The following is a 57671-nucleotide window of genomic DNA, read 5'->3' on the forward strand; positions in this document are numbered from 1 at the left end:
GAGCGCACTCACTTCGGTGCACAGCCCCCAGAAGGCCACGGACCACACCGTTACCTCTACGCAGTACACGCGGTAGACACTGAAGAGCTAGACATCCCTGATGATGCAACACCTACCGTGCTGGGCTTCAATCTGCATTTCCATGCAATTGGGCGCGCAATCTTGTGGGGCTGGGCCGAAACTAAGTAAGAAGGGCACTATGCTGTTGATCTATGGCAGCAAAAAACTCTTCTTCAAAAGAATCTAACTCCGCTAAACGCGAAGTTACAGTGCCGCTGGCTTTAAGAGCTGGCGGCGCTTTTATTGCGTTGGCGGTGGCACTGGCGATCTTCGGTATCACCGCCTGGTTATCTGATGGTTGGGCAGTGCCATTCGCCATCACCCCCGCATTTTTAGGAATCTGTGTGGCGGCAGTATTATTTGGCGCTTTTGCCACTGTTAACCGCGCACAAAAGCCTAGTGTGGCTCAGGTCGTCGCACTGTCCATTGCGGTCGCATTCATTGTTGTCAGCCAATTCCTGCCCAAAACACCGCTTGGTTTCATGGGGCAGCATTGGCTGTTCATGTATGCGATATTATGTGTCATTTGTGCACTGGTTTTAAGGCGTTCAGTCATGCCGAAAATTTAGTTTTCCCGCCACTCCAAACCAGATCCTACAGCCGCAGAGATATTGTCCAGTCCATGTGCCTCAAGCTGATTTAGCAATCCCCGGTGGATACTGGTAATCCAGCCCGGTCCACCATAAATCAAGCCAGTGTACCCTTGCAGAAGTGTCGCGCCCGCGGTAATCCGCTCCCAAGCTTGCTGTGGCGTGGTAATACCACCAACCGAAATCAACACCAACTTGTCACCAACGCGGTTATGCAGCCTGTGTAAGATCTCTAACGATCGCTGCGCGACAGGCGGACCAGATATGCCTCCTGCTCCTGCAGCCTCGACCTCAGAAGCTGGCGTCTGTAAACCTGCACGCGAGATTGTGGTATTCGTGGCAATGATCCCTGCCAGCCCAAGTTCCACCGCGAGATCCGCACAGGCATCGACATCAGCATTAGAAAGATCCGGTGCAATCTTTAACAACACCGGGCTGGTACATACCTCTTGTACAGCTTGCAATATCGGGCGCAGTGATTCCACGGCCTGCAGATCGCGCAGTCCAGGGGTGTTCGGCGAAGAGACATTAACCACTAAATAATCTGCCGCTGATCCAAGCACAGAAGCAGACCGTCTGTAGTCGTCGGCCGCATATTCAACGGGAGTTGTCTTCGTTTTTCCGATATTGATACCGATGATGCCGCGCTGTGCAGCATCTCCGCTAGTGATGTGCCCGCGGAGATTCTGTGCTGCCTGGGCTGCGCCGTCATTATTAAAGCCCATACGGTTCAGAATTGCACGATCTTTTTTCAGGCGGAATAAGCGCGGCTGTGGGTTTCCTGGTTGCGCGTCAGCGGTGACAGTTCCTAGTTCCGCGTAACCGAAGCCGATAGCCGACCAAGCTTTAGCAGCTCGCGCATTCTTATCAAACCCGGCTGCCAATCCGAGAGGACGTGGGAATCGCACACCGAACACTTCCTGAGCCAGTCGGGGATCATTAGTGCTCAGTACCGTTGCTAGCGCTTTTCGAAGCAGCCGGGAAGAATTCACTAAAGCCATCACGCTATCAGCGCCGTGGTGTACGCGCTCCGGATCGAGGCGAAACATCACGCGCAATGCCGCGCTATAAGCCTTGTTGTACGCGGTCGATCGGAAACTCGTGACCCCGGATCGCATGGTTTTCTGCGCTTGCCGAAACTCTGGTGCCATGATTATCCGTTCTCCTCGGGTTGTTCGGAAAGTTCTGAATTAGATAACTCCGGGTCAGTTATTACCTGAATACCGTGACCTGTTGCGGAGGCGAGCACGACCGTTCCATCATCAGCTACCACCAGCGACTGAGCATCGGGAATGGTCTTAAGCTGCCCTGTTTGCTGTGGGACACCACTAGAAATGCGGAAAGCTGTCAACAGATTTTCTTTTGTCGATGCCGTCCAAGCGACATCCCGTTTACTATCCCAGGCAACAGCCCACGGACCTGCAGGTGCTGGAACCGTCTGATGCAAACGGATGACGTCCAACGCAGTATAGACAGCTAGCTGTTCACCACGTGCGTCGGTGGCTAAAACAAGCCCCTCATCACCCACAGCAATTTCGCCGACTCCCAGTCCTACGCGCAAGGTTCCACCGCCGCGTTCATTGCGCCAGTCCAAGTTTTGAATGGTCGTGTCCTCACGCCAGGTGCGCACTAGCTGCTCGCCGTGCGATTTCGATTCCACATGTACTAACTGATCAGTCGGAGCAGCCGCAGTAAACCTGCTGATGACCTCTCCAGTTGGGGCCACCATTGCCACTTCTGCTGACTTTTCAGATGCGACCACTAGATCACCATTATTCATGCGGGTTGCAGCAGTAATTGGAAAATCAACCTTCGGGGTAATCCTCTCTGCTTTCGCCGCGCCAGCTGGAATAACTTGCAGAGAGTCACCACAGGCGAGGATAAAATGCTGCTCAGTAGCGGTCAGTTCACCGCATTCTGCAGCGATATCGATGACGCTGCCAGCGTCGGCAAGCTCATCAACAGTGCCCAGCCACAGAGAATCAGGCATGCGCAGGGCCAAATTTTTGCCCGTAACAGCCATGTCAGAAACCTCGCTGAACTCTGGCCGTGCAATCAGCTCGCCAACAAGCCCTGAAGCGTCTACCTGAGTCGAACTTGGGACCGGGGTAGCGTTTCCCATTTCTGGAACGTCTGCACCCGGTATCGCCGGATTGTCCGCGCAAGCAGCCAAAGCGGCACCGGTTACCAAAACAAGGGCAGGAATTGCGTATGGACGAAAATGCGTCGACCGAAATCGAATATTCACAACTACATAGCTTATCAGTGCAGGCTAGCGCCGCCGAACGCTACAACAAGCACGTAATGCTTGCCTATGGGTATATTCTAGTAGCCGTGATTACGACCGATTTAACCTCCGGTACCACAAGCTACGCCGCGGAAGTCACAGCGAGTGCAGATGCGTTGGACATGACGTGGATACAAGTGATCGTATTATCCATCGTTCAAGGTTTAACTGAGTTTCTTCCGGTTTCTTCGTCGGGGCACCTCCGGATTTTTTCTGAGTTCTTCTGGGATGCAGATGCCGGAGCGTCGTTTACCGCGGTAATTCAGCTCGGCACAGAGATTGCCGTGGTGATATTTTTCTGGCGCGAAATTGTGCAGATTGTGCGCGGTTGGTTACGCGGGCTCATGGACAAAAACTCGCGCGGTGCCGACTGGAAAATGGGCTGGATGATCATCGTGGGCTCTATCCCGATCGGCGTAGTTGGGTTTTTAGCAAAAGATTTCATCCGAGACTCCCTACGCAACCTGTGGATTACTGCAGCCGTGCTGATTTTGTTTTCCTTTGTTTTCATCGCCGCAGAGCGCTGGGGGAAAAAGACTCGTGAGGGCGGTGAGCTGAATTTCCGTGATGCCATCATCATGGGACTGGCACAATGCTTGGCGCTTATTCCCGGGGTGTCGCGTTCCGGTGGCACGATTTCGGCCGGCTTATTCTTAAACCTTGAGCGAGAAGTGGCAACCCGTTTCAGCTTTCTACTGGCAATTCCGGCGGTGATGGCATCCGGGTTGTTTTCGCTTCCCGACGCCTTCGGTCCAGCTTCTGGGCAGGCTGCAAGTGCTGCGCAGCTAGCCGTAGGTACGTTAGTAGCGGGCTTGGTCGGTTATGCAGCGATTGCTTGGTTGCTGAAGTTCGTTGCTAATCATTCCTTTGCCTGGTTTGCGGCCTACCGAATCCCCCTCGGACTGCTGGTCATGCTGCTATTGGGGCTTGGAGTTCTACAACCAGTCTAAATGTCGTTACAGTAAGACATTATGAAATCTTGGCCTTCTCCAGTTGTCCCCACCATTCCAGCGCGCCACGGTAACCCAGTGCCTTTGCGGCTTTATGACACCGCTGATCAACGTATCCGCGAAGTCAGCTTTCAGAACCCAGAGGGCCCCGCGGGCATGTACGTCTGCGGGATCACTCCATATGATTCGACGCACCTGGGACACGCGGCCACCTATTTGACGTTTGACCTCGTGTATCGCGCACTATTGGACAATGGGCGCTCGGTACATTTTGTACAAAACGTCACGGATGTCGATGATCCTCTATTTGAGCGTGCCGAACGCGACAACCAGGACTGGCGCGAACTGGGTACAGAGCAAACCGATTTATTCCGCTCTGATATGGAGCAACTAGGAGTTATCCCACCGCAGCATTTCATGTCGGTATCAGAAACCGTCGATGAAATCATAGATATTGTGGGGAGTTTATTAGACCAGGGCAAAGCTTATATCCTAGATGGTGAATATCCCGACATCTACGCCCCCATTACCGCAACCAAACAGTTTGGCTATGAATCAAACTTCACACGCGAAGAAATGCTAGAAGTCTTCGCAGAACGTGGCGGTGATCCTGAACGCCCAGGAAAACACGATGAGCTGGACGCTCTGATTTGGAAAGCAGAGCGGAAAGGCGAGCCGGCATGGGAGGCACCGTTTGGCCGTGGGCGACCGGGGTGGCATATCGAATGTGCAGCTATCGCTGCTAATCGTCTAGGCGCACGCTTTGATATCCAGGGTGGCGGATCGGATTTAGTTTTCCCGCACCATGAATTTTCTGCAGCCCACATCGAAGCAGCTTATGAGGTTGATCGCATGGCTGGGCATTATGTTCATGCGGGAATGATCGGTCTAGATGGCACCAAGATGTCGAAATCCCTAGGTAACCTAGTCTTCATCCACAAACTGACCGCCAATGGACACGAACCGTCGGCAATCCGCTTAGGCGTTTATTCCCAACATTACCGAAGCGACCGTGATTGGTCCGAGGAGCTTTTGGTTGAAAGTGAACAACGGCTTGCCCTTTGGCGAGCGGCTCTGCAACAGCCTGGCAGCCTGGGGAAGGCGGAAGAATTGGTGCGCAGCATCCGTGAATGCATCGCCGATGACTTAGATTCACCAGGAGCTTTGCAGGCTGTTGATACCTGGGCGAAACACCCACGCGGCGAGGATGATCCGGAGGCCGCTGCACTCGTCGTATGCGCACTAGATTCACTGTTTGGAATTTCTCTCCAGTGACCAGGGTTATGCCCTAGAATGGCGGTCGTGAAGAATTTTAACGAGTTGCATGCAGAATTAACCCAGAAAGTACAGCAGCGCCCCGAAAACTCGGGAACTGTGCAAGCCTTAGATTCGGGTGTACATCACATCGGCAAAAAAATCATTGAAGAGGCCGGGGAAGTTTGGATCGCTGCGGAATACCAATCGGATGAGGAACTCTCTGAAGAAATTTCGCAGTTGTTGTATTGGACCCAGGTCATGATGGTGGCCCGTGGCCTTAATCCAAATGACATTTACCGTTATCTCTAGACAACCGCTAAGCCAGGTATTTTTATGATTAAAATTGCCATCCCTAACAAGGGCTCACTCTCTGAAACCGCGCAGTCCATTCTCAAAGAAGCAGGGTATAAAACTCGCGGTTATAGCAAAGCACTGGCGGTTGCTGATACTGAGCATGACATTGAGTTTTTCTTTCTCCGGCCGAAAGACATCCCCATTTATGTGGCAAATGGCCAACTCGATCTCGGTATCACTGGCCGTGATCTGGCAGTAGATTCTCGAGCAGCCGTAGACGAAGTATTGCCACTGGGGTTCGGCGACTCACGCTTCTTTTTCGCAGCTCCGGCTGACGAGCATTGGGAGGTGGAGCAACTAGCGGGTAAACGAATTGCGACTTCGTACCCAAACTTGGTTCGCGACTATCTCGCGAAACGTGACATTTCCGCAGAAGTTATCCGCCTCGACGGAGCAGTAGAAATCTCCATTAAGCTCGGCGTAGCTGATGCTATCGCCGATGTTGTATCGACTGGCAATACCTTGCGCCAACAGGGGCTGCAAGCTTTCGGTGAGCCGATCATTGAATCTGAAGCAGTAGTGATTTCCCGTCGCGGGACCGGGGTCAGTGATGAGCAGCAAATCTTGCTCTCTCGCATTCAGGGAATTTTACACGCACAAAACTACGTGATGATCGACTACAACATTTGCCGGGAAAACCTAGATGCAGCCGCCAAGTTCACTCCGGGTCTAACCGGACCAACGGTGTCGCCATTGGCCCGCGATAATTGGGTAGCAGTACGTGCACTCGTCCCTAGAAAAGAAGCCAACAATCTCATGGATAAACTCTCCGCTGTTGGCGCAGAGGCCATTTTGGCTTCTGATCTTCGCATAGCCCGTATGTAGTAATCCAGGTATTCTGGAAAATGGAAACGATTAACGACCTCACGGTGCCGTTAGGCGCGAAGGAGTGACTTGTAGATGGCTAAAAAGACCGACGAGAATTCTGCGGATCAGACGCAAAATATCGACGCGAAAAAGAACGAGGATTCGAAGAAGACTACAGCTAGCAAGTCAACCAAGAAGACTCGCACTGAACGCGACCTGCTCGGCGAGATGGAAGTTCCAAATGACGTCTACTACGGTGTCCACACCATGCGCGCCATCGACAATTTCCAAATTTCCTGGGTGACCATCAACAACGTGCCTGAGTTTATTCGTGGCATGGTGATGGTGAAAAAAGCAGCAGCCATGGCCAATCGCCGTTTGCACACGCTGCCCAAGAAGAAAGCTGAAGCTATTATCTGGGCCTGCGACCAGATTTTGGAAAAAGGTCGCTGCATGGATCAGTTCCCACTGGACGTATTCCAGGGTGGAGCGGGTACTTCGCTGAACATGAACACCAATGAGGTCGTGACAAACCTGGCATTGGAATACCTGGGCGAGGAAAAAGGCGCCTACCACGTCCTCAACCCCAATGATGACGTGAACATGTCTCAATCGACCAACGACGCATACCCAACCGGCTTCCGTCTTGGGCTGTATGCCGTCCTGGACCGCTTGATCGAACAAATCGGCAAGTTGGAACAGTCCTTCACCAAGAAAGCACACGAATTCGCCGACATTCTGAAGATGGGGCGTACACAGCTGCAGGATGCTGTGCCGATGACTCTTGGCGACGAATTCCGTGCATTCGGGGCTAACCTGGCCGAAGAGCTTTCGGTGCTGCGCGAAGCGCAGGAACGCCTGTTGGAAATCAACCTTGGCGCAACAGCGATCGGTACGGGAGTCAACACTCCTGCTGGCTACCGGCACCAGGTTACCGCAGCGCTATCGGAAGTCTCGGGCCTAGAGTTAAAGACCGCGCGTGACCTCATCGAAGCTACCTCTGATACCGGCGCCTACGTACTGGCACACTCGGCGGTTAAACGCGCGGCCTCCAAGCTGGGCAAGATCAGCAATGACTTACGTTTGTTGTCTTCCGGTCCTCGTACCGGGCTAAACGAGATCAATTTGCCGGAACGACAAGCTGGTTCGTCGATCATGCCGGCCAAGGTCAATCCGGTTATTCCCGAAGTTGTCAACCAGACAGTATTCAAGGTTTTCGGCAACGACTTGACCGTGTCCATGGCCTCAGAAGCCGGACAGCTGCAGCTTAACGTCATGGAACCTGCGATGGGTGAGGCCTTGTTCCAGTCCGTTCGTATTTTGGGCAATGCTGTGGATGCTTTGCGTGAGAAGTGCGTCGACGGGATCACGGCAAACGCGGATGTCTGCCGGGAGTACGTAGAAAATTCCATCGGTATCGTCACCTATTTGAATCCACTCATCGGCCACCACCAAGGTGATCTCATCGGTAAGGAAGCGGCTAAAACCGGTAAATCTGTCCGCGAACTAGTGCTAGAAAAAGGCTTGCTGGATGAAGAAACCGTCGATCGTATTCTGTCCAAAGAAAACCTCATGCACCCAGAATTCCGCGGTAAACTTTACCTGGACGACTAATTAAGGTGTGCGCCCGTTAAGCTAGCTGTTCATCCTAGGGATGAACTATCGCACCAGACTATTAGTGCGAATATTATGCCCATCACTTAAGCCTAGAAGGGCTAGAGTGGTGGGCATGAGTTCTTTTCCTACTGATGTAGAAATCGCAAACAATCACCAGCTAGAGCCAATCGCAGAGATTGCACGCAAAGCTCAAATTCCCGCTGAGGCTCTGATTCCTTACGGTGAGAAGAAAGCCAAGATCGATACCAGTAAGCTCGACTGGAGCCGAAAAGACGGCAAGCTAGTGCTGGTCACTGGAGTATCGCCGACACCAGCTGGTGAAGGAAAATCCACCACGCTGATCGGATTGACTGATGCATTGGCACACGCCGGCAAGAACGCAATGGTGGCAATTCGGGAACCGTCGCTGGGCCCAGTCATGGGGATTAAAGGTGGGGCTGCTGGGGGAGGCTATTCACAAATCGTCCCCATGGATGAAATCAACTTACATTTCAATGGTGATTTCCACGCCATCACTTCAGCGAACAATACGCTCGCTGCGCTTATTGACAATCATATTCACCAGGGTAATGACTTGGCTATCGACCCACGTCGCGTGACTTGGCAACGTTGCGAAGACGTGAATGACCGTTCATTGCGCTCAGTAGTCACGGGCTTGGGAGGTCCAGGAAACGGGTCCCCGCGGGAGTCTGGTTTCACCATTACCGCAGCATCAGAAATCATGGCGATCGTTGGCTTGTCTACGGATCTCGCAGATTTGCGCAGGCGACTCGGTGACATCACCGTCGGGTACACCTACGACAAACAGCCGGTGACAGCACGCGAGTTGGGTGCTGATGGCGCTTTGACAGTGTTGCTGAAAGACGCTTTGCAACCAAACTTAGTGCAAACCTTAGGCGGTGTTCCGGCCCTTGTGCACACGGGCCCGTTCGGCAACATTGCTCACGGTTGCAACAGTGTACTGGCGACTAAAGTAGCGCTGAACCAAGCCGACATCGTGCTAACAGAAGCCGGCTTTGGTTCTGATCTGGGGGCGGAAAAATTCTTCGACATTAAGGCCCGCCACGCAGGCCTGAATGTTGATGCCGCTGTCGTCGTGGCAACCATTCGCTCCTTAAAGTTTAATGGCGGAGTAGCTAAAACAGACCTGGAAGAATCCAATGTTGACGCATTATCGGCTGGGGTCGCAAACCTGGAACAGCACGTCAACAACATTCGCCAGTTTGGCGTCACACCAGTTGTAGCACTCAATATTTTTGGTTCAGATTCACCTGCAGAAATCGATTTCATGCACGATTGGGCACAAAAATTCGGTGTAGAGCTGGCAGAATCCACTGTATTCGCAAATGGCGGCGCAGGTGCAAAAGACTTGGCCGACAAGGTCCTAGCGCATCTTGACGGGCAATCCACGACACTATATGACCCGTCCAAGGGAGTCGAAGATTCCATAGCAACGATCGCTTCCAAGGTCTATGGCGCAAGTAATGTGGAATATTCTGTTAGCGCACGGAAGGATCTGGATTATCTCCGCGAGTGCGGCTGGGATCAGCTCCCAGTATGTATCTCAAAGACACAATATTCGTTTAGTGATGATCCTTCCCGGCTCGGTGCACCGAAAGGCCACACCCTGCATGTGCGAAAGCTACTTCCGCGTACTGGCGCAGGATTCATCCTTGCCCTCACAGGTGACGTCATGACTATGCCAGGATTGCCAAAACGTCCTGCTGCAGAAGCAATCGACATCACTGACGACGGTGTTATCAGCGGGTTGTCTTAATCGCTGACGGGCCGAGACAGCATCGTCGATCCCGGCCCGTACGGTGTTTGTAAACTTAGCTCTGCTAGCAGCCCCTTGCGCTGAGAACACTATGCAGGATCTGCTGCCGAACCAGGCCACCCGGGGTACGGGGGAGGAGTTCCCCCAAACTCCGGGCATAATTTTTGGTGTGGGCACCATCCACATAATTTCGAGGTTTTTGTGGGGAAGTGCCCGGTTTGCCCGTCACGTTCGATCTTTGCCCATAGTTCGCCGAGATCTCGTTCAAAAAATTCCAGTTCTTCTTTGGACGGAGCCAGCACCATATCGTCAATCACTTTTATATACATCAACCTCAGCTGATGCGGAATGATTTCTTGTAAGCGCCAGTACACCAATGCGTAAAATAGCATTTGGAATCTTGCGTTATGGGAAAAACGCGGGATAGGTTTTTTGCCTGTTTTATAGTCGACAACCCGCACCTCTCCGGTGGGGGCTTTATCCACGCGGTCGATAAAGCCCCGCACAGGAACGCCGTTGGGCAGTACCGTATCAACGTACATTTCCACTGATTCGGCATCGAAACCCTGTGGATTTTCCATCTGGAAATAGCCCTTGACAAGGCTACGACACTGCACCAAGAAATCGTAGGTGTCGCTATCTGGGACTAACTCTATAAGTTCCTCGTCGTCGGAACGCATTTTTTCCCAGTTTGGTTTCAGCATTTTCACCGCGGCAGGGTATGTGCGTTCACGTGCTGGAAGTTTGTGCATTTCTTCGAGAACTGCGTGCACCAGTGTCCCGCGGATTTGCGCGAGAGTTTTCGGTTCCGGCAAACGATCTATGGCCCGAAACCGGTAGAGCAATGGACATTGTTGATAATCACCGGCACGCGAAGGGGAGAGGGCTAGCGGTTTCGGGCGCCGGGGAGCGTCGGTGTTTGAGGTATTGCGCGAAGTGCTCATAATGCTATCCAGCTTAAACGCCTCTACAGGGTTAGCACTAAGCTAGGTAGAACCGAGTTATCGATGAATTTGAGTGGGAAAGTGAGTTGTGATGAACGAAATTAACCAGTTCATGGATTTTTTGGACGCCGCTCCGAGTTCTTTCCATGCCGCACATGCCGTTGCTGATCGTTTGTTTGCCAGTGGTTTCCAAAAACAGGTAGAAGATCAACCGTGGGATGCCAGCCCCGGCGGGCATGTGATTGTCCGTGATGGTGCTGTATTGGCGTGGTTTGTGCCAGATGATGCTGGCCCACATTCTGGTTTCCGGATTATCGGCTCACACACTGATTCACCTGGCTTCAGCCTCAAGCCGCAGCCAGACAGCACGCAGCATGGCTGGCAGCAGTTGGGGGTGGAAATTTACGGTGGCCCGATCATTCCCTCATGGTTTGATCGTGAGCTTACTTTAGCCGGTCAGGTGATCTTTTCCGATGGTTCAGAGCGTTTACTCAATACCGGTCCGATTCTCCGGATTCCACACTTAGCTATTCATCTGGACAGTTCGAAGGAATTTTCCGTTGATAAGCAACAACATCTGCACCCAGTCATGGGACTTGCCGACGCCACCACCGACGCTGTGAGCGCGCAAGCGCAGCAGGTAGGAATCGCATCGATAATTGCGGGGCAGCTTGGAGTTGCGGAATCTGACATTGCTTCCTGGAGCCTTATTACTGCACCGGCACAACCAGCCAGTTTGTTTGGCGTGAATGCGGACCTCTTGGCTTCTTCGCGCATGGATAATCTATCCAGCGTATTCGCCAGCATGGTCGCACTCGAACGTGCTGTGGCATCGGGCGATTTGAGTTCTGATATTGCAGTTTTAGCTGCGTTTGACCACGAAGAGGTCGGATCTGCTTCCACGACGGGGGCACAAGGGCCGATTTTGGCCGAGACACTTGAGCGCACAGCAACTGCACTTGGAGCTGACCGCGAAAGCTACTTGCAAATGCTACGACGCTCATCATGTGTGTCTGCGGATGCAGCTCACTCGATCCACCCGAATTATGCCGAAAAACACGATCCACATAATCCACCAATCATTGGTGGTGGTCCTGTCACCAAGATCAATTCGAAACAGCGCTATGCCTCGAATGCGCGGACTATCGCTATGTGGGAAAACGCCTGTCGCGCAGCGATGGTTCCGATCCAGAATTACGTGAGTAAGAACTCGGTACCCTGTGGGTCTACGATCGGCCCGGCAACAGCTACAGCGCTAGGTATCGATACTGTTGACGTCGGAGTACCAATGCTATCGATGCATTCTGCCCGAGAAATGATTGGTGTCCACGACCAATTATGGCTCTCCCAAGCACTAGAGTCCTACCTGATCAATTAAGACTGCTAAGACCACGGGTTCATCTGTGACGAGACAGGTCGTGCATCCGCCCAGTCTAGTGTTGGTCAGACACCAGCGATTTTACGATAAGAAAGGCTATTTAATGGCATATTCTGGCCCGTTTCAGTACGGAGACCGCGTTCAGCTTACCGATGCAAAGCGTCGGCATTTCACTCTGTATCTCAAAGAGGGCAACAAGTTTCACTCTCACCATGGGATCGTCGAACACGATGACATCGTTGGTATGGAGGAAGGCTCCGTCGTTAATTCAAGTTTGGGCAGCCCCTTTCTTATGTTTCGTCACTTGATGGTCGATCACGTGCTTTCTATGCCGCGTGGTGCACAAGTGATTTATCCGAAGGATGCGGCCCAAATCTTGATCGAGGGCGATATTTTCCGTGGCGCCAAGGTTTTAGAGGCCGGAGCGGGATCAGGTGCTTTGTCAATGGCTTTGCTTCGGGCGGTAGGACCCGAAGGTCATGTCTATTCCTACGAACTTCGCGACGATCATATTGGCTATGCCATTGATAACGTCAAAGAATATTTTGGTGAGCAGCCGGAGTGGTGGAGCCCGCGGCTCGGCGATTTCCGGGAGCTTACACCGGAAGCAACCGACGGCCCAGTTGATCGAGTAATTCTGGACATGCTGGAGCCTTGGGAAATGCTCCAGACTGTGAAAAATATGCTGGTTCCCGGTGGAGTGTTTATTACCTATGTCGCCACGGTGCCCCAGCTGATGAAGGTGATGGAGGGCATCCGTGAGCAGAAGTGTTTTACGGAGCCACGTGCCTGGGAATCATTGGTGCGTGATTGGAAGGTAGAAGGGCTCGCAACGCGTCCGGAGCACCGAATGAATGCACACACGGCATTTTTGATCATGACGCGCCGACTTGCCGACGGCGTCGTCCCGCCACGCCCGAAGCGTAAAGCCCGTCGTTAAGGCTGCGCTTTATCCAGCGCTTTTACACTCGTGCTACACCGGTATAGTGTTCGGGTTTACTAGCCTGACCTAACGTAGCTACCACCAGCCTTGTTTGTTAGCCTTAACTCAAACAATAACCGCGGGACCACACACTAGAGTGACCGCCGTTTTACCATCTCGACAGCACAAACGCTGCTGATAAAAACACCCTGAACACGCAGAAGGGAGGTTCGGAGTTTTTTATGACTAAGACTACGCCGGACCCACAGCTACAGCTCCGACGCGACGTACGCGACTTACGTAAGCGCAACGAGCAATTGGCCACTCTGCTAAAGACTTCACGAGACAAACTCGCCCAGTTAACCTCTGAGATCAATGCTCTGCAAGAGCCAGTCTCTACCTACGGCGTGTTTCTGCGTTACGCACCAGGTAACCCCCGCGAAGCTGACGTGTTCACTTCAACTCGGCGATTGCGTGTCAGTGTCTCGCCATTAATAAGCCATGAGATCCCAGTTGGTGCGCAAGTGCGAATGGGTGACGGCAGCGTCATTGTCGAAGATTGCGGCTTCGCTTCCGATGGCGTATTAATGCGGGTCACTGAATTTGTGGAAGAGTCTGCACACGGTGATGTTCGTGTGCTTGCTTCCGCACCCCAAGGTGATACCCACGTGCTGCATTTGGCAGCGCCGCTGGTGGGACATGTTCGCGCGGGTGATAGCGTGCTGGCCGACGTGAAATCCGGCTTCGCATTCGAGCGGATTTCCCAAGCGGAAGTTACCCAGCTTGCACTCGAAGAAATCCCGGACGTCACTTACGACGACATCGGTGGCTTAGATGCGCAAATTGAACAAGTTCGCGACGCTGTCGAAATGCCGTTCGACCACCCCGAGCTCTACCACGATTACCAATTACATCCACCAAAGGGGGTATTGCTCTATGGGCCACCAGGTTGTGGGAAAACCCTGATCGCCAAAGCCGTAGCTCATTCACTGGCATCTCGCGTGGGGAACGGTTCAGCTTCCTATTTTTTGAATGTAAAGGGCCCGGAGCTACTGAATAAATACGTGGGCGAAACAGAACGCGTGATCCGCCTGATTTTTGAGCGCGCCCGAGAGCTTGCTTCTGAGGGTGCGCCCGTCATTGTATTTTTTGATGAGATGGAATCCATTTTCCGCACACGAGGTACCGGAGTCTCCTCAGACATCGAAACCACTGCAGTGCCACAGCTACTTACCGAAATTGATGGCGTAGAAGGCCTGAATAACGTCATAGTGGTCGGCGCGACCAACCGGGAAGAACTCATTGACCCCGCGTTGCTGCGTCCTGGGCGACTGGACATCAAGATCCGAATCTCTCGTCCCACCAAGCACGAAGCGCCAGACATCATCAGTCGTTATCTCCACGAGGGGGTTCCACATACTGATCCACTCGAAGTACTTATTGACGGAGCGGTAGATGCGTTGTTTGCACCACGTCCATTCGTCGAGCTAACTCTTCGCGACGGCAGTACCGCTGTACTGCATTACGGTGATTTCGTCTCTGGCGCCCTGATTGCCAATGTGGTTGATCGGGCGAAAAAGCTCGCGATCAAAGACTATATAGCCGCTGGTTCTACCGGTGAGCACGGAATCTCATTGCGACACATCCAAGCTGCGGTGCGTACAGAGCAAGATGAGAGTGAAGACCTTCCAAACACTGCAAACCCAGAAGAATGGAACCGCATCGTCAAACTGTCTCAATCTGTAGTCTCAGCACGGAGCTTGGCGTAGTCGAAGCAATACCGAATCCGAATTTTTACCTAGCTGGGGCAGACTACAGTTTGGGATTACCAAACTGCATTAACGAGTTCATCGGAGTAGCGAAGATGAAGAGCACACAGAAATTTCGACGGTTCATGGGCACCGAAACAGAATTCGGCATTGCCACCCCAACTCAGCCGAAGCTGAGCCCAATTGTCACTTCAACCCATGCTGTCGTGAGTTATGCACTCCGGAACATCGGTACCCGGTCGCGGTGGGATTTCGCGGCAGAACACCCAACTCGAGATACTCGTGGCAGTGATCGGCGACGATACCGAACCGGGGCGATGGTGGATCCGGAAACTCTTGGTGTTGCCAATGCCGTTACCCATAATGGCGCACGGTTTTACGTGGATCACGCACACCCCGAATACTCTTCGCCTGAATGTGTAGATGCGTGGCAGGCAATGGTCTATGACCAGGCCGGAGACCGCATTGCGCTGCAAGCAATCAACGACGTCGCGACTTTTTCGCAAAGTGGTACCTCTGCTCTGGCTAATCACGGCGCGTGCCCACCTCTGAAAATCTACAAAAACAATGTGGATGGAAAGGGTGCCTCATATGGTTCGCACGAGAACTATCTGTACCCTCGCAGTACCGAGTTTGCTGATATTGCGGACGGGCTCATCCCGTTTTTTGTGACCCGAATCATCATGATCGGCGCCGGTCGAGTAGGTCTGGGGCAGCATGGCGAAACCCCAGGTTTCCAAATTTCACAGCGCGCGGATTATATCGAACAGGAAATTTCGCTCGAGACCACGCTCAACCGAGGATTGATCAATACTCGTGATGAGCCGCACACGAACCCTGAAACACACGGTCGATTGCACGTAATCACTGGCGATGCCAACATGTCTCAGACCTCAACACTGCTGAAATTAGGTACCACAGCACTGGTTTTAGACGCGATTGACGCTGGCGTTCGCTTCGACGATTTGCGCCCCAAAGATCCGGTTTCTGAAATTTCGGCCGTAAGCCACGACCTGAGCTTGACGCATAAAATTACTCTCGCCAATGGATCCTCGGCTACGGCTATTGAGATTCAAAAAGAATACCTTCGACGCGTCACTGAAGCTGTCGTAAGTCTCACAGAGAGAGAGCAGAAGGTACTTGCACTGTGGGAGGAAGTTTTGGACTTGCTTGCCGACGACCCCCTCTCAACGGCTCACCTTTTAGACTGGACGGCAAAATATGCGTTGATCAAGGGCTTTCTGGACCGCGGTGTTGCGGTTAGTGACCCCAAAATCGCGTTAATCGATTTGCAATATACCGATGTTGATCCCTCGAAGTCGCTGTATCACGCCTTGGTACGCAAGGGCCGTATGCGGACGTTGGTGACAGACGAAGAAATCAACACGGCCATTGCTATGCCGCCTGCGCAGTCGCGGGCTTGGACTCGTGGACGCATGATTGAACGCTTCGCTGATGAGCTAGTGGCCGCGAACTGGCAAGAGCTACATTTTGCAGATCCAAATAGCCCGGGAGGTGAGATCTTTGTGGACCTAACCGAAGTCGATGGGTTGAATAAAGCAGCTGCGGAAGACATCATCGCTAGTTCACCAAGTGCAGCAGAAGCGGCTCGTAAATTCCTTGACGCAAAGTCCAGGACATAAACAACTCCAGAGTATAAACGCAGTAAACTGAAGAAATAAAGGCTTCACTCACTCGACTTACTCGATATCGAGCTCAAAAACTAGCCTAAAAATAATCCACGAACGATACCAAGGTAAGTGTTAATCATGGCGACTAATTCACCGTACAATTCCAGTTCGCAAGTCTCCCAGACGAACGGTGGAGCCGACAATGGCACCGCTGACGACGAATTTGCAAATGGACAGGCACAGATTTCTACTGCAGGCACTGACGACTTACTCGATGAAATCGACGGGCTGCTGGAATCGAACGCAGAAGAATTCGTCCGTTCCTACGTGCAGAAGGGTGGACAGTGACTGAAGTTTATACGCGCCGTATTATGGGCGTAGAAACTGAATACGGCATTACCGCGACATCTGCAAACGGGACGCATACCCTTGGTGCTGCCGATGTTGCTCGCTACCTGTTCGCTCCTGTAGTCGAGGAGCACGGCAGCTCCAATATTTTCAGCGATAATGGTTCACGGGTATACCTCGATATGGGAGCTCACCCGGAAATTGCCACCGCAGAATGCGACAGCATTACCCAGCTGTTGAATTATGAGCGAGCAGGGGATCGAATCCTCGATGCATTAGCGCGCCGCGCGGAACTAGTACTGGAGCGTGAGGGCGTCGGCAAGCATATCTACTTGTTTAAAAATAACCTGGATTCGCATGGTAATTCCTATGGTTGCCACGAAAATTACTTGATTTCACGGTCGATGGTATTGCGTGCGATCGGTCGCGCACTCGAGCCCTTACTGGTAACGCGCCAGTTGGTCTGCGGGGCTGGCCTCATTGAGCGAGAAACTGACGATCACCCTGCGCGGTTTGTGCTTTCACAACGTGCAGATCAAGTCTGGGAAGGCGTGTCTTCTGCAACCACAAGGGCACGTCCAATGATCAATTCACGCGATGAAGCGCACGCAGATTCCCAGCAGTACCGGCGACTGCATGTAATCGGTGGAGATACTAATTTGTCTGAACCGACTTTCGCTGTGAAGGTGGGCTCTGCGTTGTTGGTATTGGAGATGATCGAGGCAGAGCGGGAGCTGCCTGATTTCGAGTTAGAAGACCCGATTGGACAGATCCGCGAGATCTCGCGGGACTTGAGCGGCAAAACACAGCTACGGCTTAAAAGCGGCGGCACCGTCACTGCGCTTGAAGTACAGAAGTCATTGTGCGAACACGCCGCCCGTTGGTTAGAGGTACGTGACAACTACCGTGCGAATGAACTGCATTCCGGGTCATCAACTTCCGAAATGCATCGCGTAGTGGATTTGTGGCGCCGGACATTGCTCGCTATCGAGACTCAAGATTTTTCCCAGGTCAATCAGGAAATCGATTGGGTAATCAAAAAAGAGCTTTTCGAAAACTATCGTGACCGGCTCGATGCAGAGTGGTCACATCCGAAGCTCGCGCAGATCGACCTCGCTATGCATGATATTCGTCCCGGTCGTGGTATCTTCCCGGTACTCGAAGCTAAAGGCAGGGTAAAGCGATGGACTACTGACGAAGCCATCGCTGCTGCGATGTCTACTCCGCCAGCTACCACTCGAGCACACCAGCGCGGGCAGTTTTTGGTACGGGCACGGCAAACCAATACTCAATTCGCTGTCGATTGGTCCCGAATGAAGATCACAGAACCGAAGCAACTGGAATATACTTTTGGAGACCCTTTCGCGACCGAGAGTCCTGAACTTGATGAGTTGCTTGCTCTGATGGACCGGGGCACCAACGATACGGAGTGAGCTTAATGGCGGCAGCCGCAACACCTGCACAGCGACCGAAAACCGGCCCACGCTATGATGCTGCTGTCGAACGGTTGACTAACCTCACGTTTGCACTGCAAGGAGCTGCCCAATCGGGTGGTAATCCCAGCCGTAGTGCGGAGTGGATTCATGCCAACGTAGCGGGTTATCACGAAAACAAGCACAGTTTTCGCATGCAATTACAGCGTGATGTAGCAACGCTTGCTCGAGCGGGCGTACACATTGATAGTTCCGCGGGGGAGAATGGGCCAAGTTACCGGCTCAACCCGGAGTCCTACCGGCTGCCGGAAGTGTCGTTCACACCAGAAGAAGCAACCGTCTTAGGAACCGCCAGTGAAGTCGGACGAAACAGCGGGTTAGGTGCGCTAAGTGCCGCTGGGTGGACGAAGCTTGCAGCATCTGGCGCTCGCCGCGAGATCACCCCGGGGGCCGGGTACCTCGCAATTAACGACATCACAAGCTTGGACCCAGAGGTTTTACGGGCGATCTTGACTGGAGTGGCACACAAGCTGCGCATTTCTTTTAACTACCAGCACCATTCCGGTGCAGAAATTCAACGACGCACCATGGACTTATGGGGAATTGTCCCGCATCGCAACCGGCTATACGTCGTGGGATGGGATGTAGACCGGCAAGCTGAGCGGTCTTTTCGTTCTACGCGGATAAGCGACATCCGGCGCTCACGTGAAGTCGCTACACACACTGAACCGAGTGGCTCACTGCGCGAAATCGTCGAAAAGACCCTGGCTGTTCGCGACGTAGCCGACGTTACGATCCGCAGCCGTCGACAAGCAGCACCGCCGCTAGAAGAAGCCGCAGACGAAATCCAGGAAGTAGATGCCTCTGACGAGATCCGGTTGTTTATCAAAGGAGCCGACCGTGAATGGTTGATACGCACATGTGCTGCTTATGCTGCAGAAGCTGTCGTAGAACAACCAAAAGACATTCGTGAGCAGGTCAGCCGTTTGCTGCAGAAAGCAGGTGCCCGATGAATACAGATTCGCCAGAAAAACTTGTGGCACTGGTCCAATCGCTCAACTTGGTGCCATACTTCAAAGCACATCCCGAACGGAGTATCTTCGAAGCGGCGAAAGATCTCGGGCTCAGCCCAGACGAACTGGTACGAGCCTTAGAAAGGCTGCACTGCAGTGGAATTAGCACGCAAACACAGGATCTCATAGACCTAAGCTACGAACTGACCAAAGGCGTGGTGATTCACGATGACCAAGGGATGGATTCATCTTTGCGTCTCACACCGACCGAAGCGGGGGCCCTTCTGCTAACCGTTGAAGTGCTCGAAACAATGCCCGGGTTGGTGGATCGGTCAGCTGTCGCTTCAGCAGCAGAAAAATTGCGATCAATTATGGATGACCGTTCCCGTGCAATCTACGACGGTATTGCAGAACATTCTTCTGCAACAGAAGATGTACAATACCGCATTGCGCAAGCGCTACACACGAAAAGACGAGTGCAGTTTGATTATTGGTCAGCCTCGTCAAATAGTACGAGTACCAGAACAGTAGACCCAGCTCGGATTTTTATCCGAGGCGATATTGTGTACCTGACGGCATTTGTAGAACAGTACGGTGAACATCGAAATTTTCGCGTGGACCGAATGAGAAACGTGGAAATTTTGCCAGAAACAGCCCGTCCACGCACGCGAAAGCTGCAGTTCTCTAGCGAAGACCCCTTCGGGTTTCGGGACAGCACTACAGCCACGCTTGCAGTTTCTCCAGACGCGCTGTGGATGCTCGATGAATACGATATGAAAAGACAAGACGAAACGCCCCCGTGCCCCGCTGCCGATGATCAGAAAGCTTGGGTGAAAGCCACCATGCCTATTGGCAGCACCTCGTGGTTTACGCGTTTCGCACTCAGCCACGCCGACCGAGTTCGAGTGCTAGGCCCGCAAGCTCTTGTCGACGCAGTCCACGAACGCGCCCAGGTTGGAATACAGCGTTATAGTATGGTTGATACGAATAAATCTTAAATACTCGCCTGACTATCGCACGACGTTAAAGCGATAGTCGAGACATCGAGAAAGGCGCGATTCATGACTATCAGCCCCACACAAATTTTGTTGATCCTGGTCATTATCCTGCTACTTTTTGGCGCAAAAAAATTGCCTGACCTGGCGCGCTCGGTTGGCCGCTCTACACGCATTCTGAAATCAGAAATGCGCGAGATGAGTAATGACGACGCTCAGTACCAGAACACGCATAACGCCCAACAACACCAGCAGCAGGCCATTAACCAGCAGAATTTCCAGCAACAACAGCCGCAGCAAAACTACCAGAATCAGTCCCAGCAGCAACCGAATACAAACGCCGAAGACTTCTGGAACAAGCCTGAAAACCAACCACGGCCGCAGAACTAGAACGGCACTAACTTTATCAGCGCCAACACAGCGCTGTTCAAATCATTCGACTCACATACGGGTCTCTTACTGGTGAGGTCATGACGTCTCCGCAATCTCAGCCACAACCGGCTCGCCCAAACACACAGCCGCCGGCAGGCACTAGCCAGCCGGGGCGATCTCAGTGTGCCTCGCGCGCCAAACGCAGCGGATTGCTGCAAGGCAGAGCTAGCTTGCTATCCCGAGTACGCGCGAAACGTAAGAAAAAGTCTCCGACGGGGGACATGTCGCTCGTGGAGCATCTCAAAGAGCTACGCCGTAGAGTGATCATTTCCACACTCGCGGTAATCGTTGGAGCCATCATCGGCTTTATCTGGTACCAAAACGCGCCGGGGCCGATACCAGCACTCGGCGAGATTTTACGCGGCCCATATTGTGGTGTTGACCCGGAGCTACGCGCAGATTTTACTGCCACTGGCGAGTGTCGTCTTTTGGCAACAAGCGCGATGGAAATGTTCATGTTGCGTCTGAAAATTGGTGCGCTCGCAGGCACTGTTTTGGCTGCTCCGGTGTGGCTCTACCAGATTTGGAAATTCATTACTCCAGGGTTGCTGCGTAATGAACGGCGCTGGACTTTCAGCTTCGTGACCATCGCGGTTATTCTGTTTTTGGCTGGTACCGTGTTGGCTTATTTTTCTTTGTCCCTTGGCCTGAATTACCTTCTTACCATTGGATCAGACTTCCAGACAGCGGCACTGACCGGTCAAGAATATTTTAGTTTTGTAGTCGCAATCATGGTGATTTTTGGGGTTAGCTTCGAAATCCCGCTGGTCATCGTCATGCTGAACATTGTCGGCATTTTGCGCTATGAAGCAGTGCGGACGAAACGCCGCCATACCATCGTGCTGATCTTCATTTTTTCTGCGCTCATCACCCCTGCGCAGGATCCATATTCGCTGACGATTCTAGCGGTCGCGATTATTTTACTAGTTGAGATTTCCTTCCAGTTCTGCCGAATCAATGACAAACGGCGGGCAAAAAACGAGCCAGATTGGTCGCAGCTGGACGACGAAGAAGCTTCCCCGCTGGATTATCAGCCAGAACGCACCCCTGCAGCAGGTTCTGTTGCCACCCCGGAAGCAGTGGTTGACTCCAGCAGTCAATCACGGGGCAATCTGCAATACTCCCGGGGCCACGGTTCTAGTTTCGACGATATTTTGTAGCCTAGGTAATTATGACAAGCACCCATTTTGAAACCTTCCGCAGCCAACTCACTTATGAGCTCGATCCATTTCAAGTCCAGGGGTGCAGGGCAGTCGAAAACGGGCGCGGTGTTTTGGTATGCGCACCCACTGGTGCTGGCAAAACTATCGTCGGAGAATTTGCCGTCTCGTTGGCGTTGTCGCGCGGCACAAAATGCTTTTACACAACGCCGATTAAAGCCTTAAGCAACCAGAAATTTCACGATCTAGTAGCGATTCACGGTGAAGATGCAGTCGGTTTACTTACCGGCGATGTCTCTTTCCAACCGGATGCTGACATCGTCGTAATGACTACCGAAGTCCTGCGCAACATGATCTATGCGAAATCACCAGCGCTTGATCGACTCACGCATGTGGTGATGGACGAAATCCATTTTCTCGCAGATCAAGCCCGTGGTGCTGTCTGGGAAGAGGTGATCCTCAACCTTGAGGAGCATATCTCGATCATCGGATTATCAGCCACAGTATCGAATTCGGAAGAATTCGGTCGCTGGCTTTCTACCGTACGGGGCGATACCGAAGTCATCGTTTCTGAACACCGCCCAGTGCCCCTCGAGCAGTGGATGCTAATCGGACAAAAAGTCTATCCACTATTCGCCCCGGGAACACCAGCTATTGAGGGGACGACGACGAGTGAACCAGCCGAAGTAAACCCTGAGCTACAGCGACGCGTTGCTCGCCTAGAAGCAGGCGATGCGGCCGACGGTCGTGATGATTTCCGCCCAGGACAGGGCTTTCGTTCTCGTACTACGGCAGGCACGGGAAATTCTCGCAGCGGAAACGTCCGCCCACAAGACCGTTACCGCCCGTTGGGCCGACCAGAAGTACTCCGAATCCTGCAGGGTCAAAATATGCTGCCCGCGATCATTTTCATCTTCTCTCGAGCCGGCTGTGATGGTGCTTTGCACCAGTGTTTGCGGTCCAAGATGGTTCTGACTGACGAAGACGAGCAGCGTATAATCGCCGAGGTCATCGATGCAGGCGTCGAGGGTATTCCACACGAAGACCTGGAAGTTCTCCGTTTCTCACAGTGGCGCAAAGCGTTAATCCGAGGTTTTGCAGCTCATCACGCCGGCATGCTGCCAGCATTCCGGCATATCGTCGAGAAGCTATTCGTCCGAGGCTTAGTCCGCGCGGTTTTTGCCACAGAAACCCTTGCGCTAGGCATTAACATGCCCGCCCGCAGCGTCGTGCTTGAAAAACTCGTGAAGTTTAACGGTGAAACACACGTTGATCTCACCCCAGGACAGTACACTCAGCTGACCGGTCGTGCTGGCCGGCGAGGCATCGACACCTTGGGTAATGCCATTGTGCAATGGGCCCCGGCAATGGATCCACAACGCGTAGCAGGGCTGGCATCTACACGTACGTACCCATTGATTTCCACGTTTGAGCCTGGCTACAACATGGCCATCAATTTGCTCAATAATCTGGGTATGGATGATTCTCTGCGGCTACTAGAGAAGTCTTTTGCGCAGTATCAGGCCGATGGCTCCGTAGTGGAAGAAACCCGCGAAATTGAGCGCGCTGTGCATCGCGTCGAGAAGCTACGCGAGCAACTTAATGAGGCAATCGCTGCCTTCGCGCCGCCGTCAACCGATGACCAAGATCCGGCGCAGTTGCTGTCTGAATATGTTGAGTTACGCAAGCGACTCAGTGTAGAAGAAAAATCGCTGAAATCACGCGCCAAAGACGAACGAGGCGACGAAACCCGGGCTATTTTGGCAAAGCTACAACCCGGCGATGTCATCGCACTACCGAGCAAAAAGCGTCCCGTTCTGGCGGTGGTCAACACCCCAGCTAACCAAACCGCAGACCCGCGCCCCTGGATCACCACAGAAAAGGGTTGGTCAGCTCGCATCGACGCGAGCGGCTTCGACAATCCTCCCGCGCTGGTAGGAAAGATGAAGCTACCTGGCAAGGCTTTGAAAAATCCGCGACGCCACAACCACATCGTCGTCGACAAGTTCGCCAGGGAAGATTACCCGCGGCCAAAGAAAATGAAGCTACGCGCCCGGATCCGCGACACTGAGCGCATCAAGGATCTACGCACCCAGATGAAGAAACACCCAGCGCATGCGTGGCCGGCGATGGAACGCGAGCAACTCACGCAGTTGGCACAAAAATACTTGCGCAGAAAAGGTGAGCTCGACAAACTACGAGCCACCGTAGACAAAGCCACAGAAACTTTGGGCGATATGCTTCGGCGCATTGTCGATTTGCTGACCGAACTCGACTACGTCGATATCGTCGACGGCGAGCCGGTGGTGAGTATTGAAGGCGAAAAACTGGCCCAGGTGCACAATGCTTCCGATTTGCTGATTGCGCAATGCCTTAAACGGGGCATTTGGCAAGAATTAGATCCAGCAGAATTAGCTGGCGTGGTTTCTCTGTGTACGTTCGAGAACCGGAGAGCCACCGGCGGCCAGCTTTTCGACGGCGTCACCGATGCCATGACCAGCGCCATGGAGAACACCATGCGGTTGTGGGAAGAACTCATTAGCGACGAATCTCGGCATGGGCTCCCGCATACTCGCGAACCAGAACCAGGCTTTAGCATCGCCATCCACCAATGGTGTGCGGGAGCACCGTTGGGATACTGTTTAGCGGCGGCTGCTGAATCCGGCGCAGAGCTAACCCCGGGTGATTTTGTACGTTGGTGCCGACAGGTCATCGACCTGCTGCAGCAAGTAGCGAAGACAGGTTATAGTTCCGAGATAAAGCGGACAGCGGGCCAAGCCATTGCCTCGATTAACCGCGGCGTGGTGGCTATTGGAAGTTAAGAACTTGCAGGTAGGGTAGTGAACATGCCATTCGTGATGTTCTTTTTCTACATGCTTGCCGAAATCTTTGCTTTTTGGGCAGTAGCGAGCCTAATTGGCTTTGGGTGGGCGTTGATCGCGTTGTTCGGCACCGTGGTGCTTGGAGTTATCATCACCCGGATCGAAATTCGCCGTATCGCAGCCACGCAAGCATCATTAGTGCAGCGTCTGCACGCTCAACGTGATGCTGTTACCGACGATGCGCAGAACATGAGTGCGCATGGTCAGAACCGAAAATCTGCCGGAGATATTGGCCTGACCTTAGCTGGTGCGTTATTGCTCAGCATTCCGGGGTTTGCTACCGCAATCCTAGGTTTATTACTGGTTTTTCCACTGACCCGACCAATTATCCGCGGCTTTTTGCTAGGCCGGATGTATCGCAGAGTGGAAAAACTCGGAGTGCGTTTTTTCCAAGCTTCACCCACTGCTCGGAAACACTCTAGCTACGGTAGCTTCGGTTTTCCTAGGGGAGCTGCTGCTAGCAATCAACAATCAGCAGCTTCCTCCGGCGTCTCGTCGACTAGCAACGATGATGTGCTTGATGAAGATGAGCTTCGCAAATGGTCAGAGTCGATGAACCCAGAGGATTTTTCTGACCGCAGGGACGGTGGGGAAGAATCTAGTGCCTCCGGCGATAATAAGCCGAAATAAACCTTAACGTCCATCACTGTTAACACTGTTGCTTAGGCCCGAAACTCACGATGTTCGCATTCGTTCTCCGCATATTGTTGGCCGCGCTATCCGGTACCGTGGCTTATACGTCTTATGAACCACTTGGTTGGTGGCCTGCTGGCATACTCGCTGCTGGTCTGTTTTATTTTGTGCTTATGCCGTGGCCGGGAAGTGCTAGCCGGGAAAACCTCGGCCGGTACCCAGGCCGTATACCCCAAACGACAAGCCATCGACCACAACGCCCGAGCATGGCGCAAGGTGCATTGTTCGGTTTCGTGCACGCGATGGCCTGTTATTTGCTGCTATTGCCGTGGATCGGAGAATTTGTCGGCAGTCCACCATATATCGCATTAGCCGTGGTGTGTTCACTGTACGCAATTCTTACTGGTCTTGGCGGTGTCGCTCTTGCACGTTCAACGTGGGGTTTTCTGGCATTCCCTTTCTGGTATTTGGCTATTGAATTCGCTCGCAGCTCATTTCCGTTTGGTGGGTTTGCCTGGGTACGTCTTGCCTGGGGGCAGGTTGCCGGCCCTCTAGCCGGGCTGGCGCAGTGGGGTGGTCCGGCTTTAGTGACCGTCGCAACGTTGTTGATCGGTGTGGGAATCACCCAGCTCGCTGTCTCAACGCGCACACGTATATCATCTAGTCGAACTACCTGGTTGCGTGCCGTGAGCGTCGCTATGGTCATTGTGCCTTTACTTGGTGGTGCGATTGCCACCTTTAATTTGCACCGACCCGAAAATACTTTCGCTGAGATCAAGGTTGCAGCTGTGCAAGGAAACGTTCCTCGGTTAGGCCTCGATTTCGCGGCGCAGCGAAGCGCAGTTTTGCATAACCACGTGCGGGAAACCAAGAAGCTTGCAGAGCAGGCCGACCAACTTGATCTCGTGATCTGGCCAGAGAATTCTTCCGATGTCAATCCTTTTAGTGACCGGGAAGCTTACGAGGCGATTGCTAGCGCTGTTTCAGCTGTTGGCACACCTGTGGTCGTCGGCACTATTACTCATCGCGAAGGGCGCCCGTATAACACGATGCAGACCTTTCTACCGGAATACGATCAATCACCGGAAGAGACTCCAGCAGATTCTTCAGAACCAACGCGCACGCATCAAGTACAAGGCATGAGGCCAGGGGAGTTCCACGATAAGGTTTATCTGCAGCCTTTCGGTGAGACATTGCCCATGCGTGGTTTCTTCGAAAAACTATCGGAATACGCCGAGATGGCCGGCAACTTCGCCCCTGGTGATGGCAATGGTGTGTTGCAAATCCCTACTGGCGGCGCTGATATCACGACGGACCACGGCGATGTAGCGGTAGGTGTGGCCACCTGCTACGAAGTAGCTTTTGACGAAGCTTTTCGTCGGTCCATAAATAACGGTGCAAGTATTCTGACGTCTCCGACAAACAACGCGACTTTCGGTTTTACGGATATGACTTATCAGCAATTGGCGATGTCGCGAATGCGAGCAATTGAAACCGACCGGGCGATGGTTGTACCCGCCACTAGCGGAGTTTCCGCATTAGTAGATCCAGCGGGAAACGTGTTGGCTGACACGGAGATTTTCGAAGCGAATCATCTCGTCGCTACTTTACCGTTACGCTCAGGGATAACCCCAGCAGTGCGCGTGGGGCAGATGCTTGAACTGGCGATGGTTCTCATGGGAGTAGTATTGGGTATTCTTGCTGTGATACGTCGTCGCGTGAAGGAGTAAACCCGCCATGGCTGAGTCCGCCGCACCGTCTGCGAAGACTCTCGTAATCATTCCGACCTATAACGAAAAAGAGAATTTACCTCGGATTGTCGGTCGATTGCGCAAGGCACAGTCCGACGTCAACGTGCTTGTAGTCGACGATAATTCGCCGGATGGAACTGGCGAGCTCGCAGACAAACTCGCCAGCACTGATGAACAAGTGCATGTGCTGCACCGCGCAGGCAAAGGCGGCTTATGCGGTGCCTATGTGGCGGGATTTATCTGGGGCTTAGAGCGTGATTACCAGGTTCTGTGTGAAATGGATGCAGACGGCTCGCACGCTCCAGAGCAACTTCATCTACTTCTGAATGCAATCGATAATGGGGAAGACGCAGTCATCGGTTCTCGCTATGTTCCAGGCGGGGAAGTAGTTAATTGGCCGAAAAATCGGGAATGGCTTTCTCGCGGTGGCAATGCGTACATTTCTCTAGCGCTCGGCGCCGGGTTATCTGACATGACAGCTGGCTACCGCGCATATCGCCGCGAAGTGCTCGAGGCTATAGACCTAGAAGAGCTCTCGAATGCCGGTTATATTTTCCAAGTGGATCTCGCTCGTCGTGCTATCCGAGCTGGCTTCGTGATTGCTGAAGTTCCTATTACTTTTACTGAGCGTGAATATGGCGAATCCAAGTTGGATGGCTCGTTTGTCACGGATTCCCTAGCCGAGGTCACGAAATGGGGTCTTGCGCACCGCAGCAAACAAGTGAAAGAGATGAGCTCGACACTGGTCTCGTTTGGGTCGCACAGCCTACGGGACTCTGCGCTGGCAGAATTACCGGAGCGGGTTTCCTCCACAGCAAGTAGTTTTTCTACAGTTTTACGCGATCTGGCCAAGCAAATAAAGAAATAGCTCCCGCTAGCTACACTAGCTAGCGGACTACCACGCTATAAACGAAAGGTGCCAGCCCCACATTCTTTAGTGGGAGACTGGCACCTTAAGAAAAACTTTAAACAGTTAAGCCTTAGCCAAGAAGTTTATTTTCCTTCGGCTTCTTGCTGTTCTTTTTGCTCTTTGAGCAGTTTCGCAGCGGTACGACGGCGCTTACGCAAATTTTCGATACGCTCTTCAAGCAACTTATCAAGCTCTTCGATGCTACGGCGTTCGCACAGCATATCCCAGTGGGTACGAGGCGGCTTCACCGGCTTCGATTCAACGCCTTCACCTTCTACTAGCGTTCCCCATTTACCGTTCTTGCACAGCCACTCTTCTGGAATCTCCGCATCATCGGCAAAAGGTACCTCGTAAACTTCACCGTCTTCGGTGCGGTATTTCACCATTTGGCGTGGTGCCAGGTCATGGTCGCGGTCAGTTTCGTAGCTGACAGCACCCATGCGGCTGCCGCGCAATACGCGATCTGCCATAAGTGGGACACATCCTTATATTATTCCGGGGGCATCGATAACATTCATGGCGCTAATTAAGCACCAAAAATTCATCGGGGATAACGATCTACCACTATAACGCACGAACCCACTGTTTTGTTCCCGATCATCCTATAAGGATTCTCGATTTGGGCTTCGCCATCTGCTTCCTCGCGTTCTTAGACCCACGCTAAGAACATTTCACGGAACATTTCACGACTTTTCGTCAATAGACTAAAGTCACTAGAGTGTCTGCCTACCAACAAAACCGCCCCAAACCGTGCCAATGGTGTGGTACAGCAGTCGCAACCCAAGGACGTGGGCGCCCACGCAAGTACTGCAGTACGTCGTGCAAGCAACGAGCTTATGAGCAACGCCAAAATTTATCAGGAACGGAAATTTCTCCCGATGCCGTAATATTGAGCAAAGCTAAAGCCGATATGCTGCATGATTCATTATTCCAGTTGCGCTGCGCAGCCGAGGACATTGCATGGGCAGCAGCCGAAGAAGCTTCAGCGGAGGAGCTGGGGCAGTTGTGCACGGAATTAATTGATTTGGCGCGCTCCATAGAGAAGTTGAGGTAATGATGAAAAAATCCCCCATGAAACGCCGTAAATCTGTCATCGCGGTTTTCGTCGTACTCATTGTTCTTTTGGCACTGCTTAGCATCGTTCCTTTGTTATACCGGCTCATCACTGGGCCAGGCGTCAAGACTGAAGCCTTGAATGATTCAGGCGCGGCAGCAGCCTCGGTTCCAGTGGATGGCGCTTGGGAAATCGTCGAAGGAAAGAATCCAAATATCACCTCGGTAGGCTTTACTTTTTCGGAGATTTTGCCTGGTGACGAACGCGTAACTTCCGGCTCTACAGGTTATGTCACGGGAGCGGCACAAATTAGTGATGACACATTAACTTCTGCAACCGTTGAGGTAGACATGAATCAGCTGACCACGGATCGTGATGTCCGCGATGTCAACATGAAAGACAAGCTCTTTGAGACCAGCAAGTTTCCGATATCCACATTTATTCTTACTGAACCAGTAGACGTCTCACAGCTACCAGAAGATGGCACTGCGGGAGAGATCGATGTCGCCGGCAAACTAACAATCAAAGATCACTCCGAACCTGTTGAGGCACGATTCCAAGCTCTGCGCGATGGCGAGCTGCTCGTCGTTTCTGGCACGGTAGAGATCAACCGCGAAGACTTTGGCGTGCATTCACCAGATTTGATCGCTGCGAAGATTGCGGAAACAGGCACGGTGGATATTCGATTGAGTTTCGCAAAAACGGGCAAATAAATAAACGTCCCACTAGACAGCGGACGATTTGGTTGCGGTCCGCAATAGTTCGGCTCGCAACCTGTGGGTAAAGCCCGCTTCTACAATTGTCCGATAATTGACATTATGTCACTTTAGCGATCGGTGCTCTCTTTTACTCCCGACTATTTACTCCCGACTATTTTCGGCAATCTTCGGCATCATTGGTGGTTCAGCTACCACGGGTATGATGACAAACATGGCTGAACGAAAGATTGACGCACTTGCCCTGTCCGAGGCCTCCAGTTACGAGGATTACCTCTCTAAAGCCCAAGCTCGTGGCTTTGATTTCGAACTCAAGAAATCTGGTTTACAGGATGAAATGCTACGCCGCGGCTGGTCAGTCGTCGCTCCATATTTCTTGCGTCCCAACATCGCTCCGGATGGACCTTTGCCAGCCATGCCGAAAATTGAGCGTGACGAAGAAGGCAACATCATCAAGGCGACCGCAAACCCGCAGCTCGCACAATTTTTATCGAAGGCCTGGAACATTAATAGCCGTGAAGATCTGCTGAAATCAGCGCAACAAGCCTCTCAGCGCACCCACGACCGTGCTTATGAAGTGGCTCGAAGCACTTTGCAACAGATCCGCGATTTGCCTTTAAACCAGCGTTCCGGGCAAAGCAGTGTGCTCGTTAACGAATTATCCGGTGCACTTCCCGAAGTTCCCTTCGCCACTTTGGAAACCGAGGCGCAGCGTCTATTAAAACCCCTGCTTAACCCCGAGGCCGAACTCTTGATTCCGCAGCAACTACCTCACACCTTAGCCGGGTTCTATTTCGCTGCTGCGGTGCGCCAGCTCAACTTGGGCGCAGGTGCCGGCTTAATTAAACCCGATGAGGTTCGGCCAATCATCGTGAAATGCGTACTCGGTATCGCGCGCGCTTACGACACCTGGGAAGAATACGTCGCTGCCCTCGTTTATGGCGAAGCCATGATGGCCAGCAAAATTGGTGAGCACTTCCGCTTCATTTTCCATAATGCAGCTGCGCTGCTTACCGACCCGGGTTCGCCATGGGTGGAACTCCCCTTGCACACTGAGTCTTTCCCACCGATTAAATCCAACAGCTATGAAGAGATCTTCTCGTCAATGCAAGCTAATGCGCAACAGCTTCCTGTCGCAGTTATGGGTAAGCTTGCCGACGATTTGCGCCTGGGCTGGTCGCTACAAGCACCGTATTTGCTTGGCAGCAAGATTCCCCTGGATGCCGCGGCTAGCTACGATGAGCAACGCGTACAGGAGATTTGGAAGCACTTAGAAAACCAGCACCAAGTCTCGGATGCCCCGAGCTTGCGCACTGCTATTGGCAAATATCTCAATGATCCAGATCATGAGGCTTACCGGGCAGTGCGTACTGTGTTGCAAGAAATCCGAGGCTGGGAACTCGACAAACGACAGGCACATGGATTAGAAAAAATTACCACTGCCCTGCGAGACGAATATGCCCACGCCGCAGACCCGCAGAGCGCCGACAAGGAGATTAGCGCAGCCGCTGGACAGTTGGCCGTCTTATTATCACTCGAAGACATCGACCTTTTCCTGCCGAAAAATCTACCCACCTCGCTAGCAGGCTGGAGAATTGCACAGGGGGTACGTCTAGCAGCTATGGGCTATGCCACCGAATTATTCACAGAGGACGAAGCCAATGCATTCGCCGCAGAAGGTGCAAAACTAGCGAAGGCGCATCACACCAACTGGCGTGATTATGGCGATGGTTTCTTAGTTGGCCGTTTATGTGAAAGTGGCCAGGTGGACGGTCTACAACAACGCATGATGGCTTCCACCGCTGGAGCATTAGCGTCAAAGCAATCACCGTGGAGTGAATTACCGCTGCACTAATGCCAACCGAAACCAGTGGCCGATGCGCCAAATAATTAGCGTCGGCCACGGCGATGCCGGTGGGTTGCGGTTAACTGCACAGCGTCAAGCATGCCCAAGTCCAGCAATGTTTCACGCAGAGCTAGCTGGAATATCCACAACCGCCGGTATACGGCATCGAATCCACTTGCCGCCGCTTCACGCAAATGCCCTTCAAAAAAGCTGCGCTGCAGCTGCAATGACTTCCGGTAGTGTGAGCCAAAATGGCTTTGCTTAATGATGCGCAAACCAGACTTTTGATCGAAGAGTTTGTGGTGACCATTGATATCGAAATAATCCAAACCTGGCCAAATATAGGCCCGCAAGGCCAATAAGGCATTGCGTGCAGATGCAGTCATACCATCAGTCGCCACCAAGGTTTGTATCCCCAGCTTTCCGCCAGGAGCCAGTAGCCTGCCCGCATGCCGCAAGAAATATACCCGATCTGCAGGTGCCAAGAATTCGAATGCTTCCATGGACACAATAGCGTCATAACGCCCTTGCCAGTCACTCGGCGTCGGCAAGGGATGCGCGATATGTTGTGTGTGCACAAAGTCTTCTACCCCGGCAAGAACCAAATCTTCGCGCACCGCCGCCAAGTGTTCCGCGTCATTGCTGAGGGCATCGACGACTGCTTTACGTCGGCCAGCAACTTCCGCCGTGACGGATCCATTAGCAGGAAACTCCAGCACGTGGCTGGAGGCAGTCACGCCAAGATCGTCAAGCAAAAACCGTGCGGCGCGTGCCTGGGCATCCTGGAAGTCATCGCGTTCCACATTCTGCGGCTCGGAAATCTCTGTAACATCCACAAAGTGCTGCTTTGACTCACTCCCGCGGTGCTGGGAAGGAACATAACTAGGTACGGACTCCCGGACCGTCGTCGCCACGCCCGTCGAAAAGATTCCGGCGAAACCACTACTCTTTTCATCAGAATATAACCGAACTAGCTCCGCCGGAATTTGCCCGCCGTCAAACAACGTAACCGGGATTTTTTGCTTTGCACGTGGGGCATAGCCAGTGGCGAGCAGACGAGTGAGCACCCGAACCAAGGCGGCTGAGTCTGGGGTCCGCCACTCTCCTGCCATATAGGATTCTGCAAAGCCCAACCAACCAGCGTGTGCGATACGATGAAACAAAAGCTCGTGATCAATAATTAAATCCGGTGAAGCATCTGGATCGAGCTCAAGGCCGGCGATCCGGCAAGCACGAGCAAGGTGCGCTTCCGCGACACGTGCGCGTAGCGACAGTAAGGCCCCACCAGGCACAGAGGCGATTGACGGCCACGCCTGTGCATCGATCGCTGCAAGATGAGCCCAATGTTGCTCGTGCACACTTACTCCTTGCCAACGATTCGGGACGGTGGGCGGAACTGTTCAGCCCCAATGATTTTAGCAAAGTGTTTCTGGCCACTAGAGTGTGTAGGCGTATATTTAACTGTGTACCTAATCAAATACACCACACATTTTCTACGAAGAGGTATCTATGTCTCAAGCACACCGCCCCGCAGGTGATCGTCACCATGTCGTCGTCATTGGATCCGGCTTCGGTGGCCTGAACACGGTCCAAGGTTTGGCCAACGCTGACGTCGATATCACCTTGATCGACCGCACCAACAGCCACTTGTTCCAGCCAATGCTCTACCAAGTTGCCACCGGCCTCGTCTCCGCGGGTGAGATCGCCCCGTCAACTCGCCAACTGTTGCGTAAGCAAAACAATGTTGATGTAGTGCGCGGTGAGGTGACTGCAATCGATATTGCGCAACAGACCGTGAGCGCATCCCAGGGTGACATCAAGAAAGATTTCGCTTATGACTCCCTGGTTATCGCCGCTGGTTCCAAGCAGGGATACTTCGGTAACAACCACTTCGCACAGTACGCACCAGGCATGAAGAGCATCGACGACGCTCTGGAGATCCGCTCACGCCTTTTGGGAGCATTCGAACGCGCAGAATTGACCGATGATCCCGAAGAGCGCGCGCGTTTGCTGACTTTCGTAATCATTGGTGCAGGACCAACCGGCGTAGAACTGGCTGGTCAGCTGGCTGAACTGGCAAAGCGCGGCCTCAAAGGTGCCTTCAAGAATATTTCGCCGGAATCAGCGAAGATCATCCTTCTCGACGGCGCACCTCAGGTGCTTCCACCGTTCGGTAAGAAACTGGGCAAGAAGGCACAGCGCACCTTGGAGAAGCAAGGCATCGAAGTACGTCTGAATGCCATGGTCACTGAAGTTGATGACGACAAGGTCGTGTACAAGAACATGGCCGACGATTCCGTGCACACCATCGAGTCCCCAACCAAGGTCTGGTCCGCTGGTGTGGAAGCTTCCCCGTTGGGCAAGATGGTTGCGGAACAAGCTAATGTCGAGTTCGATCGTGGTGGCCGCGTATCGGTCAACGAAGACCTCACCGTTGGCGACCACGACAACGTCTATCTCATCGGTGACATGATGTCACTGAATCGTCTGCCTGGTGTGGCTCAGGTTGCCATCCAAACGGGTAAGCACGTAGCCAAGCTCATCGACGCCAAGACCAGCGATAATTCCGAGCAGGATCCGAAGGAAGCTTTCGAATACTTCGATAAGGGCTCGATGGCGATCATTAACCGCGGTAATGCTGTGGTGAAAATGGAAAACAGCGAGATCACTGGCTTTGTCGGCTGGCTAATGTGGCTCGTTGTGCACGCCCAGTTCCTCACTGGTGTGCGTAACCGCCTGTTTACCGTCTTGAACTGGACCAGCAATGTACTTTCCCGCAACCGGGGCAACCTGGAGATCACCGAGCAACAGCGTCACGGGCGAAATGCTCTGCTGAAGCTGGGCGAACTTAGTACTGATGAGAAAGACCAACCGGTCGAAGTTAAAGACACCAAGCGCATCGGCTAAAACTCCGCAACGGAATAACGCCACAAGGCAAAACCCAACGCCCGCATAGCACAGCCGGAGGCTATGCGGGTACTAAATGCTCTGAACTCCATGCTAGGAACATTCCTGAGACACTGCTACGCAGATTGTTGAGCGCATTCTTGAACAATATTCCGGTCACAATCACTGTGCAGGGCTAACAATTCCCAGTATTTTCGCTAGCCTGGTGAGCATGAAGACGAATGCTCGTATCTTATCCATTGCTGGCACTGATCCCACAGGCGGTGCTGGTGTTCAGGCTGATTTGAAATCTATTGCTGCTGCCGGCGGTTTCGGCATGTCCGTAGTCACCGCCCTGGTAGCGCAAAACACACAGGGTGTACGCAGCATCCATACCCCGCCACAGGAATTTCTGCGCGAACAACTCACTAGCGTTTCTGACGACGTCGAAATCGATGCCATCAAGATCGGCATGCTTGGTGATAGCGACACCGTCGATACCGTTTCTGAATGGTTGCGCGGCCGAAACAAAACTACTCTGGTGCTTGACCCGGTGATGGTTGCTAGCTCCGGCGACCGGCTGTTGCAGCCAGAGGCTGAAGCAAAAATCCGCGAGCTGTGCACACACGTTGATGTCATTACTCCGAACCTGAAGGAACTCGCCGTTTTAGTCGAAGACGACGAGGCTGCAGATTTCGATGCCGCGGTGGCACAAGCCCAGCGTTTTGCGGAAAAACATGACGTCACTGTGATCGTAAAAGGTGGCCATCTCGACGGCACGATCGCTGACAATGCAGCAGTAAGCGCTGATGGTGCTGTTCACCGGGTACCTTCTGCTCGAGTAGATACAAAAAACACTCACGGAACCGGCTGTTCGTTATCATCTGCCCTGGCTACTCGCTTAGGCGGTGGAGCAGAACTCAACGACGCACTCGACTGGGCAACCCACTGGCTGCACGAAGCAATTGCCCATGCAGACGAGCTTGCCGTCGGCAAGGGAAACGGCCCCGTAGATCACTTCCATCAGCTGCGTCGCTGGGCGACCAACGCGGACACTACCCCATGGACTTTCCCAGTCCATGACAAAGCACCGGCCCCAGCAATCGCAGCGCAAGGCCCACACACTACCCAATTGTGGGAAAAGACCGGCACTCTCTGGCGTGAAATCACAGAGCTACCGTTCATCACCTCGCTGACCAGCGGCGAGCTCTCCAAAAAAGAATTCATGTTTTACTTGGCCCAAGATGCTTTGTACTTGGAGCTTTATTCCCGTGCATTGGCGCGCTTATCGACGATTGCCCCAACGCCAGAAGAACAAATCTGGTGGGCCAAAGCTGCACAGGAGTGCCTGACTGTGGAAGCGGAACTACACCGCTCTTTCAATGTGCCAAAAGTCGATCCCTCACCGGTTACTGCCGCGTACACTGATTTCTTGGTTGCACGCACCTTCACCGATGACTACGCCGTCGGGGTAGCTGCAGTCTTGCCCTGCTTTTGGCTGTATGCCGAGATCGGCGAAGCGCTGACTAAACATAATCACGACAAGCACCCGTACCACTCGTGGTTGGAAACCTATGGTGATCCAAACTTTGCAGAAGATACGCGGAAAGCACTCAGGATTGTGGAAACGGCTTTCGAGAATGCCAGCGAATCAACCCGTGAGCGCGCAACCCGTGCTTATTTGATGGCATCGGCGCACGAACGTGAATTTTTTGCCCAGGCATCACGTATGCAGCAGTGACTTCAGATGCGTGGCTGACACGCACCTTTACTGCTGATCTGCTCGTGCACGAAGCTCAGCAATAGGCGGCCCCACCACCATTGTGCGCAAAGTGGTGCGGGCCACTAATTTTTCGTGGTTGTACATCTCTACGTTCCACAATTGCGTGCGTTTTCCGTTTTGTATGGGCTTCGCAATAGCTTCAATACGTCCTTCACTTACTCCACGGATGAAGTCCGTGCTGTTATTGACCCCAACACAGGGGCGTTGTGCACTAATCATAGAAGCCACCGAGGCAACTGATTCCGCAATCGCGCAAAACACGCCCCCGTTGACGCTGCCCGCATACTGCAGGTGCCTCGAATTGACCTCAAGATAAGCGCGAACTTCAGTAGGGGCAGCGCATGAATAAACCAACCCGAGGAGGCTGTCAAGGCCTAACTCGGATCGGTTTAGCTCTTCCAGCTCAGCCTGCTGTAATTGTCTGGTTCCCGCTGCCATCACTGCTTCCAAATAACCCATGTGTCAACTCTATCGGAATTCAAACCACCTATTTGTTAGCCCCAACACATTCCAAGCATTCCAGCTATTCCTCGCTCTCAGGCCTACTGCGGTAGAAGGTAGACTGATCAGTCATGAATAACCAGCAGCCTTCGCAGCAATTGGCAGATATCGCAATCGTCGGGGTCGGAGTCATGGGTTCGAGCTTGGCCCGTAACTTTGCACGCAATGGTTACCGCGTCGCGCTTTACGATCGGCGCGCGGAAAACGTCAGCAAACTCATTGCGGAGCATGGCGGAGAAGGAGAATTTGTCGGTTGTAACGACTTGCAGGAGCTGGCAGTTAACTTATCTAAGCCACGCCGCGCGCTACTGATGGTACCCGCCGGAACTGCTACTGATGCCGCTATCGATGACCTAGTAGAAGCCTTCGACGAAGGCGATATCATTATCGACGGAGGCAACTCACTGTATACCGACACCGTGCGGCGCGAGCGCGCAGTAGCACTCACCGGACGCCATTTCGTTGGCGCAGGTATTTCAGGCGGAGAAGAAGGCGCACTCACTGGCCCCTCAATTATGCCCGGCGGACCACAAGAATCTTGGGAGTCCATCCGACCGCTTTTGGAATCGATCGCGGCCAAAGTCGATGGCGCCCCGTGTGTACGCTATATCGGTGCCAATGGGGCCGGACATTTTGTGAAGATGGTGCACAACGGCATCGAATACGCTGATATGCAGCTCATTGGAGAGGCTTATCATTTGTTGCGCCACGGCGCAGGCTTGGAGCCTAGCCGCATTGCCAAGATTTTCCGGGAATGGAACGACGGAGACCTAGCCTCTTATTTAATCGGTATCACCGCAGATATTTTAGAAGCCAGTGACCCAGACACCGGCGCACCGATGATCGATGTCATCCACGATGCTGCTGGACAAAAAGGCACCGGGCGCTGGACCGCGAAGGAAGCTTTGGACCTGGGTATTCCGGCGACCGCGATTGGGGAAGCAGTTTTTGCTCGCGCCCTGTCTTCGTCCACAGAGCTTCGCGCTGCCGCCCTGGACCACTTCCCTACCGGCAACCTCGCAGATTTCGCTGCACTGGGAATCAGCGTTGAGGAGTTCATTGAGCATGTGCGCCGGGCGTTGTACGCCTCCAAACTGGTGGCTTACGCACAAGGCTTCGATCTGATTGCCGCTGGTTCAGCAGAATACAACTGGAACATTAATCCCCGTGATCTCGCAGCTGTATGGCGTGGTGGTTGTATCATCCAAGCAGCGTTTCTGGACCGCATTGACAATGCCTACGAGAAGCTTCCAGAGCTACCATCGTTGTTACTTGATTCCTATTTCACCGGGGAGCTCGACGGTTTGATCGATTCCTGGCGCACTGTTGCAGCCTCTGCGATCCGCTTGGGTCTTGCTGCTCCGGTATTCAGCTCCTCGCTCTCCTACTATGATTCGCTGTGCTCCAAGCGACTGCCCGCCGCGTTGGTACAGGCACAGCGCGATTATTTCGGTGCCCACACCTATCGCCGGGTTGATAGTGATGGTGTATTCCATCTGGACTGGACCGGAGATAAATCGCAGGAGCAGAAACGTTAAAACGCCCACCCCTGCTAAGACGGACTAAATAAGGCCCATCCAGTCCCAATAAGTAGCCGAAAACAGCAATACCAGTAGGTAAGCGACGATGGTAAGCGGGATTCCTGTTTTCAGGAACTCGCCCCGGGTAAATGCGCCCGTGCCATAAGCCAGCATGTTTTGCGGCGCAGAAACCGGCAACAAGAAGCCGAAACAGATGACGAACTGCTGGATGACGACAAATCCGATGCTGGCATCACCAGCAGCAATCGTCGTCGACAAGGCGATAAAGACTGGAATCAGTGCGGATGCCAGCGACGTGGCAGAGGCAAATCCGAGGTGGATGAGGATGTTAAACAGCGACACCAACGCAATGGTGGCCAACAATGGCATCGAGTCCAAGCCCATAGCACCAAAAGTTTGCTCGGATAACCAGCTAGCTGCACCCGTATCGAGCAGGAATGTGCCCAGCGAGATACCGACGGCAAAGACGATCAGCGTACCCCAGGACACCAAATCTTGCGCTGTTTTCCAGTCGAAGACGCCGACTTTCGGAAGCAGCATGTAGCTCACTGCAATGACGGTCGCCACTGGTGCAGAAACCGGGTGCAGGATATCGCCAGTCGCCCACACGAATAGCAGCAGTACGGCGACAGCCACCAATCGTTTTTCGCGGCCGGACATCGGGCCGAGCTCTTCGAGTTTTTGCTCAATGAGTTCTCGACCACCGGAAATCGAGTCTGCCTCCGGTTTGATGCTCGCGCGCATTATGAAAAACAGCGCAATGGACATCAGCACCGACCATGGCGCTGACCAGATAAACCATTGGCCCCAAGAAATAGTCTGACCGAATTCATCCTGGATGAAGTTCAAAGCTACAAAGTTTTGGGCAGCTGCTGTTTGGATACCGACATTCCAAATCGAGACTGCTTGTACTGCGGTGATAACCAATAATGAGGCCATCTTCGAATTTGTCGATAGTCCAAAGGCTGCAACCATACCCAGCAGAATCGGAACCACGGCACCCGCGCGGGCGGTCGCCGAAGGCACGAAAAACGCCAGCAGTGTCGCGATCACGATCGCGCCAATCAAAATATTCGAGGTTTTATCACCGGCGAGCTTCATCACCCAAAGCGCCAAGCGTTCATGCAGGCCAGTTGCCTGCATCGCACCGGCAAGCAACAAAGCAGCAGCTACCAACGCCAGCGCAGAAGTAGAAAAGCCCTGCAAACCAGTGCCCAACGCGGAAGATGTACCGACTATATCGCCAGTCTCTGGGTCTGTCGACAAACCCAGTAGCAACGCAATCAAACTGATAATCAAAAACGCGCTAACCGGGTAGGATACTGCCTCTGTTACCCATAAAACAATGGCGAAAGCCAAAACCGCCAGTGCGACCTGGCCTTCCCATGCCAGGCTTTCGATCGGCAATAGCAAAACGCCCACCAGAGCAGCTACAGCAAGCAGGAACCATATCGGCTGTAGTACGAATTGCACATCACGTTTTTTCTGCGATTGCTCCGGAGTAGCAACATCAGGAACAATATCACCTTCTGGAGTTTTGACCTTCGATCGCGGGAGAAAGTGCTCGGCCACTGTAAGTTTCCTTTGCACGTTGTAGTTGTAGATGTAGATGTAGATGAATGGATGTTGGATAAATGGATGTTCAAGAAGGCATTCCTCTCACTTTTCACGCTACAACTCCACAGGCAGCGCGGAAGCAAAATTTACTGTAAGTTCTCGCACAGTCGTGCAATTCACGCGCTTTTTCGCATTAATCACGATCCAGCTACCACGACGCGCTAGACTGAAGGATAATGACAACTAAACCTGCACAAGAACCATCTTTCGCCGACTTGGGCCTGGCCCGGCCCATCGTGCATTTCCTACGCCGCGAAGGCATCTCCACTCCGTTTCCGATCCAAGCGTTAACCATCCCTGACGTGCTGTCTGGCCGCGACGTCCTCGGCAAAGGCCCCACAGGATCAGGAAAAACCTTCAGTTTCGGTTTGCCCATGCTGCATCGCTTGGCGACGTCCGGCGTCTCGCGCCCGGGCCATCCCCGCGCGCTCATCCTCGCACCAACCCGCGAACTAGCCGCGCAAATCAGTGCTCGTTTGGAAGCGCCTGCTGCTTCCCTAGGATTGCGCGTGTTCAACGTGGTCGGTGGCGTCAATATCAATCCGCAAATTCGTCGCCTCGCCGCACCGGTGGATCTGCTCGTTGCCACCCCGGGACGTTTGCAAGATCTGCTTGATCAGAAAAAACTCAAACTAGATCAAGTGCAGATCGCCACCCTCGATGAGGCCGACCAAATGGCGGACATGGGCTTTTTGCCGCAGGTAACCAAACTATGGAATAAATTACCCTCCGATTGCCAGCACTTATTATTCTCAGCAACGCTGGACAAGCAAGTCCAAGCTGTTGTTGACAGGTTTTTGCATGATCCACGTACACACGAAACTGCTCCAGCACAAAGTTCGGTAGACACGATGGAGCATGTTGTGGCACACGTGGGTACGCGCGAAAACCGTAACGAATTGGTAGAAAAGATTGCCGCCCGTGACGGAAAAACGATTATGTTTATGCGCACCAAGCATGGCGTTGACCGGCAAGTGAAAAAGCTACGGCGCATCGGGGTGCACGCTTTAGGTTTGCATGGAGACAAATCGCAAGGCGCTCGCACACAAGCAATCGATGGTTTTAGCGCCGGAACCCTGCCTGTATTGGTCGCCACGGATATTGCGGCTCGCGGCATCGATATTTCAGATGTCAGCTTGGTCGTTCACGTCGATCCCCCAGCAGAACACAAAGCGTATCTACATCGCGCCGGGCGCACCGCGCGCGCTGGAGCCAGCGGCACCGTGATCACATTGGTTTTGGAAGAGCAAGAAAAAACCGTGAAATCGTTGCTCAAAAAGGCAGGGGTCACCGCACGTACTATCGTCGCGCGCGGGCCAGGTATACCGCAGGAGCTTGCGGATCTTAGTGGAGCACGCGAACCTTCCGGAAAAGCCTTGCAAGAAAAACTAAGCTCTGTTCAGAACCAGCGCTCAGAAAAAAGAGGATCAGCAAAAAACGGCACTGCTAATAAGAAGGCGCAACAAAAAGCTGCACCGAAAAGAAAAGATCGTCGACATAAGACCGGCAGTGAAGAAGGACGAACCTCGCATTCCCGCGCTGGACGTGGGGGCAGAAAATCTAGCGCATGGGGTGGAAATCCTACTGCGCCGCGCAGTCGTTCCCGCAAGCGCTCGCATTAATTAACCTCGCATTAATTAGTACCGTTTTCGTTAGATTACTAGCACCATGATTTTTACTGAGCAGGAATGGACAGCCCAAGCCGATGCCCACCTCGCGCGTGCTGAGGAACGTCTGGCCCGCTATCGGAACCCGGGCATGAAACATCCGGTTTATGATTTCTTGTTTGAGTATTATCCCGTTCGCCCGACACATCTGAAACGCTGGCATCCCGGCGTCGGCTCGGCTATGCAGGGCGATCCGCCACATGCGCACTGGCGTGATTACCACCGCACCGAGCGTGGTGTGGAATTGAACGCGCAATCGTTATGGCAGCGGCGTGGTTCAGCAATCGGCTATATCAGGGATTTGCTGGCGCGAACAGCTGAACGCCCCGCCAGATTTGACTGTTTTGGTTTACACGAATGGGCAATGGTCTACCGTTCTGAAGCCCCACGCCATGATTTACCACTCCGCCTCGGGGCTAAAGGGACGAACGAAGTCGTAGAAAAGCATGATCTCCGCTGCACACATTATGATGCCTTCCGTTTTTTCACTCCCCCAGCACGCCCGCTGAATATCACGGTGCTAAATCGCGAAGATCAGCTCGACTGCGACCAAGGCGGATGCGTGCACGTGACAATGGACTTATACAAATGGGCTTGGAAACTGGGCCCGCTAGTCCCGGGTGAGTTATTACACCAGTGCTTCGATCTTGCGGTTAGCGCCCGTGAGTTGGACATGGAGGCTTCACCATACGATTGCCGTGATTGGGGCCTTGGCGTCGTAGCCGTTGAGACCACAGCGGGGAAAAACGAATACGTTGCGCGCCAACGTCAACTAGCTGCCCGCGCCGAGCCGCTCCGACACAGGCTGATAAATATTGTGGACCATGCTCAGCGGGCTAGACTAGGTAGCTATGGGGCGTCACTACACACCTGAACAAAAGACTCAATTTTCCGGAGGATTCATTGCCTCCACCATTGCAATCTTGCTGGCAATTATCGCTGTGCTTGCATGGTTATTCTTGGGAAATGGTTCTGAAGACACCGGTTCCAATGCGGATAGCGCCGAAGGTGAATCGTGCATTGAAGGAAATCTACAGCTTCCCGTTGCCAGCGGTGACGCAACCTTAACGCAGTCGCTATTGGCCTCCTGGAATGCCACGAAGCCAGTGGTGCGTGATCATTGTGTGCAGGCCGTCATCGCCGAAGATATCGCGAAAGCCGCTGTCTATATCGACGCAGACTCCCCGCGTTTAGCTCAGGCCGTTGCGGCTGCTGGTCGTACAGCAGCCGCAAGCGGTGAACACCCGAAAGTAGCTGGCCAAGCAGCTGGTATTTACGATAAACACGCTGCAACGGATGCAGACGTCGATCTCAAGCTTCCGGCTAACGCCGTCACCTATCCTGGCGACTCAGCAGCATCTGCGGTGGTTGCTTCCGCTCTTGCCGACGGCCCAGAATCTGGCGCGGAGCTTCTTTTGCGGGATGAAAACAAAAGCCTTGCCGACGCTGACGGTCCGGTTGCCGCGGTGCAGGCTATAAGCGCTCAAGATGCAGGCTCGTTCCGTGCCTTGGAGGGCGCATACGTGGAATATGCGGCGGCGGTGTTGAACCAGTCTGACGAAATTGATGAAGAACAGGCCCGCGCCGCGCAAGCTTTCGCCGATGATTTGGCGGCGCAATACCACGGGTTTGAGGCAAATCCGGAAGTAGAAGGCCAAGTTGAGGCTGAAACTGATGCTAAGCGATTGGACGCTAGCCCGGTCTGGGAAGCTTACCTAGCACGTACCGCACTGGATTTCGGCAACACCGGGAGTAAGCATCAGTCCAACGATGATGCCGCAGCCCAGGACCATAATAAGGACGACGCGAAACACGCCCACGACGCAGCCGATGCCCTGACTGCAACGGATACCCTGTTTTTGTTGGATACCTCCGATGCTATGTCCTCGGGTTTTCCCGGGATCGCAGGACCGTCGCGTTTCCAGGCCTCTGCTGATGCAATCGCAACCCTTGCTCCCGAGTTGAGTGCTCACGGACATTCGGTGGCATTATGGAATTATTCGTCACCATTAAACCCTGGGGTTACCCAGGGTTTTCGCCGAAATATCGATTTTTCTGATGGCGCAGAGACCGCTCGTTCTGTACAGCTTTTAGGTACCGGTGGAGTACCGCAAACTAACGAAGCACTACTCGCTGCTGCCCACGCGGTTCGGGATCATTCTGGTATCGCGCAATCGGAGTCTCAGCCATCCCGTATCGTGTTGATTACTTCTGGTACGGCGGATGGCTACCCAGATTTCCCCGCAAAATTCCGGGAGGCACTGGGTGCCAAGGCAGAACTCAGTGTTGTACATGTTGGTGATGGTGAAACAGATCCAGCTCTACGGGAAGTAGCGAGTCATATCCAGACAGTAAAAAACGCCGCAGAACTCGAAGAGAAGCTGCGGCGTGTCGTTGGACTCTAAAATGAGTCGAGCAAAAACTAATCCAAGATGTTAAGCCGAGTGAGATTTGCGCACACGCAGCGCAGCCAGCTCGTCAATACCAGAAGCAGCTTTAGAGTCGTCCGCAAGGGCTGGGTCAATACGCTCCGCTGGGAACGAACTAATGGTTCCGCTAAGTTCTTTCATAATGCCTGGAATCGCTACACCAAAGACGCCTTGTCCTCCCGAAAGCAAGTCGATGACCTGTTCATTGCTGTGACATTCGTACACCGTTGTGCCATCAGAAACAAGGGTAATCTCCGCGATATCGTTCACGCCACGTTCACGCAAAGACTCGACTGCCAAGCGGATATTCTGCAACGAGATTCCGGTATCAAGCAAGCGCTTGACGATCTTCAAGACAAGAACGTCTTTGAAGGAGTACAAACGCTGCGAACCGGAGCCACGCGCATTTCGGATCGACGGCTTCACTAGGTTAGTGCGCGCCCAATAATCGAGCTGACGGTAGGTGATACCTGCAACCTGGCACGCAATAGGCACGCGGTAGCCAAGTTGTTCATCTGGCCCGAGGTCAAACAGGGACTCCTGGACGTACGGTGCGTCCGTGTACTGGGAACGGGATGAGTTGATAGTCACGTAATTACTCCGATGGAAGTTTGGAATCCTTAAATTATTTAAGGTCAATCCTATTGCCCTTTTACGAAGAATTGGCGCGACACGCCCTAAAGTCTCAATTAAGACTTTAGGGTTCTTCCGTCTCGCGAATCTCAACTGTTAACATGACCCCCATCACTATACTCATATTGGTCGTATCAGCCACAACAGACTCATCATGATGACAGAAAAAACCGACACCGCAGACGTGCGATGCCGGTTCCAGACGAAAGATCTCCGTGAAAGACCCTAAAATAATGGGCTAGGCATTGAGTTCTTTAAGCATCGAATTCCTCACGCAGGGTGCTCTTAAGCAAACTTGTGTGCAGGGAAACCACCAACGCGGAAATTTGTTGTGATAATTCTTCCGCTTGTTGTTGCGCATTATCTGATTTTCCATGCGTCAACGGGCCTGCAACCTGGGTGATCAGATCTGCATGTCGACGCGCACCATTACGCAGTGATTTCAGCAATCGCGTGTCAAAGCCCAACTGCTGCAACGACCGCGCTGTACTCACAATATTTACGTCATCAGTGGCAAAAAATCCAGCGGCATCCGGGCGGATCAAACCAGCTCCAGCAAGTTCGGTCACGAACTCAACATCCACGCCTGCTTGGTGTGCCACATCTGAATCCGTGAAACTCCTCGGCCCGGTGGTGCGGAACGTATCCGCAGACATCAAACCCTGTGTAGAATTCGCCCCCACCAAGGCAGTAACTTGCCCGGAGTCCATAGCTTCGAGCTGTTCACGAATGACTTTCAGCGGAAGATAGTGATCTCGCTGGGTAACCAAAATATAGCGCAACCGTGCGACATCTTCTTCGGTGAAACGACGGTAGCCGGACTTTGTACGCTGCGGGGAAATTAATCCCTCCGATTCAAGGAATCGGATCTTAGAAACCGTAATATCCGGAAACTCAGGACGCAAAGATTCCAAGACGACACCGATGGACTTTGCCTTACGGGTCTTGTACGCGCTGCCTGTCCGAGGCGTCGACTGCGCTGCTGCTTGAGATACTGGACTCACAATTACCTATTATTTCTTGGTGTCAGCCAAAAAGACCAATCGGAACTTACCAATTTGGATTTCATCGCCCACAGAAAGCACCTGTGAATTCCGTGGCTCGCGGTTGACATAAGTACCATTCAACGATCCTACGTCTACCACTTCGAATTCCCCATTGTTCAAACGGAATTCTGCATGACGACGAGAAACGGTGACGTCATCCAAGAAAATATCCGCCTCTGGGTGGCGACCTGCGGTTGTGGTTTCTTGGTCCAGCAAGAAACGCGCGCCCGCGTTTGGCCCCCGCTTGACCACCAACAACGCTACGCCTTCGGCGAGGTTTTCGGTATTTTCGGCTGCGGTAGAAGCACCAGCACCGGATTCCATTTCCTTAATTAAATCCGCACGGAAGACTGAGGTTGTCTCCGCCTGTTGCTCCGGAGTACCGGTGTTTTCGCTCATTATCTATCCTCCGCATTGTCGGAAATATTGCCGTTAGTAATCCATCATAGCGCTTAAACGGCTACGACGAGAGTCAAAGTTATTTTCTTTAGCATTTTTTCAATTACGAAAACCCCGCCAAATACCATACTCGTAATTCAAACCGCGGGGCTTTTCGGCTAGTCACCTGCCTAGAAGATCGGGTCGCTAGTTAAGCCTGCGTTCATTAGCGGAATAGGTTGCCGATTCCGCTCAATGCAGAATTTCCCGAGCCAGCGAGCGGATTGTCCGAGACCATATACGTCCAAGTCGCAGATGGGCGAGCTAGGCCCCCTTCGGAAAGATGTGCACCGGCATTATCGATAACTACCTCACGGAAACTTTCTCTAGCAGCCTCTACACCACGACGCACGATTTCTTTAAATTCGCGCACCGCAATCCGGTGATACTCATCGATCGGGGTTTCCCTGGCGATCGCGCGCAGGTGAATCGATTCACGAACATCATCCATATGTTCAAGGTGATCCGCCCAGGCGAGATCAAGATGGTAAAGCATGATCTCGCGGCTTGCTTGCACCAATACGTCGTCGGCAAGACCCGCGGCAACCAATTCGGCGGCACGCTCTGGTTCATACTCACGGAGTTCCGCCCAGGCTTTGTCCGTGTCGAGCAAACTACTCCTGCGCTCATCGATGATTTCCCGTTGATCTGCCAACAATTTGTTGTATTTCCAGGTCTGACTATGGATTTCCAGCAATTGAGCTTCTGTCACTCTCTGGCAATGAGCGATAAAATCTACGATACGCCCAGAATCAATCCGGCCGTTCCCGTCCGGCTGGGCTTCTACGGATTCACCTGCCCCGCCGGAAATGACCACATCGTCTTCCAAAGAGACGAAAAACAGACTCAACCCCGGATCCCCCTGGCGTCCTGCACGGCCCCGCAATTGATTATCTAAACGCGAGCTCCGGTGGCGCGTGGTTCCCAGCACTGCCAAGCCACCGGCGTCTTTGACTTCTTGATAGTGGGTTCCATCGGTGCCCCCTAATTTGATATCCGTACCGCGGCCAGCCATCTGCGTTGATACAGTGACCCTGCCTGGCATACCAGCTTCGGCAATAATCGCTGCTTCCTCGGCATCGTTTTTCGCGTTGAGCACCTGCGCATTGATTCCACGTTCTGTTAGAGCGGCGTCCAGGCTTTCTGATTCCGCAACATCCTGAGTGCCAATCAATACTGGCTGTTTCTGTGCATGCAGCAATTCAATTTCGTCTAACAAGGCCTGGGTTTTCTCAGCCACCGTGGCATAGACGCGATCTGCTTCGTCGAACCGCTGTGGCGCTTTATTCGGAGCAATTTCGGAAACGTACAAACCGTAAAATTCGCGTAACTGGTCTGTGGCTTCAACAGCGGTACCGGTCATGCCACACAACTGCGGGTAGCGACGCATAAGTTCTTGAATGGTCAGCGTATCGAGAATTCGGCCGCCTTCTGTGACTTTCAGTCCTTCTTTTTCTTCGACTGCGGCTTGCAATCCGTCCGGCCAACGCTGCAGGTCAGCAACCCGACCTTTCGCGGTATCAATCAGTTTCAACTCGCCATCATGAACCAAATAATGGATATCACGGATAAGTAGGGCTTTTGCATGCAATGCGAGGTTCACCCGCACCAAAGTACTTCCGATATGTTCATCACTATAAAGCGAATCGATTCCTAGTTCCTTTTCCACCGTCGCCGCACCATCGTCAGTAAGGAACACCGTGCGACCGTCAGTGCCGATGGTGTAGTCGCGTTCCTGCTTTAGGTTGGCTACCACGGTGGTCACGCGTGGGTCTGTAGCTTGGTCGGCTCGGGTTCCTGCAAGCACTAACGGCACCAGGGCTTCGTCCACCAGTACAGAATCTGCTTCATCAACTAACGCTACGTCAGCTTGTTGAAATACAGCCTGCTCACGAGAAGTAATTTGGTTGTCCCGTAGTACATCAAACCCTAGCTCTTTCACCGGTGCATAGACCACATCAGCGGCATACGCTTGTCGACGCTGCGCCGTGTCCATGGACTCGGTCACTGCAGCTACCTCTAGCCCAAAGCTTTCTACGAGCGGGCGCATCCATTCGGCATCGCGGCGTGCAAGATAATCATTGACTGTAACCACATGCACTCGTTTTCCGCTGAGCGCAAAACCAGTGGCTGCCATCGCACCGACCAAAGTTTTACCTTCGCCGGTCGCCATATGGATGACATCGCCCGTCAACAATCGCAGTACAGCCTGAGATTGCACGTCGTACGGGCGCAGCCCCAGCTTGCGAGAACTTGCCGTAGCAAGTGCCGCCAAAAACGTGGACTTATCGGTGATCTCACCACTGGGATTCACTGAGCTACGGGCATGCTCACGTAGTTTATCGTCGCTCAGTGAGTCAAAATCCGCGGCCTGTTGCTGGGCTTGGCCGACGATTTTACGCGATTGCTTCTCGTGCTTCGCCGATTTTGCACCCATGGCGTTCCAGAACCAATCGAATTTTCCCACGCTTGCTCAATATCCTTCCGGTCGTGAAATAATAGACGCTTAGTCTACTGCTTAGTATGCCATCGGTAGCGCTTAACTTCCGCGGTTCAAGGACGCCCCGGAATCCGGAAGAAGTCCAAGATCTTATCGGTAGCGAAATTCTCTGGCATCGCATCATTACGGTTTGCGCTATAGCCCGGCCACCAATGCTTGCCGCCTTCGATACGAATGTGATCAACTGGCGCTGTGCAATCCGTATAACTAGTTCGTTTGGCGCCACCAACTAACCGTTGCTGTTCAATACTATGCCCGCAGTGGTTTCGGTGCGCAGCCACACCCATGATTTCGGGCACCGATAAGAACTTCGTGTTGTGCCGGGTTCCGCCGTCATAACTCACGATCTGATCTGCAGTGCCGTGGATATCCAAATGCCCCACGGCTCCCGGGGCACATTTTTCTACGACCGCAGTGTAATAAGCAGCCGACACCGTGGCTATAGCTTGGAACTGCGCCGGCCGTTGACACGCAAGGTACTGTGCAAAACCTCCGCCATTAGAAAACCCCACAGCAAAAAGTTGTCTATCGTCTATATTCCAGGTACGCCGCGCGGAGTTGATAATTTCGTCAACGAACTCTAGATCTTCGCTCCCGCTGGTATTCGCATAAGGTGCCGGAGCCCAGGCCTTTTTATTCTGGTTAGGAGCTTTGCTTGGGGCCCCATCCGGATAAATGGAAATAGCACGAGCTGCATCGAAGTGTGTGGCAGTCGCCAAGGACTGGCCGTTTTGCCCCCACCCGTGGAAGGTTAAGATCAATGGCCACGGCTCCGACGGATCGTAGCCAGCAGGCAGATGCACCAAATAGCTGCGACCACTCGGCAAGTTAATTCGAGTAGTCTCACCGGGCAACGCTCCTGCCACCGGGGCGCCGGTGGGGTGTGGAAACGTCTGCATCTCCCGGTCCAGTGCCTGCGCATGCTCGGATTCAGGGACATGTTGAGTCGATTGCGTGCCATCATCCATATTGCTGCAACCGGCAGCAGCTATGGCAAAAGCGCAGAAAACCCCGGCTAATTGGGTACGAGCGCTACGCCTCGAGTACATCTGCAGTATGCCTGGTAGCAAACCAGCTAGTGTCATTCTTGCTCGTGCCAATGTCACCTACCCCAGACTGGTGCGCAGCGTGCTACCACATGCATCTATCTAATTCACCGGTTACGCAAATAGTTTTACCACATAAAACAAATATTGCCTTAGCGACCCGAACTCCAGGCCTCCCACAGCTCAGTATAGCGACCATTTCGAGCAACCAAATCTGCATGAGTTCCCCGCTCAAGCACTCTACCCTTGTCCATGACGACGACCTGGTCCGCAGATGCCGCCTGATCTAAACGGTGTGCCACTATCACCGCTGTGCGACCAGCGGCAACCGCAGCTGCACCAGCTTCCAGCTTCTCGGCCCCAACCGAACCGGCTTCTGCAGTAGCCTCATCCATGATCACCAATGCTGGATCCGCTAGCCACACACGGGCCAACGCAAGCTGCTGCGCTTGCACCGGGTTAAGCTGTTGCCCCCGCGCACCCACCACGGTCTCCAGTCCGTCGGCAAGCGATTCCACCCAATCTGCATGCACGCTATGCAAGGCTCCAAGCAATTCTTCATCGCTAGCGCCGGGACGCGCCAAGGTAAGGTCATCGCGCAGACTGCCAGAAAACACATAAACATCCTGCGAAATCATCGCTAAACGGCCCGCTCGTTCCCGATCAGAAAGCTGTGCCACCTCGGTTCCGTCGACAAGAATCTCGCCCGAATCCGGAACACGTAACCCGGCAGCTAACGCAGCTAAGGTCGTTTTTCCTGCCCCAGATGCTCCCACGACAGCAACCGTGGAACCAGGTGGAATCGTCAGCGACTCGTCATCGACAGCGTTTGTAGAACCGCTCGACTCGTCCACGTTTTCCGGGTTTACAGCACCACTAGATCCCGCTGAATAAGAAAAACAAACATTCTTTATGGCGAGCTCGCCACGCGGTACGCCAGCTCCCGAATCCGGCACCGGCTGCGGCGGGCAGGCTATGACTCCTGCAATCCGACTCAACGAAGCATATCCGGCCTGCAGCGTATCCAGTACTCGCATCAAAGCCATTATCGGGCCGCGAAGACGAATCAACATCAACATCGCCGCTGTCACGGCTCCGACAGTGAGATATCCGTTATCAACTACGAAAAAACCAACCAATAGCCCCAGCGACAAAAGCAAAAACTCGGCCAACCAAACCCACAAACCAAGGGTCATCATCGTGCGCCGCGCAGCAAAACCATAGGTCACGACCTGCGATGAACTCTCCTGCACACGCGCATGCATGGCATCTTCCCAGCCGTAGGCACGCACCGTGGGCCCACCGTGGATAGACTCCAATACGCGCCGGGCACGTTGCGCCATTGCTTCACGTTGCGCGATGTAGCGCGGCGGAGCCACCCGCAGATAACGACGCACAGCAAACCAATAGATCGGCACCACGACCGCAATAACGACGAAGAACTGCCAGTCAATAGCTATCAGCGCAATTGCCGTTGCGCCGACCATGAACACGGATTTCGACAACACCGGCACTGTCTCACTCACTGCAGCGGAAAGTTCTGCAACATCATCGGTCGCGCGTGATACCAAATCCCCCGAACCGGCTTCTTCCACCTCATGCGCCGGCAGACGCAATGCGGTACCGACCATCGTTTCTCGAAGATTTGATATCACCCGTTCGATCAACGCACCGATAACGTACAACCCGCCCGCCGAAAGCACAGCGGAGGCTAACGCCAATGCCACCAGCCACACCGCGATTACGGTGATACTACCGTCTTCAGCCACAACCTCATCAACAATCTTCCCTAGTTGCCGGGGCACTAGAACATTCGCCAAAGCGCCAGCGCTTAGCAGCAGCATTGCACACCAAAACTGGCTGGCTGCCCGCGGGATCCGGCGTAACTGCGTACCGACAATACGGCGAACTGTGGAAAATGAGGCGGTGGCAAATGCAGCACCCTGCGGCACACCAGACGCGTTCGACATGATCACTCACCCGCCTGCACAACATCTGCTACCTCGCGCCAAGCAGGTGAGGAACTATAAACCACTGTGGTTTTCCCACGACGAGCCTGAGCGACCCGCTGAGCGATGGTGTGTTCCGTGACAGAGTCGACGGCGGTCGTAGGATTATCTAAAATTAGTACCTCCGCGTCACGAGCAAGCGCACGAGCTAGAGCCACCCGCTGGCGCTGGCCACCAGAGAGATCACCATCCGATGCGCCTACCCGTCGTTGTGCACCACCAGGAATATCATCGGCAGCTGCAGCTACTAGTGCTGGCTCCACCCGATCAAGAATCTCCTGCGTACTCATGGTGTCCGTACGATCCAGAATATTTTCAGCGATGGTCCCGCTAAATAGTTGCCCGTCGTGTGGGGCCACCAGTACTTGTTCGCGTGGCAACAACTCCAGACCAGCCGGCACCGTGCCGACGATAACTGTTAATACCCCTGGTCTCGGACGCGCGTTTTCTGGGAAAAGCTCCCAATTGACGCCGGCCTGTGCCTCCGCTAGCGCATAGGGAGCTGCGAGCACAGACCTGATGCGATCGCCTGACCCTTGCGCGGTAGCCCATTTCGAAGAAATATTTTTCCCGAGCATCGTCATCGGGGTAATGATGAATTGCGTCAAACCGATAACCGTAATTAACTCTCCCACGCTGATGACCTCCCCCAGGGCCAGCCCACCAGCAGCAATACCAATGACGATGATATAAACCGACCCGATGGTTTCCGTAATAGCATCGAGCACCGAACGTGCACCGTGGGCCCGAACGGTCGCAGAATACGCATCATCAGACACCTGCTGATAACGCTCATACACTGTGTCTACTGCGCCAATCCCTTTCAAAATCCGCAGGCCATGCACCACATCGGTTGCCGTGGCTGCGGCCTCAGCCAGCCAGTGCTGGCGTTTCCCGGAACGTCGGCGTAATGGGCCAGAAGCTGACAGGGAAATCCACACCATCACAGGACCGCCCACCAACACCGCGATGCCGAGGGGAACACTAATCATGCTCACCATTACCCCGACGTAAATAATCGAGGCAAATTCCGCAAACGGAAACACCGCCATCAAGACTGCATCAGCAATCCGCTGGGTATCGCTCGAAGCAATAGACAGCAACTCGCCTGCTGTTCGTCGCTGGCCACCAAGCCCCCGGGGATGAGAGATCCGGTCGGTCACCGCCATACGCAATGAATGCCCAGTACGCAGCATTGCGAGCACCAGGTACTTGCGCCCAAACCATCCACACGTAGCGTGCACCGCAGATACCAAGACCAAAACCGCTAACCAGCGCAACAGCTCTGCAAATTCACCGCCGGCAATGGCATCATCAATCGCGTACCCGACAATCACTGGAGTCAGACCGGTACACAAAAACATGATTACCGTCATTGCTGCAGCAGGAATTGTTAGACGCGGATGCAGAAAAATCGTCTTCAACAACCACAAGCGATCATTTGAACCCGGCAACGAAGGGGTCGAATTTCCGGGCAATCTCTCGGCCGGGGTAACCATTAAAGGTGCTGGCTGCTGCACGCCAGCTTTTCGTGTATTAGTTTGTGTACCGATGACTTCTCCTGTGTTTTTCAAGGCATCTGCCAAAACCAGCCCCACCTTTGCAAGCGCAGAGTTGCGCCGTGCAGCGGGCGAGGCATTTTCGGCGGAAGCCTACGATGCAATCCGGCCCGGGTACCCAAACGAACTCGCCCACTTGGCCACGCGTGACCAAGCAAACGCACGCGTCGTCGACGGCGGTGCTGGAACCGGTCAGCTCAGCGCCGTATTCGATGCTGCCGGCCACCAAGTTTACGCCTTTGATCCGTCAGCAGGCATGGCGCAGTTCCTGCACCGAAAACTAGGCGTGCCGACGTGGCAGGCCAGCGCGGAAGCCACTGGCCTGACACGAGATTCCGTAGATTGCCTGAGCTACGCACAATCTTGGCATTGGTTCGATGTCGCAGCTGCAAGCCAGGAAGCTGATCGTGTGCTCGCGCCGGGCGGCAGGCTGCTATTGGTATGGAATACTTTGGACGTCTCCCGCCCAGAAATACTCCGGCTGGCACGGATCATGCATTCTGGGGATATCCAACCAGCCGGGTTCTTCCCAACCGTCCATGCTCCGTGGCAGCTGGTAGATACGCTACGGACCACTATGACGCAAGAACTCAGCGTTGCCGGCGTGCATGAACTGATGCATTCGCGCAGCTATTGGCAGCGTGCAAACCAGCGAATGCGCAACCGGTTGACCGGGAATTTAAATTGGTACCTGTTAGATTTCTGGGAGAAATCACGTACAGATACCATAACGCTGCCCTATCGCACAGACGCCTTTGTTTATGAACGAGGCCCGCACACGGGCTAAGGCCAGAGCTGCCAGGCTAGCGCCGGGCATTGACTGTTAATTTCTGACTAATGCCCAGCTAAAGCTAGTTTCAACTACTTGCGCTTAGTTTTGCGCTCACGCACCCGGACAGCAATGCGCACTGGGGTGCCGTGAAAACCAAAGCGCTCTCGGAATTTACGCTCGAGGTAGCGCCGGTACCCGGCATCCAGGAATCCGGTCGTAAACAACACGATGGTCGGCGGCTGCGTGCCTGCCTGGGTAGCAAACAGTACCTTAGGCAAACGATTGTTCTTCATAGGCGGTGGGTTCGCCGCGATAGCCTCGCGGATCCAGTTATTCAACTGTCCCGTAGTCACACGCTTGTCCCAGCTTTCCAAGGCTGCGATCATCGCTGGTTCCAGCTTGTTGAGCGCACGGCCTGTTTTAGCCGAAATGTTCACGCGCGTCGCCCATGGGATATGCCGAAGCTGTTGTTCCAGCTCGCGTTCCAACAAGAAGCGGCGTTCTTCTTCCATCAGATCCCATTTGTTGAGCGCGAGGACTAGGGATTTCCCAGATTCCAAGATCATGGCGAGTACGCGCTGGTCTTGTTCACTGATCGGCTCAGAGGCATCGATCAACAGCACGCAGACTTCTGCAGCATCGATCACGCCACGGGTACGCAGAGACGCATAATATTCATGACCTTGCGCGTTTTTTACCTTTTTGCGCAGACCTGCGGTGTCGATGAAACGCCACATCTGCTCATCGAGTTGCACCATGGAGTCCACTGGGTCCACCGTGGTACCAGCAACGTTATCGACCACCGAGCGTTCTTCGTTGGCGAATTTGTTCAGGAGCGAGGACTTGCCGACGTTCGGCTTGCCCACCAAAGCCACTTTGCGCGGTCCAGAGGTAATCGAGGTTTGCCGTGGAGTTTCTGGGAACAAACGCAACATCTCATCGAGAACGTCGGCGGAACCGTTACCGTGCAGCGCCGAGACCGGCCATGGATCGCCCAATCCCAGGCTATAAAACAGCGAAAGATCAGCATATTGCTGCGGTGAATCAAACTTGTTGGCTACCAGCAGCACCGGTACTTTCGAGCGTTGCAGCTTGCGCGCCATCATGATGTCAGTCTCAGTGGCTCCGACGCGGGTATCAACGACAAAAATGATGACATCTGCGGTATCCATCGCCACTTCTGCTTGGCGTGCGATATGCGCGTTGAGGCCTTTGACATTGGAATCCCAGCCACCAGTATCTTGTACCCAGAACCGCTGGTTTGCCCATTCGGCTAAGTACGAGTTCCGGTCGCGGGTGACACCAGGTACGTCTTCGACAACTGCTTCACGACGACCCAAAAAGCGGTTCGTCAGCGAGGACTTGCCAACGTTGGGCCGTCCCACGATCGCTACGGTGCACAGGGCTTCTTCTACTTGGGTGCCGCCCAGTGCAGACAGGAATTCTTCTTCCAAAGCGTCCCAGTCTGGCTCGCCGTCAGCGCTCGAAGCGCTGGTTTCCTGCGCAGCAGAGACAGCTTCGGAAAATTCCGCATCGTCAAAATCCGCGCCGGTGTATTCACGGTATTGCGTCGCGAAGTCATTCGGATCCTTCGGATCACCGGAATCGGTCAAGTCTAGACCCTGGATAATATCAATAATCTGTTGTTGGACTTCCTCCAGCGACAGTTCCGAGGTATCAACCAGCACCGCATCATCAGCTGGGCGCAGCGGCGAGGCAGCACGCGCGGAATCAGCCGCATCGCGGCGTTGGACGTCGGCAAGCACCGCAGAAAACGACGATTCCCGACCGGCCGCCAGGTTCTGGTCGTGCCGACGCTGCGCGCGAATCTCCGCAGAAGCAGTGAGAAAAATCTTCGTCGGAGCATCTCCCAGCACGACGGTGCCGATATCACGGCCTTCCACAATCACGCGGTGGGCGGCAAAAGCGAGTTCGCGCTGCAACTGCACTAAGTTTTCCCGGACTTCTGGGATGGCTGAGACGGACGAGACATGCGTCGTCACGGCTTGCCCTCGGATCGGTTCCGAGACATCCTCGCCGTCGAGAAGCACCGCGCTGGATTCCGGGTCATCGCTAATCTCGATCGGCAGATCGCGGGTCGCCTCAATAACCGCATAGCTATCGAGCGGATCCACCTGGGCACGAAGTACGGCTAGGGTGGCTACCCGATACATTGCTCCGGTATCGAGATATTTGGCATCCAGTTGTTTCGCCAGCGCACGGCAGGTGGAGGATTTTCCAGTTCCGGAAGGTCCGTCGACGGCGACAAGTAGGCCGTCGTCAGGCATGTTTGTAATCATAAATTCGTTTCTATCGTTTCTGTCTAGTCTGTGTGTATTACTGTGTATTAACTGCTGGTGTTTTCTACATGCCCACTGCTTTATACAGCGAAGTCAGCTCAGAGGAATTCAACGCCCGCAGGACACCGGGTTTTTGTTCACCGAGCTGCACCGTGTGCACCTTAGTACGCACCAGACGCTGGACCGGATAGCCGGCTTCTTTCAGCATGCGACGCACGATGTGCTTGCGACCTTCATGCAGCTCTACCTGTACCAACGAAAATCCTTGGTTTTTATCGATGATGCGAACGAAATCCGCTTTCGCCATACCATCTTCCAGCTCCACTCCTTCGCGCAGCGTAGAAATCAACTTCGGACCTGCCTCACCGAGCACTTCCGCCAGGTAAGTCTTGGATACCTCGTATTTCGGGTGCATCAGGCGATTCGCAAGCTCGCCGTCGTTAGTCAGGATCAGCAAACCTTCTGTGTCAGCGTCCAAACGTCCGACATGGAACAGCCTTTCGCCAGCATCTAACTTGCCGAGGACTAGATCACCGACGCAACGCCGACCCATCTCATCCGACATAGTGGATTGCACGCCGCGTGGCTTGTTCAGCACATAATAGGCTTTATCCTCATCCACGTTAATTCGAGCACCGTCGACGTGGATGACATCCTGCGACGGGTCAACCTTCACGCCTTGTTTCGTGATGGTCTTGCCATTGACTTGCACACGCCCATCACGAATCAAGATTTCCGAGTGCCGACGTGAAGCCACGCCTGCCTGGGACAACACTTTCTGTAGCCGCACGGCTTCGCGCCCTGCATCATTGTCTTGGCCGGTGGTCGGCTCATCGGCAAAAATCCAATCCGCGCCTAAATCTTGGGCAATGGATTCTGCGGTTGCTTTACTGTGGTTTTCGGTCACGGTGATCACGGTCCTTTAAGCTGTTGGCGTCTGCCGGGTTAAAATTCGTCGTCAATGCTGTCGAGTTCTGGCAGCAATGGCGCAAGATCAGGCAGTGCAGCGAGAGAATCTATGCCCAATTGTTCCAAAAACAGCTCGGTGGTGACATAGAAACGGGCTGTGCTGGACGTCTCCTCCGTGAGATCGGGATGCTGACTTGCCTCAACCTCGCGAATCATACCGCGAATTGCCAGCGTGCGCATAACACCATCGACGTTGACCCCACGGACTGCCGAGACCTGAGCCCTAGTCACTGGTTGTCGGTATGCAATGACAGCCAGGGTTTCTAGCGCGGCACGGGAGAGCTTGGTCTGGCTTCCATCAAGCAGAAATTCCTCGACGGGGGTGGCGTTTGCAGTGCGGGTATACAAACGCCAGCCTTCTGCGTTCTCCCGCAGCTGCATCCCCGAACCACGGCTGTCGAATTCGTCGCGAATTTCTTCCAATAGTGCAACAACCTCGGGCTTAGCGACGCCGAGTGC

At 53.5% G+C, this 57671-nt stretch carries 49 protein-coding genes (2 of these 49 running past the window's edge); 32 read left to right on the forward strand and 17 right to left on the reverse strand.

What is annotated here, in order from left to right:
- Together HMPREF1292_RS08120 and HMPREF1292_RS08125 are read left to right on the forward strand one after the other, a co-directional pair.
- Window positions 1–189, forward strand: the final stretch of a protein-coding gene (locus HMPREF1292_RS08120; RefSeq protein WP_021353918.1) for a YbhB/YbcL family Raf kinase inhibitor-like protein. 351 nt of this gene lie to the left of the window's left edge; only the last 189 of its 540 coding nucleotides appear in the window; its start codon lies off the left edge, out of view; it ends in the stop codon at window positions 187–189.
- 23 nt (window positions 190–212) lie between these two features.
- Window positions 213–629, forward strand: coding sequence for a hypothetical protein (locus tag HMPREF1292_RS08125; protein WP_023019478.1), 417 nt, complete (start codon window positions 213–215; stop codon window positions 627–629).
- Here HMPREF1292_RS08125 and HMPREF1292_RS08130 read toward each other — a convergent pair.
- A complete protein-coding gene (locus HMPREF1292_RS08130) occupies window positions 626–1801 on the reverse strand; it encodes a quinone-dependent dihydroorotate dehydrogenase (RefSeq protein WP_023019479.1) in 1176 nt (391 codons plus the stop codon). The two genes, HMPREF1292_RS08125 and HMPREF1292_RS08130, sit on opposite strands and share 4 nt — an antisense overlap.
- 2 nt (window positions 1802–1803) lie before the next feature.
- Window positions 1804–2898 (reverse strand): hypothetical protein, encoded by a 1095-nt coding sequence (locus HMPREF1292_RS08135; RefSeq protein WP_156912284.1) that lies wholly within the window; start codon window positions 2896–2898, stop codon window positions 1804–1806.
- 161 nt (window positions 2899–3059) lie between these two features.
- Here HMPREF1292_RS08135 and HMPREF1292_RS08140 point away from each other — a divergent pair, with 161 nt between their 5' ends.
- The 6 genes from HMPREF1292_RS08140 (at window position 3060) to HMPREF1292_RS08165 (ending at window position 9699) form a co-directional block, all read left to right on the forward strand.
- A complete protein-coding gene (locus HMPREF1292_RS08140) occupies window positions 3060–3887 on the forward strand; it encodes an undecaprenyl-diphosphate phosphatase (protein ID WP_034646086.1) in 828 nt (275 codons plus the stop codon).
- Between the two features lie 21 nt (window positions 3888–3908).
- On the forward strand, window positions 3909–5162 hold the full coding sequence (mshC, locus tag HMPREF1292_RS08145; RefSeq protein ID WP_023019481.1) for a cysteine--1-D-myo-inosityl 2-amino-2-deoxy-alpha-D-glucopyranoside ligase: 1254 nt from the start codon (window positions 3909–3911) through the stop codon (window positions 5160–5162).
- Window positions 5163–5180: 18 nt separating this feature from the next.
- Window positions 5181–5453 carry a phosphoribosyl-ATP diphosphatase gene (locus HMPREF1292_RS08150; protein WP_023019482.1) on the forward strand — a complete coding sequence of 91 codons (273 nt, stop codon included), beginning with the start codon at window positions 5181–5183 and terminating at the stop codon, window positions 5451–5453.
- A 24-nt stretch (window positions 5454–5477) separates the two neighbouring features.
- Window positions 5478–6323 (forward strand): ATP phosphoribosyltransferase, encoded by an 846-nt coding sequence (hisG, locus tag HMPREF1292_RS08155; protein ID WP_023019483.1) that lies wholly within the window; start codon window positions 5478–5480, stop codon window positions 6321–6323.
- Window positions 6324–6398: 75 nt separating this feature from the next.
- Entirely contained in the window at window positions 6399–7919 is a 1521-nt protein-coding gene (gene aspA / locus HMPREF1292_RS08160) for an aspartate ammonia-lyase (RefSeq protein WP_021353911.1), read from the forward strand.
- A gap of 115 nt (window positions 7920–8034) precedes the next feature.
- On the forward strand, window positions 8035–9699 hold the full coding sequence (locus HMPREF1292_RS08165) for a formate--tetrahydrofolate ligase (RefSeq protein WP_021353910.1): 1665 nt from the start codon (window positions 8035–8037) through the stop codon (window positions 9697–9699).
- Window positions 9700–9788: 89 nt separating this feature from the next.
- Here the strand turns inward: HMPREF1292_RS08165 and HMPREF1292_RS08170 are convergent, their stop codons facing one another.
- Entirely contained in the window at window positions 9789–10643 is an 855-nt protein-coding gene (locus HMPREF1292_RS08170; protein ID WP_023019484.1) for a RecB family exonuclease, read from the reverse strand.
- A gap of 91 nt (window positions 10644–10734) precedes the next feature.
- On the opposite strand from HMPREF1292_RS08170, the gene HMPREF1292_RS08175 reads away from it, so the two are divergent.
- The 14 genes from HMPREF1292_RS08175 to HMPREF1292_RS08240 all read left to right on the forward strand — a co-directional run bounded on the left by HMPREF1292_RS08175 (window position 10735) and on the right by HMPREF1292_RS08240 (window position 27858).
- Window positions 10735–12021, forward strand: a complete 1287-nt coding sequence (locus HMPREF1292_RS08175; RefSeq protein WP_023019485.1) for a M18 family aminopeptidase — start codon at window positions 10735–10737, stop codon at window positions 12019–12021.
- A 103-nt stretch (window positions 12022–12124) separates the two neighbouring features.
- Window positions 12125–12961 carry a tRNA (adenine-N1)-methyltransferase gene (locus tag HMPREF1292_RS08180; RefSeq protein ID WP_021353907.1) on the forward strand — a complete coding sequence of 279 codons (837 nt, stop codon included), beginning with the start codon at window positions 12125–12127 and terminating at the stop codon, window positions 12959–12961.
- Between the two features lie 224 nt (window positions 12962–13185).
- Window positions 13186–14712: a proteasome ATPase gene (gene arc / locus HMPREF1292_RS08185; RefSeq protein ID WP_023019486.1), complete on the forward strand. Its 1527-nt coding sequence runs from the start codon at window positions 13186–13188 to the stop codon at window positions 14710–14712.
- A 125-nt stretch (window positions 14713–14837) separates the two neighbouring features.
- Window positions 14838–16355: a depupylase/deamidase Dop gene (gene dop, locus HMPREF1292_RS08190; RefSeq protein WP_084521357.1), complete on the forward strand. Its 1518-nt coding sequence runs from the start codon at window positions 14838–14840 to the stop codon at window positions 16353–16355.
- A 126-nt stretch (window positions 16356–16481) separates the two neighbouring features.
- Window positions 16482–16691, forward strand: a complete 210-nt coding sequence (locus HMPREF1292_RS08195; RefSeq protein WP_021353904.1) for a ubiquitin-like protein Pup — start codon at window positions 16482–16484, stop codon at window positions 16689–16691.
- Window positions 16688–18124, forward strand: a complete 1437-nt coding sequence (pafA, locus tag HMPREF1292_RS08200) for a Pup--protein ligase (RefSeq protein ID WP_023019488.1) — start codon at window positions 16688–16690, stop codon at window positions 18122–18124. Before HMPREF1292_RS08195 ends, pafA begins: the two co-directional genes overlap by 4 nt.
- A gap of 5 nt (window positions 18125–18129) precedes the next feature.
- Window positions 18130–19137: a YafY family protein gene (locus HMPREF1292_RS08205; protein WP_023019489.1), complete on the forward strand. Its 1008-nt coding sequence runs from the start codon at window positions 18130–18132 to the stop codon at window positions 19135–19137.
- Window positions 19134–20135 carry a YafY family protein gene (locus HMPREF1292_RS08210; RefSeq protein ID WP_023019490.1) on the forward strand — a complete coding sequence of 334 codons (1002 nt, stop codon included), beginning with the start codon at window positions 19134–19136 and terminating at the stop codon, window positions 20133–20135. Before HMPREF1292_RS08205 ends, HMPREF1292_RS08210 begins: the two co-directional genes overlap by 4 nt.
- Window positions 20136–20198: 63 nt before the next feature.
- Window positions 20199–20522, forward strand: a complete 324-nt coding sequence (gene tatA / locus HMPREF1292_RS08215) for a Sec-independent protein translocase subunit TatA (RefSeq protein ID WP_023019491.1) — start codon at window positions 20199–20201, stop codon at window positions 20520–20522.
- A 263-nt stretch (window positions 20523–20785) separates the two neighbouring features.
- Window positions 20786–21724, forward strand: a complete 939-nt coding sequence (gene tatC / locus HMPREF1292_RS08220; protein ID WP_034645223.1) for a twin-arginine translocase subunit TatC — start codon at window positions 20786–20788, stop codon at window positions 21722–21724.
- Window positions 21725–21735: 11 nt separating this feature from the next.
- On the forward strand, window positions 21736–24546 hold the full coding sequence (locus HMPREF1292_RS08225) for an RNA helicase (RefSeq protein WP_023019493.1): 2811 nt from the start codon (window positions 21736–21738) through the stop codon (window positions 24544–24546).
- Between the two features lie 24 nt (window positions 24547–24570).
- Window positions 24571–25236: an FxsA family protein gene (locus HMPREF1292_RS08230; protein WP_021353897.1), complete on the forward strand. Its 666-nt coding sequence runs from the start codon at window positions 24571–24573 to the stop codon at window positions 25234–25236.
- Window positions 25237–25286: 50 nt separating this feature from the next.
- Window positions 25287–26969: an apolipoprotein N-acyltransferase gene (lnt, locus tag HMPREF1292_RS08235; RefSeq protein ID WP_023019494.1), complete on the forward strand. Its 1683-nt coding sequence runs from the start codon at window positions 25287–25289 to the stop codon at window positions 26967–26969.
- 7 nt (window positions 26970–26976) lie between these two features.
- Window positions 26977–27858, forward strand: a complete 882-nt coding sequence (locus HMPREF1292_RS08240) for a polyprenol monophosphomannose synthase (protein WP_023019495.1) — start codon at window positions 26977–26979, stop codon at window positions 27856–27858.
- Window positions 27859–27983: 125 nt separating this feature from the next.
- On the opposite strand, the gene HMPREF1292_RS08245 is transcribed toward HMPREF1292_RS08240, so the two are convergent.
- Entirely contained in the window at window positions 27984–28370 is a 387-nt protein-coding gene (locus tag HMPREF1292_RS08245; RefSeq protein WP_021353894.1) for an RNA polymerase-binding protein RbpA, read from the reverse strand.
- Between the two features lie 419 nt (window positions 28371–28789).
- Here HMPREF1292_RS08245 and HMPREF1292_RS11610 point away from each other — a divergent pair, with 419 nt between their 5' ends.
- The 3 genes from HMPREF1292_RS11610 to HMPREF1292_RS08260 all read left to right on the forward strand — a co-directional run bounded on the left by HMPREF1292_RS11610 (window position 28790) and on the right by HMPREF1292_RS08260 (window position 31525).
- Entirely contained in the window at window positions 28790–28954 is a 165-nt protein-coding gene (locus tag HMPREF1292_RS11610) for a hypothetical protein (RefSeq protein WP_311198274.1), read from the forward strand.
- Window positions 28954–29667, forward strand: coding sequence for a YceI family protein (locus HMPREF1292_RS08255; RefSeq protein ID WP_021353892.1), 714 nt, complete (start codon window positions 28954–28956; stop codon window positions 29665–29667). The genes HMPREF1292_RS11610 and HMPREF1292_RS08255 overlap by 1 nt, the downstream gene beginning before the upstream one ends.
- A gap of 217 nt (window positions 29668–29884) precedes the next feature.
- Entirely contained in the window at window positions 29885–31525 is a 1641-nt protein-coding gene (locus tag HMPREF1292_RS08260; RefSeq protein WP_023019497.1) for a DUF1266 domain-containing protein, read from the forward strand.
- A gap of 35 nt (window positions 31526–31560) precedes the next feature.
- On the opposite strand, the gene HMPREF1292_RS08265 is transcribed toward HMPREF1292_RS08260, so the two are convergent.
- Complete coding sequence (locus HMPREF1292_RS08265; RefSeq protein WP_023019498.1) at window positions 31561–32874, reverse strand: class I SAM-dependent methyltransferase; 1314 nt, start codon at window positions 32872–32874, stop codon at window positions 31561–31563.
- 151 nt (window positions 32875–33025) lie between these two features.
- On the opposite strand from HMPREF1292_RS08265, the gene HMPREF1292_RS08270 reads away from it, so the two are divergent.
- On the forward strand, window positions 33026–34423 hold the full coding sequence (locus tag HMPREF1292_RS08270; RefSeq protein ID WP_023019499.1) for an NAD(P)/FAD-dependent oxidoreductase: 1398 nt from the start codon (window positions 33026–33028) through the stop codon (window positions 34421–34423).
- A 211-nt stretch (window positions 34424–34634) separates the two neighbouring features.
- Window positions 34635–36143 carry a bifunctional hydroxymethylpyrimidine kinase/phosphomethylpyrimidine kinase gene (locus tag HMPREF1292_RS08275; protein ID WP_023019500.1) on the forward strand — a complete coding sequence of 503 codons (1509 nt, stop codon included), beginning with the start codon at window positions 34635–34637 and terminating at the stop codon, window positions 36141–36143.
- A 27-nt stretch (window positions 36144–36170) separates the two neighbouring features.
- Here HMPREF1292_RS08275 and HMPREF1292_RS08280 read toward each other — a convergent pair whose 3' ends face one another.
- Window positions 36171–36644 (reverse strand): PaaI family thioesterase, encoded by a 474-nt coding sequence (locus tag HMPREF1292_RS08280; protein WP_023019501.1) that lies wholly within the window; start codon window positions 36642–36644, stop codon window positions 36171–36173.
- A 113-nt stretch (window positions 36645–36757) separates the two neighbouring features.
- Here HMPREF1292_RS08280 and gndA point away from each other — a divergent pair, with 113 nt between their 5' ends.
- A complete protein-coding gene (gndA, locus tag HMPREF1292_RS08285; RefSeq protein ID WP_023019502.1) occupies window positions 36758–38224 on the forward strand; it encodes an NADP-dependent phosphogluconate dehydrogenase in 1467 nt (488 codons plus the stop codon).
- 24 nt (window positions 38225–38248) lie between these two features.
- Here gndA and HMPREF1292_RS08290 read toward each other — a convergent pair whose 3' ends face one another.
- Complete coding sequence (locus tag HMPREF1292_RS08290; protein ID WP_023019503.1) at window positions 38249–39799, reverse strand: DASS family sodium-coupled anion symporter; 1551 nt, start codon at window positions 39797–39799, stop codon at window positions 38249–38251.
- 221 nt (window positions 39800–40020) lie between these two features.
- Here HMPREF1292_RS08290 and HMPREF1292_RS08295 point away from each other — a divergent pair, with 221 nt between their 5' ends.
- From HMPREF1292_RS08295 to HMPREF1292_RS08305, 3 genes are read left to right on the forward strand one after another with little or no spacing between them, the layout of a single operon-like run.
- Window positions 40021–41466 (forward strand): DEAD/DEAH box helicase, encoded by a 1446-nt coding sequence (locus tag HMPREF1292_RS08295; protein WP_023019504.1) that lies wholly within the window; start codon window positions 40021–40023, stop codon window positions 41464–41466.
- A 46-nt stretch (window positions 41467–41512) separates the two neighbouring features.
- Window positions 41513–42385 carry a hypothetical protein gene (locus HMPREF1292_RS08300; protein ID WP_023019505.1) on the forward strand — a complete coding sequence of 291 codons (873 nt, stop codon included), beginning with the start codon at window positions 41513–41515 and terminating at the stop codon, window positions 42383–42385.
- Window positions 42363–43916, forward strand: a complete 1554-nt coding sequence (locus tag HMPREF1292_RS08305; protein WP_023019506.1) for a vWA domain-containing protein — start codon at window positions 42363–42365, stop codon at window positions 43914–43916. The genes HMPREF1292_RS08300 and HMPREF1292_RS08305 overlap by 23 nt, the downstream gene beginning before the upstream one ends.
- A gap of 30 nt (window positions 43917–43946) precedes the next feature.
- Here the strand turns inward: HMPREF1292_RS08305 and HMPREF1292_RS08310 are convergent, their stop codons facing one another.
- From HMPREF1292_RS08310 to HMPREF1292_RS08340, 7 genes are all read right to left on the reverse strand, one after another.
- Entirely contained in the window at window positions 43947–44531 is a 585-nt protein-coding gene (locus tag HMPREF1292_RS08310; RefSeq protein WP_021353880.1) for a MerR family transcriptional regulator, read from the reverse strand.
- A gap of 296 nt (window positions 44532–44827) precedes the next feature.
- Window positions 44828–45577, reverse strand: a complete 750-nt coding sequence (locus HMPREF1292_RS08315) for a MerR family transcriptional regulator (RefSeq protein WP_023019507.1) — start codon at window positions 45575–45577, stop codon at window positions 44828–44830.
- Between the two features lie 9 nt (window positions 45578–45586).
- Window positions 45587–46018 (reverse strand): oxoglutarate dehydrogenase inhibitor Odhl, encoded by a 432-nt coding sequence (gene odhI / locus HMPREF1292_RS08320; RefSeq protein WP_021353878.1) that lies wholly within the window; start codon window positions 46016–46018, stop codon window positions 45587–45589.
- 205 nt (window positions 46019–46223) lie between these two features.
- Entirely contained in the window at window positions 46224–48524 is a 2301-nt protein-coding gene (secA2, locus tag HMPREF1292_RS08325) for an accessory Sec system translocase SecA2 (RefSeq protein WP_034645226.1), read from the reverse strand.
- Between the two features lie 86 nt (window positions 48525–48610).
- The gene (locus HMPREF1292_RS08330) at window positions 48611–49663 is read right to left on the reverse strand and encodes a PHB depolymerase family esterase (protein WP_232218019.1); all 1053 of its coding nucleotides are present in this window, start codon (window positions 49661–49663) and stop codon (window positions 48611–48613) included.
- Window positions 49664–49755: 92 nt separating this feature from the next.
- The gene (locus HMPREF1292_RS08335) at window positions 49756–51573 is read right to left on the reverse strand and encodes an ABC transporter ATP-binding protein (protein ID WP_023019510.1); all 1818 of its coding nucleotides are present in this window, start codon (window positions 51571–51573) and stop codon (window positions 49756–49758) included.
- Between the two features lie 2 nt (window positions 51574–51575).
- Window positions 51576–53198, reverse strand: coding sequence for an ABC transporter transmembrane domain-containing protein (locus HMPREF1292_RS08340; RefSeq protein WP_369707192.1), 1623 nt, complete (start codon window positions 53196–53198; stop codon window positions 51576–51578).
- Here HMPREF1292_RS08340 and HMPREF1292_RS08345 point away from each other — a divergent pair.
- A complete protein-coding gene (locus HMPREF1292_RS08345; protein ID WP_023019512.1) occupies window positions 53164–53958 on the forward strand; it encodes a class I SAM-dependent methyltransferase in 795 nt (264 codons plus the stop codon). The two genes, HMPREF1292_RS08340 and HMPREF1292_RS08345, sit on opposite strands and share 35 nt — an antisense overlap.
- Before the next feature lie 74 nt (window positions 53959–54032).
- On the opposite strand, the gene der is transcribed toward HMPREF1292_RS08345, so the two are convergent.
- The 3 genes from der to HMPREF1292_RS08360 form a co-directional block, all read right to left on the reverse strand.
- Window positions 54033–56243 carry a bifunctional cytidylate kinase/GTPase Der gene (der, locus tag HMPREF1292_RS08350; protein WP_023019513.1) on the reverse strand — a complete coding sequence of 737 codons (2211 nt, stop codon included), beginning with the start codon at window positions 56241–56243 and terminating at the stop codon, window positions 54033–54035.
- Between the two features lie 64 nt (window positions 56244–56307).
- The gene (locus HMPREF1292_RS08355) at window positions 56308–57159 is read right to left on the reverse strand and encodes a pseudouridine synthase (protein WP_034645228.1); all 852 of its coding nucleotides are present in this window, start codon (window positions 57157–57159) and stop codon (window positions 56308–56310) included.
- A 29-nt stretch (window positions 57160–57188) separates the two neighbouring features.
- Window positions 57189–57671 carry the 3' portion of an SMC-Scp complex subunit ScpB gene (locus HMPREF1292_RS08360; protein WP_034645230.1) on the reverse strand. The gene runs 117 nt beyond the window's last position, so 483 of the gene's 600 nt are visible here — the last part of the coding sequence; its start codon lies off the right edge, out of view; the stop codon is at window positions 57189–57191.

This window comes from Corynebacterium sp. KPL1995 (assembly GCF_000477935.1).
Lineage (GTDB): Bacteria > Actinomycetota > Actinomycetes > Mycobacteriales > Mycobacteriaceae > Corynebacterium > Corynebacterium pseudodiphtheriticum.

What these genes read in the sequence shown, in the direction of transcription:
- HMPREF1292_RS08125 (WP_023019478.1), top strand. Translation starts at nt 213, where the DNA reads ATGGCAGCAAAAAACTCTTCTTCAAAAGAATCTAACTCCGCTAAACGC.
- HMPREF1292_RS08130 (WP_023019479.1), bottom strand. Translation starts at nt 1,801, where the DNA reads ATGGCACCAGAGTTTCGGCAAGCGCAGAAAACCATGCGATCCGGGGTC.
- HMPREF1292_RS08140 (WP_034646086.1), top strand. Translation starts at nt 3,060, where the DNA reads ATGACGTGGATACAAGTGATCGTATTATCCATCGTTCAAGGTTTAACT.
- mshC (WP_023019481.1), top strand. Translation starts at nt 3,909, where the DNA reads ATGAAATCTTGGCCTTCTCCAGTTGTCCCCACCATTCCAGCGCGCCAC.
- HMPREF1292_RS08150 (WP_023019482.1), top strand. Translation starts at nt 5,181, where the DNA reads ATGGCGGTCGTGAAGAATTTTAACGAGTTGCATGCAGAATTAACCCAG.
- hisG (WP_023019483.1), top strand. Translation starts at nt 5,478, where the DNA reads ATGATTAAAATTGCCATCCCTAACAAGGGCTCACTCTCTGAAACCGCG.
- aspA (WP_021353911.1), top strand. Translation starts at nt 6,399, where the DNA reads ATGGCTAAAAAGACCGACGAGAATTCTGCGGATCAGACGCAAAATATC.
- HMPREF1292_RS08165 (WP_021353910.1), top strand. Translation starts at nt 8,035, where the DNA reads ATGAGTTCTTTTCCTACTGATGTAGAAATCGCAAACAATCACCAGCTA.
- HMPREF1292_RS08170 (WP_023019484.1), bottom strand. Translation starts at nt 10,643, where the DNA reads ATGAGCACTTCGCGCAATACCTCAAACACCGACGCTCCCCGGCGCCCG.
- HMPREF1292_RS08175 (WP_023019485.1), top strand. Translation starts at nt 10,735, where the DNA reads ATGAACGAAATTAACCAGTTCATGGATTTTTTGGACGCCGCTCCGAGT.
- HMPREF1292_RS08180 (WP_021353907.1), top strand. Translation starts at nt 12,125, where the DNA reads ATGGCATATTCTGGCCCGTTTCAGTACGGAGACCGCGTTCAGCTTACC.
- arc (WP_023019486.1), top strand. Translation starts at nt 13,186, where the DNA reads ATGACTAAGACTACGCCGGACCCACAGCTACAGCTCCGACGCGACGTA.
- dop (WP_084521357.1), top strand. Translation starts at nt 14,838, where the DNA reads ATGGGCACCGAAACAGAATTCGGCATTGCCACCCCAACTCAGCCGAAG.
- HMPREF1292_RS08195 (WP_021353904.1), top strand. Translation starts at nt 16,482, where the DNA reads ATGGCGACTAATTCACCGTACAATTCCAGTTCGCAAGTCTCCCAGACG.
- HMPREF1292_RS08205 (WP_023019489.1), top strand. Translation starts at nt 18,130, where the DNA reads ATGGCGGCAGCCGCAACACCTGCACAGCGACCGAAAACCGGCCCACGC.
- HMPREF1292_RS08210 (WP_023019490.1), top strand. Translation starts at nt 19,134, where the DNA reads ATGAATACAGATTCGCCAGAAAAACTTGTGGCACTGGTCCAATCGCTC.
- tatA (WP_023019491.1), top strand. Translation starts at nt 20,199, where the DNA reads ATGACTATCAGCCCCACACAAATTTTGTTGATCCTGGTCATTATCCTG.
- tatC (WP_034645223.1), top strand. Translation starts at nt 20,786, where the DNA reads ATGTCGCTCGTGGAGCATCTCAAAGAGCTACGCCGTAGAGTGATCATT.
- HMPREF1292_RS08225 (WP_023019493.1), top strand. Translation starts at nt 21,736, where the DNA reads ATGACAAGCACCCATTTTGAAACCTTCCGCAGCCAACTCACTTATGAG.
- HMPREF1292_RS08230 (WP_021353897.1), top strand. Translation starts at nt 24,571, where the DNA reads ATGCCATTCGTGATGTTCTTTTTCTACATGCTTGCCGAAATCTTTGCT.
- lnt (WP_023019494.1), top strand. Translation starts at nt 25,287, where the DNA reads ATGTTCGCATTCGTTCTCCGCATATTGTTGGCCGCGCTATCCGGTACC.
- HMPREF1292_RS08240 (WP_023019495.1), top strand. Translation starts at nt 26,977, where the DNA reads ATGGCTGAGTCCGCCGCACCGTCTGCGAAGACTCTCGTAATCATTCCG.
- HMPREF1292_RS08245 (WP_021353894.1), bottom strand. Translation starts at nt 28,370, where the DNA reads ATGGCAGATCGCGTATTGCGCGGCAGCCGCATGGGTGCTGTCAGCTAC.
- HMPREF1292_RS08255 (WP_021353892.1), top strand. Translation starts at nt 28,954, where the DNA reads ATGATGAAAAAATCCCCCATGAAACGCCGTAAATCTGTCATCGCGGTT.
- HMPREF1292_RS08260 (WP_023019497.1), top strand. Translation starts at nt 29,885, where the DNA reads ATGGCTGAACGAAAGATTGACGCACTTGCCCTGTCCGAGGCCTCCAGT.
- HMPREF1292_RS08270 (WP_023019499.1), top strand. Translation starts at nt 33,026, where the DNA reads ATGTCTCAAGCACACCGCCCCGCAGGTGATCGTCACCATGTCGTCGTC.
- HMPREF1292_RS08275 (WP_023019500.1), top strand. Translation starts at nt 34,635, where the DNA reads ATGAAGACGAATGCTCGTATCTTATCCATTGCTGGCACTGATCCCACA.
- HMPREF1292_RS08280 (WP_023019501.1), bottom strand. Translation starts at nt 36,644, where the DNA reads ATGGGTTATTTGGAAGCAGTGATGGCAGCGGGAACCAGACAATTACAG.
- gndA (WP_023019502.1), top strand. Translation starts at nt 36,758, where the DNA reads ATGAATAACCAGCAGCCTTCGCAGCAATTGGCAGATATCGCAATCGTC.
- HMPREF1292_RS08295 (WP_023019504.1), top strand. Translation starts at nt 40,021, where the DNA reads ATGACAACTAAACCTGCACAAGAACCATCTTTCGCCGACTTGGGCCTG.
- HMPREF1292_RS08300 (WP_023019505.1), top strand. Translation starts at nt 41,513, where the DNA reads ATGATTTTTACTGAGCAGGAATGGACAGCCCAAGCCGATGCCCACCTC.
- HMPREF1292_RS08305 (WP_023019506.1), top strand. Translation starts at nt 42,363, where the DNA reads ATGGGGCGTCACTACACACCTGAACAAAAGACTCAATTTTCCGGAGGA.
- odhI (WP_021353878.1), bottom strand. Translation starts at nt 46,018, where the DNA reads ATGAGCGAAAACACCGGTACTCCGGAGCAACAGGCGGAGACAACCTCA.
- HMPREF1292_RS08335 (WP_023019510.1), bottom strand. Translation starts at nt 51,573, where the DNA reads ATGTCGAACGCGTCTGGTGTGCCGCAGGGTGCTGCATTTGCCACCGCC.
- HMPREF1292_RS08345 (WP_023019512.1), top strand. Translation starts at nt 53,164, where the DNA reads ATGACTTCTCCTGTGTTTTTCAAGGCATCTGCCAAAACCAGCCCCACC.
- der (WP_023019513.1), bottom strand. Translation starts at nt 56,243, where the DNA reads ATGATTACAAACATGCCTGACGACGGCCTACTTGTCGCCGTCGACGGA.